Below are 44,775 nucleotides of genomic sequence, written 5' to 3'. Positions count from 1 at the left end.
GGCTCCGCAAATCACGAAGCCCCTCATGAATCACATTCGCATCCCATACGCACCTCCCGTTAACCCGAAGCGATTGCCCTGGGGCTCCATGGACAACCCCTGGCCTCGCATTCTACAGGGCGGCTGTGGGCACGCGCCACATGAGTCGGACGCGGGCGGTTGTTTCAATCCAAAGGGAAGAGCATGCGCATTCGGTCGATGATGATAGGGGCCGCCGCCCTGGTGGCGGTTGGGACGTTCGCTGTGCACGCGCAGGCCGAAGACTTTGAAAACATCGTGCTGTCCGCAAGCAAGGACGCAAAAGAGACTCAGGCGACATTTGCGCCGGATACGGCCAGCATCTTCCTCTCCGCCGATCTGACCGACGCGGTGGCCTCGGGATCGAAGCTCACCGTGAGCTGGATTTCGGTGGATTCGGGCGGTGTCGCGCCGGCGAACTACAAAATCGACGAGGTCAGCTTCGAAATCGGCATGATCGAAAACCATGTCGACTCCTCGGTGACCAAGCCGGATGCCGGCTGGCCGGTCGGCGCCTATCAGGTGCAGATCGCCGTTGACGGCACGGTGAAGGAAGCGGTCGACTTTTCCGTGAAGTGACCGGGGCGCGTCAGGTGGCCTCCTGCCACGAGCAGGGCGTCGCAGCCCGTCATCGACTGTGGCGCGAGAAGAATGCGCCTCGCGGCCGGGCGGAGCGGGTCCGAATATTTTGTCCAGCTTCTTTAGAAAGCTATAGACCTCGATCAAATCATGCGACTGCTTGTGACCTGGGGCAATCGCGACAATCGCCCTATCGAAATGGGTGAGCGGTGCCATGGGCAAATCGTGATGCGCGCATTCTTTCGATTGGTTGCCGTTGTGATCGTGGCGTCCGGCGTGACCGGCTGCACCAGAATTTCCTACTACGCGCAATCCGTGAACGGTCATCTGCAGATCATGACGGCACGCAAGGATGTCGGAAAACTGATCGAGGATCCTTCGACGCCGAAGGCATTGCGCGCCCGAATGGCGTCGGCCAGCGCCATACGACAGTTCGCAACAGATGAACTGGCGCTGCCCGACAACAATAGCTACCGCAGCTATGTTGATATCGGTCGTGACTCGGTGACATGGGCCGTCTTCGCCGCGCCGGAATTCTCGCTGACGCCGCGAACATGGTGTTTTCCCGTTTTCGGCTGCGTGCCCTACCGGGGATATTTCTCCAAGAAGTCGGCGACTGAAACCGCTGTCGAACTTCAAGGGCAGGGCATGGACGTCTATGTGACGGGCGTCACGGCATATTCCACGCTTGGCTGGTCAAGTGACCCGCTGCTAAGCACGATGCTCGGACAGGATGAAACCTATCTTGCAGGGCTGGTTTTCCATGAACTGGCCCACCAGCGCGTCTACGTGCACGACGATACCGCATTCAACGAGGCGTTCGCCGTCGCCGTTGAAACGACCGGCGTGAAAAAATGGCTGCGCGCGGCTGGCGATACCGCCGCATTGCGCCGTTACGAAGCTGCCCGGAGGCGCAAAGCTGAATTTCTTGCGCTTGTGTCGCAGACCCGGGACGAGTTAACGCAAGTCTATTCCAGCTCCGGCACCTCGGAGCAAAAGCTGGCCGCAAAGACGGCCGCGATTGAACGGCTGCGGATGCGCTACCGACACATGCGCGACAGGCGCTGGGGTCGATACCGGGGATACGATGCCTGGTTCGCTTCCCCAATCAACAACGCGAAGCTCGCCGCGACTTCCGTTTATAGTGATCGGGTGACCGCTTTTCTCCGCTTGTTCGATCTGTGTTCGGGCGACTATTTCAGGTTCTATGCGTCGGTTCGACGGATTGGCGCACTGGACGAAGCTCACCGCGCCGAAGCACTTGCGGCGGCAGATAGCTGTTATTGAGCCGGTCAATTGTGAAGGCCCGAAGCGTCACTGTTATGAATTGTTTTGGTGAATGAATGAGTCGGTTATGCACTCGGCAGCCGATGGAGGACCCGTGAAGCGATGAACTGTTCTAGTCCGAAAACCTCACGCTGACGCCGCGCTGCCGAAAATAAGCCTGCATCAACTTGCGGCCCGAGCGGTTGTTCTGCGCCAACTTGGTCGGATCGAACACCGCCTGTTTTATCCCCTCTCGTGTCAGCGCTGCCTTAAGCGTCGCGATATGTGCGTCGATGTCGGCATTGTCCGCTCGGAGCGAGGCATAGATGTTTTCAGTCGCCTCGGCCACGGTCAGTTCGCTCATCGGTGTCGTCCCTTGGTTGGTTTGGGCGGCGCTTAGCACAGATTCGCGGTTCCGCCGATACCGATAAGACCCGGCAGTACACAGCGCCCGTCGCGAAAGCGAACCGTTCCTTATGGGGCTTCGTAGAGTTCCAGCGGCAATCCATCCGGATCCCTGAAAAAGGTAAACCGTTGGTCTGTATATGGGTCGATCCGGATTGGCTCAACGGCAACGCCTGCGGCTTGCAGGCGCATGATTACAGGATCAAGGCTCGCCACGGCAAATGCTAGATGTCTCAGGCCTGTCGCCTCTGGATGGGACGGCCGCATCGCTGGTGCAGGGAAGGAGAACAATTCCAGTTGGACCGACCCGATCCGCAGATCCGCTTTCCATGACTGTCGCTCTTCCCGATAGACCTCCCGGATCAGATCGAGGCCGAGGAGTTCGACGTAGAACCGTCGCGACCGGTCGTAGTCGGTGCAGATGAGCGCGACGTGGTGAATGGCGTTCAGCATGCTACTCTCTAAGCCCGCCTTACCCATAACATCCCCGCTCCACCGCCAGCCGCTGCACCAGCGCCAGCACGGCATCGATGGTGGGGGTCGGCTTGTCCGTTAGCCGGCCAAGTTCCTGGACTGCGGCCACCAGCGCGTCGATCTCCATCGGCCGGCCGCGCTCGAGATCCTGCAGCATCGAGGTCTTGTGTTCGCCGACATCGCCGGCGCCCTTGATGCGCCGATCGACCGCTATGGGAAAACGCACGCCTAGGCTTTCGCCGATCGCCTGCGCCTCCAGCATCATGGTGCGGGCCAGCGTGCGGGTGCGATCGTCGGCAACGATCGCCGCCAGCGTGCTGCCGGTCAGCGCGGAGATCGGGTTGAAGGAAAGATTACCCCATAGCTTGACCCAGATCTCGCTGCGGATGTCGTCGCGCACCGGGACCTGCAGACCGGCCTTGACCATCTCCTTGGCCAGAAGCGTGACCCGCTCGCTGCGCTCGCCGGAGGGTTCGCCGAGCGAGAAGCGCTTGCCCTCGACATGGCGGATGAGCCCGGGCGCATCGACTTCGACGGCAGGATAGACGACCGAGCCGATGACGCGCTGCGGCCCGATCCGCTGCCAGATCGCGCCGCCGGGATCGACCGCGTTCAGCCTGGTGCCTTCGAGCGGCCCGCCAACGCCATGGAAGTACCACCACGGCACGCCGTTCTGCATGGTGACGACCGATGTGTGGTCCCCAAGCAGCGGCGCGATCTGGTCGAGGGCTGACGTGAGGGAGTGAGCCTTCAGCGCCAGCACGACATAGTCCTGGGCGCCAAGTTCCTCTGCCTTGGCGGCGGCCCGGACGGGGACCGGCATTTCCCGGCCATCCTCGATCAGGCGCAGGCCATTTGCCTTGATCGCTTCCAGATGCGCGCCGCGCGCAACGATCGAAAGATCGGTCCGCCCAGTGATGACAAGCTTGGCCGCGAGATAGCCGCCGATCGCGCCGGCGCCGAAGATGGTGATCTTCATCGTCAAAGTCCGAGTTTGGCGGCAAGGCCGATGCGTTGCAATTTGCCGGTCGCGCCCTTGGGGATCTCGTCCAGGATCAGGATCTTGCGCGGCACCTTGAAGTCGGCAAGCCGCGTCGCGGCATAGAGGCGGATGTCGCCCTCGGTGGCACTGATGCCGTCGCGCAGCACAACCGCCGCCGCCACCTCCTCGCCAAGCTTGTCATGCGGCATGGCAAAGGTGACGACCTGCGCCACCGCCGGATGATCCATCAGCATATCGTCGACCTCAAGCGGCGAGATTTTTTCGCCGCCACGGTTGATGATCTCCTTGAGCCGTCCGGTCACCCTGAGATATCCGTCCTCGTCCAGCACGCCCTGGTCGCCGGTGTGGAACCAGCCATGTGCGAAAGCCGTGGCGTTAGCATCCGGGTTCTTCTCGTAGCCATCAGTCACATTGGGGCCGCGAATGACGATCTCGCCGGTCTCACCGGCCTTGAGCAGTCGCCCGTCGGGCGCCATGACAGCCACGTCCGGACCGGCGGAGGCGCCGACGCTGCCCGGCTTGCGCAGGCCCGGCGGCAGCCGGTTCGACGCCATCTGGTGCGCGGCCTCGGTCATCCCGTAGGATTCGATCACCGGGCAGCCGAAGGTCGCTTCCAGTTCGGCCATCACTTGCGCCGGCAGCGACGCCGAGGACGAACGGATGAAGCGCAGACGCGCCGCTGCCAGCACCTCGGCATTGCGCGCTGCGCGCGGCAGGATCGCCTGATGCATGGTCGGCACCGCCGTATACCAGCTCGGCCGTGCCTCGCCCAGCCACTGGAAGAAGCGCAGCGCGTTGAAGCCGGGCGTGCAGTAGATGCTGCCGCCTGATGCCAACGACGACAGCACGGCCGCGATCAGGCCGTGAATGTGGAACAGCGGCATGATGTTGAGGCAACGGTCATCGGCCGTCAGGCCAAGCGTCGCGCCAATATGGGCGGCCGAGGCCGCGATGTTGGCATGGCTGAGCGGCACCAGTTTTGGCCGCGAGGTCGTGCCGGACGTGTGCAGCAACAGCGCGATGTCGCTGTCCTGGGCCATGTCGGGAGCAGCCGGCGGTCCGACCGCCGCGCCCTCGATCATAAAGCTGCCGGCCGGTGTGTCGGGCAGAACGACAAGCCGCAGCACGCCGATGCCTAGGCGTTCTGCCACTGTCACCGCCGGTCCGGTCTCGCTCTCCGCGACAAGGATCGCCTTGGCGCCAATGTCGGTCAGGTAGAAATCGAGCTCGTCGGCCCGGTAGGCGGGATTGAGCGGCGCCGTCGAGGCGGTCGCCGCCACGGCGACGAAGGCGGTGGCCATCTCCGGCCCGTTCGGCAGCACGATCGCCACCCTGTCGCCTCGGCCGATGCCGCGCGCATGCAGCTGTTTTGCCGTGTCAGCGATCAGGCTGCGCAATCCGCCATGGGTGAGCGTCGCCCTGTCGGGCGCCGAAATCGCCAGCGCATCGTCGGCGCCGGCGGCGAGACGGCGGGAGAGGTCTTTGGGATTTGCAATATTGGTCATGATCACCGACTGGATTTCGAACGACTATTGGCGGGAGCCACGCTGACGGGCTTGCCTCGATATGGATACGCTATTGGACAACGGATCGCCTCAGTAGCCAAGCGCCAAACCATCCTTGCGCGGATCGGAGGCGCCGGTCAGCGTCCCTTTCTCCCAGTCGATCAGCACCACCTGTCCGCCGCCAAGCGGATGATGCGGTTCGGTGATGCGGTGGCCGCGCCGGCGCAGGCCCTCGATTGCCTCGGTGGGAACGCCACGCTCGGCCTCCACCATGTCGTCATTGTAAAACACTCGCGGCGCATCCAGCGCCTGCTGCGGGTCCATGCCGAAGTCGAGCATGTTGGTGAGCAAATGGACATGTCCGAACGGCTGGTAGCCGCCGCCCATGACGCCGAACGGCATCACGACGCGGCCGTTCTTCGTCGCCATGCCCGGCATGATCGTGTGCATCGGCCGTTTGCCGGGCGCGATTGCGTTCGGGTGTGCCGGGTCGAGGCGGAAGCTCGAGCCGCGGTTCTGCAGCACGATGCCGGTCTTCGGGCTGACGACGCCGCTGCCGAACGAATAGTAGGTCGAGTTGATGAAGGAGACCGCGTTGCGGTCGCGGTCGACGATGGAGATGTAGACCGTGTCGCTGCCGGGCAATTCCACGCGCGGCAGGTGGGTCATGGCGCGGTCGCGGTTGATCTCGGCGCGCAGCCGGTCGGCATAGCCGCCGGACAGGAGTTGCTTGACCGGCACCGGGACATGGTCCTGGTCGCCGACGTAACGGTCGCGGTCGCGATAGGCCAGCCGCCCGGCCTCGATCTCCAGATGCAGGCGCTCGGCGCCATTGGGGTCGAGCCCGCCGAGCTTGAAGCCCGACAGCAAATTCAGCATCAAAAGCGCCGTCAGCCCCTGATTGTTCGGCGGCATCTGGTGGATGTCGTGGCCGCCATAGGAGGTGCTGACCGGCGCCACATAGTCGCCTCGGGTCGCAGCGAAATCCTCAGCCGAATGAAGTCCGCCCAGTTCGTTGAGCCGGCGCACGATATCGTCGGCGACAGCGCCTTCGTAGAAACCAGTCCGGCCATGCTTGGCGATGATCCGCAAGGTCGCCGCCAGTTCCGGCTGCCGGTGCACATCGCCGGCCTTCGGCGCCTTGCCGCCGGGCAGGAAGATGCGCGCGGCATGTTCGTCGGCCGACAGATCGGTTTCCGGTTCGGCCCAGTCGAAGGCGACACGGTCATGCACGACATAGCCGTTTTCGGCATAATGGATGGCGGGCGCCAGCGCCTCGGCAAGGCCCTTGCGGCCATGGTCGTCGAGCAGGCGGCTCCAGGCATCGACGGCGCCCGGCACGGTGACCGCATGCGGACCCTGTAGCGGTATGCGGTCGAAGCCTTTTTCGAGATACCAGTCGACCGTCGCCTTGGCCGGCGCGCGGCCGGAGCCGTTGAAGGCCAGCACATTGCCTTGTCCTGCCGGGCTATAGAGCACGAAGCAATCGCCGCCGATGCCGGTCGACTGCGGTTCGACCACCGCCTGCACGGCGGCAGCGCAGACCGCTGCATCCATGGCATTGCCGCCGGAGCGCAGCATCTCGATGGCGGCAAGGGTTGCAAGCGGATGTGACGTCGCGGCAACCGCCTCAGTGGCACGAACCGGCGAGCGGCCGGGAAACTGGAAATCACGCATTCTGTCTGGATATCCCCTAGTCACTTCTGCAAATTGGTCACTTCTGCGAATTGGTCATCTGAATCAATGCCGCCGGCCGAAGATCTGTGCAACCGACAACAGCACGACGGACAGCACGATCAGGCAGGTCGAGATGGCGGCGATCGTCGGGTCAATCTGGTCGCGCAGCGCATTGAACATGCGGCGCGTCAAGGTCGTGGTCTCGCCGCCCGATATGAACAGCGAAACCACCACTTCGTCGAAGGAGGTGATGAAGGCAAACAGCGCGCCCGAGACGATCGAGAAGCGGATCTGCGGCATCGTCACCTGCCAGAAGGCGGCGACACGGCCGGCGCCGAGGCTGCGCGCCACCCGCTCCTGGTTCATGTCGTAGGAGCGCAAGCCCGACAGCACGGTCAGCACCACCAGCGGCAGTGCCTGCACCGTATGCGCGATGACTAGGCCGGTCAGCGTGTTGTTGAGCCCGATCCGCGCATAGAGGAAGAAGGTGCCGATGCCGATCAGGATCACCGGGACGATCAGCGACGCCGTCAGCAGCCCGTTGATGGTGCCGTTGAAGCGCAGCGTGCCCCTGTTGATGGCATAGGCGGCCGCGGTGCCGAGCGGTGTCGCGACGAGCACGGTCATGACAGCCACCTTGACCGAGACGATCGTCGCGTCACGCCACTCCAGCGACTGGAAATAGGTCTGGTACCAGCGCAGCGACCATTGCTGCGGCGGGAATTGCAGCAGCGTCGAATCCGAAAACGACATGATGACGATGATGATCGACGGCGCAATCAGGAACAACAGGACGAGGCCGCCGAGTGCGTAAAGCCACAGGCGTTGCCGGTGCGAGATCGGCAGGCCGAGATCCCTACTCATCGTGAACTCCATAAACCGGTGGCGCGCGCGCCGAGCAGCCACTGGAACAAGCCGAGAAGCGCCAGCGTGACCACCAGCAGCACGACGCCAAGGGCGGCACCCGCCCCCCAGTTGGAATAGAGGCTGGTGGTTTGTTCCATGCGCATGGCCCACATGATCACCTTGCCGCCGCCCATCAGCGCCGGGGTGACGAAGAAGCCCAGGCACAGCACGAAGACGATGACCACGCCCGAGGCGAGGCCGGGCAGCGACAGCGGAAAGAAGATCTGCCGGAAGGTGGCGACCGGGCCGGCGCCAAGGTTCATGCCGGCGCGCAGGCAGTCGGTGTCGATCGTCTTCATCGAGGCGTAGAGCGGCAGCACCAGGAACGGCAGCAATATGTGCGTCATGCCGATGACCACGCCCGACAGATTGTTGGCCAGCGACAGCGGCTGGTTGATCACGCCGAGGTCGATCAGCCAGCTGTTGATCAGCCCCTTGCGCTGCAGGATCACCAGCCAGGCATAGGTGCGCACCAGAACCGACGTCCAGAACGGCAGGATGACGAAGATCAGGCAGATCGACGCCGCCCGGCGCGGCAGTTGCGATAGCATGTAGGCCAGGGGATAGCCAAGCAGGACACAGGCGCCGGTGACGATGAAGGCGACCTTGAAGGTGGTGACGAAGGTCTTGATGTAGGAGGCCTGTTCGAAGAAGCGCGCATAGTTGGCGGGACTGAGGGCGCCGGCCTCGTCGAACAGCGATAGCCAGAACAGCCAGCCGATCGGCACGATGATGATGGCAAAGACGAGGAACAGGCTCGGCGACAGCAGCGCCATCAGCCGCAACGACTCGCGCCGTGCATCAGTGCGCAGCACCAGCGTGTTCAACTCCCGGCCCGCACGGCTGCCAGTCTCTTCAATGAGAGTGGATTGCGCGCTCATCAGTCCGCCGCCACCAGGATCGTGTCCTGTGCATCGAGGCCGAGCCTGACTGGCTGGCCGGGAGCCGGCATTTTGGCCAGCACGTCGCTGCGGCAATAGTCGCGCAATGTCAGCTGGCGGCCGTCGCGCAGCATTGCGTAGCAGACGAAGCTGTCGCCCTGATAGATGATGTCGCTGAGCGTCGCGTCGAGCATGTTGACGCCGCTTGCCGGTTCGGCATTCGAGAGCAGCCGCAGCTTCTCCGGCCGCACCACCATCAAGTGCTGGCCCGATGCAGGCGCCGGCGCTACGGTGTGGATTCTCCGGTCCTCGTACCAGACCGACCCATTGCGGCATTCGACCGGAATGAAATTCGATTCGCCTATGAAGCCGGCTACGAACCGCGTTTGCGGCGTGGCGTAAAGGGTTTCGGGCTTGTCGAGCTGTTCGATACGTCCGCCGTTCATGACGGCGATGCGGTCCGACATGGTGATCGCTTCGCGCTGGTCGTGCGTGACATAGACCGTGGTCATGCCAAGCCGCCGGTGCAGGGCACGCAGCTCGATCTGCATATGCTCGCGCAGGCCCTTGTCGAGCGCCGACAGGGGTTCGTCCATCAGCACGATGCGCGGCTCGAACACGATGGCGCGCGCCAGCGCCACGCGCTGGCGCTGGCCGCCGGAAAGCTGGTCGACCCGGCGCTCGCCCAGGCCCTGCAATTTCACCAGATCGAGCGCCTTTTCCACGCGCTCGGCCGTCTCTGCGGCGGCAACGCCGCGCTGCTTCAGCGGAAAGGCGATGTTGTGGAAGACGTTCATATGCGGAAACAGCGCGTAGTTCTGGAACACCATGCCGATGTTGCGCTTGTGCGGCGGCGTGGTGATGATCTCGTCGTCGCCGACCCTGATCGAGCCGGCATTGGCCCGCACGAAGCCGGCCAGGATCATCAGCAGCGTCGTCTTTCCGGAGCCGGAAGGCCCGAGCAGCGTCAGGAATTCGCCGGCCTCGACATCGAGGTTCAGGTCACGCAGAACCGCTACGCTGCCAAATCGTTTCTCGATCCGGCGCATGCCGATCGGCAGCGCGGATGGCGCAATGGACAAGATTTTTCTCTCCTTAGCCGGCAAACAAGAGGTGGCGAGGCAGGCTGCTGGGTTGCGCCGCCTCGCTATGAGCTTCCGGCCGCGGCCTATTGCTGGATCAGATTGTTGAATTTTTCCGTCGCCTCGACCAGATTGTCGCGCCAGAACTCGGGATCCTGCAGCACCTGCTTCTTGACGTTTTCGGGCGACGAATTGATGTCCTTGATCCGGTCCGGCGGGATCTTGCCGGTCTCGAAGGCCTTTTCGTTCGCTGGCCCATTGTCGACATAGAGCGGCAGATTGGCCTGCAATTGCGGGCTGACGAACATCGCCAGCGCCTTCATCGCCGCCTCCTTGTTCTTGGCGCCCTTGGGAATGACCATGCAGTCGGCGGTCAGCACGCCCTGGTCGAAGGAGAAGCTGACCGGCGCGCCTTCCTTTTTCAAGGTGCCGGCGCGGCCGTTCCAGATGCTCGCCATATCCACTTCGCCGTCCTTGACCAGCTGCATGGCCTGGGCGCCGGAGGTCCACCAGGCGTCGACATGGCTGCGGATCTTGTCGACCGATTTCAAGGCGCCGTCGATATCGACCGGATAGACCTTGTCGATCGGAATGCCCTCGGCAAGTGCGGCAACGCTCAGCGTTTCCGTCGCCTGGCTGCCGCTCAGCGCGCGCCGTCCCGGGAATTTCTCGACGTTCCAGAAATCGGCCCATGTCTTCGGGCCTTTGTCGCCGAAAACATCGGTCCGGTAGATGAGCACGACCGACGTGTAGGAAATGCCGACCCAGTCGTCATGGACGAGCTTCGGGTTGATGCCGCTCTTGTCGATGATGCCGTAATCGAGCTTCTCGAACAGCCCTTCCTTCGAACCGCGCGCGCATTCGTCGGCGCCCAATTCCGTGATGTCCCATTTCACCGCATTGCCGGTCACTTGCAGCCGCACGTCGTCGAGGCCGTTGGTTGTGTCCTCCTTGATGGTGATGCCGAGCGCATCGGCGGTCGGCTTGAAGAACGCCTTGGTCTGCGCCTCCTGATAGGTGCCGCCCCATGAGGCGACGGTGATGGTGTCGCCCGCCATTGCGGGGGCAGCGAGCGAGGCCATGAGGCCGGCAACCGCAACAACACTAACGCTTCTTGTCCTGTTCATTTTCGGCTCTCCAACCGGTGTTCCCATTTGTTTTTGATTTCGCATGCTATCTTGTATACAATTTTGAGTGTAGCCTAGCGGTCGATCTTGTCAACACCGACCGGCGCGATCGCATGAACGCGTTTCGTGCCGGACAAAGTGGCGGGGGACGGGCCTCGCCGGGCGTGGCAAATTACGCCGACTGCGGCTACAGCTATGCGTGTTCCGGCTGAAAGACCGGAGAAGTGGGAAGGGAATCTTGGCCAAGGAAACCAAAAATACGCTGCGCGACTCGGTCTATTCCTCACTCAAGGCGATGATCGTGACCGGCCAGATTCCGCCGGGCTCGCGCGTCACCGAAAACGACATCGCCGTGAAGCTGAATGTCAGCCGCACACCGGTGCGCGAAGCCTTCAACCGCCTCGAGCGTGATGGCCTGGTCACCGGCAGGCCGCGCCAGGGCTATGTCGTCACCGAATTCGACATCAACATGTTCCGCGAGGCCTTCGAGATCCGCGAGCTGCTCGACGGCCATGCGACGGAACTGGCCGCAACTGCTGCGACGGAACAGGACAAGGCGCGGCTGCGCGCCATGCTGGCCGAATGCGAGCGGCTGGCCGCCATTCCGGAACGCACCAACAGGGAAAAATTCCAGGAGCTGGAAGTCGGCATCGACCTGCACCGTGTCATCGCCGAAATCAGCGGCAATGTGATGCTGCACGGCATGCTGTGCGGCATCCTCGACAAGTGCCAGCATTATGTCTGGACCGAGCTGCTGTGGCTGGACGAATGGAAGATTGCCCGCGACGAGCATGCCGAAATCGTCGACGCCATCTGCGCCGGCGACGCCAGCCGCGCCGGCAGCCTGGCCCGCGCCCATGTGCGCGGATCGCGCGACAATGTGCTGCGCCTGCTGCAGGCCAAGTCGGACTATCGGAATTTTCTTGCCAAGGCGTCGTGAGGAACCACCTGGACGCTACCGATGCGCGCCGCGGGCCTGAGCCGTTGCTCAGCCGGGAGATTCGAAGGGCATCATAGTCATGGAATGTGTGGTGGGATCGATATGGCGGAGGCGTGAGCGCGCTTCAGCCACACGCTTTTGCTCGGATCTGATCCGGCAGCACAGGGCAAGGCTGATGCCGACGCCACGCTCCTCGTCCAGCATCTCATTCGCTCGCGCGAGAAAGAATTCCGCACGTTTGACGCGCTGCCTGGCTCTCGCCAGTTCCAGTTCCAGATGGTCGTGCATTATTCCGCACCCGTAAGGTTTGCGGTCCCTTCAGGTGGAAAACCGCTGCTGAGCGGTTTGGTTCCCGCTGATTGGCGGAAGGTATCAGCGCCGGCAGGCCTTCAGCCTTTGCGCTCCTGAAGGCTGTTGCCGCCATCGACCACCAGCAGGACGCCGTTGACATAGCTGGCGCCTTCCGAGGCCAGGAACACCACCCCTGCGGCGACCTCATCCGGCCGTCCGGCCCGCGCCGGCGGCGTGTTCAGGGCAGCTTGCCGCTCCATCTCGCTCGATGCGCCCGTTTCGATCCAGCCGGGGGCCACGGCATTGGCCGTGATACCGCTTTTCGCCACTTCGAGCGCCAGCGTGCGTGTCAGGCCGACCATGCCGGCCTTGGCGGCGGAATAAGCTGCGGTGCCTTCGAAAGACACCAGCGGCCCGGTGACCGACGCCATATTGACGATACGCCCATAGCCCGCGTCGGCCATCGCCGGCAGAAACGCCTTTGTGACGAGGAATGCCGTCTTCAGGCTGACGTCTATCCCCTGATCCCAGTCGGCCTCGGTCATGGCGAGAAACGCCTTGTCGACCGATGGCGATGCCAGCGAGCCCATGCCGGCATTGTTGACCAGTATATCGACCGCACCGACATCAGCGCGCAGCCGCGCGACGTCGGCAGCCCTGGTGAGATCGGCAATTACAGCGTTCGCATCAATGCCTTCGGCACTAAGCTCGGCGGCGCGATCCAACACACGCGCACTGGCGCCGGTGAGGAAAACGGCATGGCCGGCACGGCCGAGCTGCCGCGCAATGGCAAAGCCGATCCCGTCGGTCGCACCGGCCCCGGTGATCAGCGCACGCTTGATGGTGGAAGAAGGCATGGTCAAATCAGGCTCCGCTGGTTTCCGCCCCCGGTCTTACCACGCGCTTTGAGCGACAGCCCACGAAGACTTGGCTTTGCAACATTCCACGCCGTTTTGCGTTCTCTAAAATCCGAAAGTCGAACCGAACGAAGCATGCAGCCTGGCGATCGCGTGGGCGTGGAGGAAAAAGGACGTGCCGGAAATCCAGAAAATATCCTTGTCCTCTGGCGGCGAGGTGGCTGTCCGGACGGCCGGCGACGTCTCCAAACCCGCGCTCGTCCTGCTGCATGGCTTCCCCAATTCCTCTCGGATGTTCAGCGACGTGACCGCCCGGCTCTCCGGCACCGTCTATGTCGTTGCGCCTGACCTTCCGGGCTTCGGCGCATCCGATCTCCCATCCGAGCCATCGTTCGACATGCTGGCCAACGCGATTGAAGAGCTGCTTGCTCGTCTCAACGTGGGCCGCAGGTTTCTCTATCTGCATGATTTCGGCGCTCCGGTGGCGTTTCAGCTCGCCATGCGCGCTCCGGAACTTGTCGAAGGCCTCATCATTCAGAATGCCAATGCCCACCGCTCCGGCTTTGGTCCGCAGTGGGAAGCCACATTGGACTTCTGGGCTGCGCCGAATGCCGGCAACGAGAAGGCCGCCACCGCCCATTTGACCCTTGAGGGAACCCGCGACCAGTACGTCGCCGGCCTGCCGCCCGAGATCGCGGCGCAGATCGATGCAGAGCGTTGGATTGAAGACTGGCGGGTCATGTGTCTGCCGGGACGGCTTGATCTGCAGAAGGCGCTGCTGGCCGACTACGGCCGATATGTCGACCGGTTCGGGGAGGTGGCCGACTACCTGGCGAAGCATCAACCCCGAGCGATGCTTCTTTGGGGTCGCCACGATGTCTTTTTCGACATTGCAGAGGTTCAGTCGTGGCTCATCGACCTTCCCCGGATGGAGGCTCACGTCCTCGACGCAGGCCACCTCCTTCTGGAGACGCAGGGCCCCTAGGCTGCAGAGCTGATACGGGAGTTCGTGGACGCAGGCTCACCCAACCGTGTACTTGCGTAGGTCCGGGCAAGTCGAAGCATTGGCTCCAAGCGCAATGTGCGATGCGAAATTTGGCGCGCCCGAAGAGATTCGAACTCCTGACCCCCAGATTCGTAGTCTGGGAACGCCTGCGTGCGAGCTTGTGCGAAGCCATCCCCGAAATCCCCGGAACCCTTGCAACACCGCCACTTGCTGAATTGCCTTGTGTGCGACAATGTGCAAGGAAAAGCGATGTTGCGCAACATTTTTGTGCCCCCGGTGTGCCCCCGGAGAATTTGCTCCATGTCGAAACTGACAAATGATGTCGTCAAGAATGCCATGCCAGTGAAGGGAAAGCGGCTTGAAATCCGCGACGACGTCGAGGCCGGTCTGATCTTCCGGGTCACCGACAAGGACGTTCGGTCGTGGTCCGTGCGCTACCGCAACGCCGCCGGCGAGCACCGTCGCAAGAACCTTGGCTATTTCCCGTCTGTCGGGCTCGCCAAGGCGCGGGAGGAGGCACGGAAAGCAAAGGGCCTCGTCGCCACTGGGACCGACGTCGTGGCGATCGATCGTGCCAGCAAGGCCGAGCAACGCCGCAAGCACCTACACAAGCTCTCCGGCCTGGCCGACGCCTATTTCATCGCCGCGGCAGACGGGACTCACAAAGGAGGCCCGAATTCGGCCCCGAAGCGTGCCAGCACGATCGCCGAAGAACAACGCATCTTCGACAAGCTGGTCAAACCGAAATTCGGCGACAGCGCGGTTGCCAGCATCACGCGAATCGAGATCCGCGAATTTGTGACGAAGCAGGGGAAACGCGCCAAGTCCAACGGCCGGCATTGCCGGAACATCATACGCCAGTTGATGAGCTTCGCAGTGCGCGAAGGCGTCATCGATCACAACCCGGCGCATGACATCGCTGTGGCGGCGCCCAAGGTCGGGACGACCGTCATGAAGGACGACGACCTGAAAGTCTTCTGGCTGGCTTGCCAGCGGCCACAGGACGTCGACGACCTGGCTCTCTCGCTATTGATGGGAATCGCGCTCAGAATGGCGGCGGTGACCCTGCAGCGTGGCGGTGAGGTGGTCGGCATGCGGTGGGCCGAGATCGACCGCGCAGCCAAGACCTGGCTTATCCCTGCCGAACGCATGAAGGGGAAGAAAGCGCACATGGTGCCACTCAGCGCCGCCGCTCTTGCGCTGCTCGATGAGGCCAAAGCCGCAGTAGACGGCAACGGCAGCTCCTATGTGTTTCCGTCGCCTCGATCGGAAGACGACCAGCCGTTGGACAGACGGGCGTTCTCTCGCGCCATGAAGCGCATCGTCGAGGCGGTAAAGATCGGCGCGGCCACGCCCCACGATTTGCGCCGCACCGGCGCCACTCTACTGACCAGCGAGCGAATCGGATTCTCGCGGTTCATTGTCTCGCAAATCATCGCCCATGCCGGCGATACGGGCGGCGCGGCGGTCGTCACGGGGAAGCACTATGACCACAACGACTATCTCCCTGAGAAACGCCGCGCGCTGGACGCATGGGCTTTGCTGCTGGAGCAGATCGTCGCCGGGATCAAGCGACCTGAGAACGTCACGCAGTTGAAGGCGAGATAGCGCGGGAGACCATCGTGGACAGGGTTTTCGACGATCTGATTAACGCTCTCCACCCGTTGCCAGAACAGCACTGGCGCGCTGTCGCGATGGCTTGGGCGCTTCGCTTGACCGGCAACTTGGCGACCGGCATTGCGATCGGCATCGGGATTGCGGTGGGCTTGGTTCTGGCGGGATAACGCCGACTTATCCCCACAATCCACAAACGAGAACGAAAAGGGCTCAAAAAGCCTGTGAAACGGCTAGGCGGTAGGCCGTGCCGAATCACTACCTGTGGTAGTTTGAAATTTCTGGATGAGACCTGTGACCGCCACTGACAACGGCAATAAGGTCACAGGTCTCGGGTACCAGATGAGCGCCACCCGCGGGCCGGAGGTCGTTACCAGCGACTTCCGGTTCGGGGCGCCACCCGAGAATGTCACCAAATTGGTTAAGGCTCAATGCGCCAATTTGTAGTGCACATATCTTTCAGGCCGCGGCGAGCGATTCCAGGAACCTCTGCGCTCGCTCGGTATCCACGGCGTCGGGCATATGGCCACCCCGATCGATGACGCCGGCGAGGTAGAGCGCCTTGACGGCGGTCTCCCCCATGTTCGTCGGCCGGTAGCTAAGGATCTCCTCGAGCGTTTCGTCCTCGGCCGCCTCGGCCGCCTCGACCTTCCCTTCAGCGGCTGGCAGGCCGGCGGCGACACGCGCCGCTCTTTCCTCGGCAACAACGCGATCGACGTTCGCCAGCGCCTTCTCTTTCGATCCGCGAAGCACCTCTGTTGCGGCATCGAGGTAGCCGGGCTCGTTGGCCCTCACATCAGCAGTGAACCGCCCGAGAAGATCGCGGTGAAATGTTGTGATGTAGGCGCGAACCCCATCCTCGCCGACCCGCCGCATGTCGATATGACCCTTCGGGTTGATTTGTGCGCTCCGCGGCAAGGTCTCGCCTGTATCGACGTCGAATGCCACTGGAACCAGCATCGCCGGCCGGCCGTACTCCTCATCGAGGCGGGCGTAGGCTGCATACGCCGCGTCGTTCGCCGCGCAGGCGGCCCGGTGGCCGTCGAGCAGTTGCTCCAGGCCCGATGGCGCCTCCGGAGCGTCGAGCGCCCGTCCTGGGCCCGCAGCGGCTGGAATGGCGGCCAATGCGCCGATGACCGAACGTCGGTTAATGATGATGCTCATGGCTTTGCTCCCTGGATGGCTTTGATGTCGTCGACGAGGCTTTTCAGGATTTCAATCTCCAGGTCCTCGTCATCGGTGTAGTCGCGGTCTCGAACCCTCACTTTCGCGGCCAGACCCTCCAGGCTTTTTGCTCTGGTTTTCATGACGCGGCCGCGCGCTCTGACGCAAGCGGCGGCTCGCTTGGCCTCCTTCTTTTCTGCCTTCTCGCGGAGGGATATGAGACGATCCACCTCGTCCTCGATCCGCGCCTTGCGGGCCGTGGCATCGGCCCATCGATCGGCCGCGGCGTTGAAGTCTGCCTCGAGCAGCAGCAGCTTTGAGTCGGGCTCGCCCTTGCGGGGGTGGCTCGTCATCATATCCGGCGGTCCTCGAATTGGGCGCCTGGAAAGAGCAGGATGTAGTCCGTCCAGCGCATACAGACCCGCCAGCGAGCGGAGACACCGGCGTAGCGGCGTCTGTTTCGGTTCGGCGGGTCGACGGGCACGGCTTCGCCAGCCGTAGGAACACGGTTACGCATGGTCATATCCTTTCGGAGCTGCCTCGGTGGTCGCTCGAAGATTGGTGATTTCCGTCAACGGAAACCGTCAATGACCGATGGATATCATTGAAATCCCCTAACAGTCAACGGTTTTCGTTATTTGTGGACGAAACGCGCTGGCTATGTTAGTTCCAGACCATGATCACACCGGCACAATCGCGCGCGGCCAGAGGCCTTATAGAATGGTCTCAGGAGCAGCTCTCGGCCGCCGCTCACTTGGGCTTGTCGACGGTCCGCGACTTTGAAAAAGGTCGCCGCATCCCGACGCACAACAACCTCCTCGGCATCAAGAGCGCCCTCGAATCCGCCGGCGTCGAGTTCATCCCCGAGAACGGCGGCGGCGCCGGCGTGAGGCTTCGCAAATCATCGTAGTTCCTACGGGGAGACGGCTTGCGTACTTCGCGCGACTCATGGCGCTCTGTCGGCTGCGACTCAGGGCTGACAAACATGACCGACATGGAAATGAGGGACGGCAAGGTTTTTCATCGTTGCCCGTCATGCAAGCAATGGTTTCAGTTCGGCCCGCATCGCTACGACGGAAAACATCTGCCGTCGGGCGTGACGGTGTGCACGCCTTGCGCTCCGGACGATGCAATGGACAGGTACATCGCCGCAAGCCGACGGCGGAGAGGAAGCTCGCTATGAATTTCGTGCACCGCTGGAACGGCGATTATTTCGGCTTGTTCTATAACGACGCGCTGTACACGAAGGACGGCCGACATGTTGGGTATCGACGCCGGCACGAAGTTGTCAGCTTGAAAGGCCTGTACCTTGGCGAGGTAAAAAACCATAGGCTGATCACCCGAACGGCGAATGTTGGGAAAAGGTCAATCGGAGGTGTGCCTATGCTCAGGATGGCCGTCGGCACGACCGTTACCCCCATGAACGAACAGCCCCTCGACCTTCCGGCCGGCTTCGAAGATTTCCCGGAACCGGACACCCTGTAATCGTCCCTCAATCCTCTTCGCGCCACTCGATCTTCAGCGTCCCGCCGAGCGCCTTCACCGCCTTGTCGACCTTGCGGAAATCGTGCTTCTTCCTGCGCTGCGCCAGCTTGCTGAAGTATCTGCCGGTGCCGGCGTAGACATCGAGATCGGGCATGAAATGCCCCTTTGCGCGGCAGGCCTCCCGCACATCGTCGATGACGGGATGGCTGGTCTTCACATAGGGCTTGCGCCAGCGCCGTAACTTCATCGAGTAGCCGAGGACCTGGAGAGACGTCCAGGTGCGACCCGGGAACGCGTCGAGCAGCTCGGCCTTGCTGACCGACGTGAAAAGCCGCCTCAGCTTGGCTCGATCAGCGGCCGTCCAGGCCGGCTTTGGGGTGCTGAGCCCCATGAGGTGGCATTGCCCGCGGATCGATGGCATTGACCGCTCCGGAAGCCGCTTCTGCATCGCCTTGTAGTCGGGGAACCACTTCTTCAGCACCGCGCGCTCGGAAGTCGTCCACAGCGCGTGGCCGTTCGGTGTTCGGCCAGCCTTTCGAAAGCGGTCTTGCGCTGCCAAGCCCCTTTTCAGACGGTCGAGATCGGATAGTCGGTACGCCATCGCGCGATCAAAGCCGATGCCGGCGGGCGCTTCCACCGCGAAGCACACCGGTCCCCCGACGCGAAGAGTCATGGTCAACGGCGATTGAACAGGAGCCGGCGGTTTTTACCTTTGATCAAAGGTCGGCTTTCCAGTCGCAATTGCGCTCCCAACTCACCAAACCCCGGTTCACAACGATCACTTGCCGCGCCGTTCGGCAGGTGCTTTTATACCCCGACGTGTGGGATAGCGGGGGCGCCATCTGCACGATGGAGGGGAAAACCCATGCGGTGGATTTCGACCGCGGCGATCATCATGATGGCCGCAACAGTCCTGTCCGGTTGCGAGACGACATCACCACAGGTGGCCGCACTACAGGATAACAATACGTGCCAGATGTACGGAATTAAGCCAGGCACGCAACTCTTCATCACCTGCATGATGCAGCAATCAGGGCAGCGCGAGCAGCGCAGGACCTCACAAAATCAGGCTATCGCGGCGGCCTTCGTAGGCGCCGCCGTCGTTGGTGTCGCGGCAGCGGCGGCCAGCAGCGGCCCCTACTATCGTCCCTACTATCGCTGCGGCTACTATCGTTGCTGGTACTAGGCTTCTCGGGGAACGCCGCAGCCGGCAGCGTAATTAGCCGCTGCAATGAGAGCGGTCGGCGTTCATCGCGCCGGCCCTTTTACGTTCTTAACCGCCTTCAGAACCAAGGCCCGACGATGCGGCAGTGTTCGGACACCGTCGCGCCTGTCACAGTTGCGGCAAACCCGGCTTTCAGTTCGCCTGTTTCGCGAATGATCGGCGCGTGGAAGATGAGATTGGCGGGGCGGACCCGAGGTGGCGCAAAGCCTTTGGCTATAGCGGCGATCTCATCGGCGGTGAGTTGCGCCGTCCAGTGACCGATTTGAGCGATGTCTCCGATATAGGATGCCCAGAAAGTAGAGACGTTATCCCCGATGCAGATGGCGTAACCGCTGCCGACCGTGACCCACGAACCCGCTGAGTTGCCGGCCGCCTCCTGCACTCCGTCAATAAACAAGGCGCAGGCGCCGCCGGGGTTGCGGTTGTAGTTGAAGGCTATTGAGTGCCAGTTGCCGTCGTTGATGGAGGTCGTGCTTTCGAGGTTTATCATCTGCGTCGAACTCGTCGTATAACCAACAACCAGGATTTTGTTCGGCGTGGTGTTGTTGCAGATGAACCCAAAGCCCACTCGACTGCTGGAGTTCCAGTAAGATAGCGGAGCAGTGTTAGCCGTGACCTGTGTGGTCTTCATCTTGAAAGCCACGCAGCCGATGTTCTGCGGCACGGTCGGCACCGTCCAATACATTTGATCTGTTCCGCCTGCGAAATGGATTGCCATTCTACTACTCCACTATCTTCGTTGTGTCGGCTGTCATTTTCATGCTTTGTCGCAGCGAAAGGGACTGACGATCGGCTCGATCTCAGTCGGTGCGAGCGGCGGCGCATCGACAAAAGTCGCCGCCCTCGCCGCCTTGCTCGCATAGGGATTGTGGGCCGGCGAACAGTATCTCCGCTTGTCGCTCGGAAAGTCCGGATAAAAGATCGTCCCACATGTCAGGCATGACAGCGCCGGTCTCGCCTGGATCCGGCATGCAGCCGCGCACGCCTTGGAGCAATATCGGGTGACCTTGCCACGACCTGAGTTTTTGGGCGTGAACATCATGCCACAGGCCGCGTTTTCACAGGTACGCTGCTCGTATTTGCGCTGCGCGATGTGGAAGCAGCCCCGCGAGCAATACCGGTCTTTTGGGTCGCGTGTGAGCATGAATTCCCCACACTGGTCGCAGTTTCGCGACCTCTGCCGTTCCTTTTCAGATGATCGGGCGGCACAAAGGGCAAGCCATTCAGCCATCGAGACTCGCCGGCCTTCCCGGCGACGCATTTCTTCCGCTGCCGTGCTCCCGCACTCGTCGCAGCAATATTTGACCGGCTTTCCGTTCCGGATGCCTCGATCGGTCGGGATCGGTCGACCGCAACGGCGATGCGCGCAGAAGCCGCGCGACGTATCGGTGTCAGCATATTCGGGTTGGCCCTGCCACCATGTCGGCCGCATCGCCCCTATCTTGTTGAGTGCGGCGGCGATGACCTCAGCCGCACAGATATCGGCATCCAGCCACGGCCAACCATCCAGGCAGAGCGAGCTGCGGACACCATGCCGACAGGCTCCCTCGAACGAGAACGGCGTGGTATCGCCCTGCTTCATGATTCTGGCGACGTCATCGACGAGCTCGCTGAAGCGCCGGTCGCTCAATTTCCGGAGCTTGGCCGTCCGCGACTTTTCGTTGTCGGCCTTATGTTGCCTGGTCCGATAGACATCCAAAGCCTTGCTGATCCGAATGCTTTTCCGAAGCTGCGGCGTGATCTGGAGCATCAGAATACCGCCATCTCGTCGGACCAGTCATCCGAGTCGTAGATCGATCCTTCGTTGTCGCCGGCCGCGCAGCGCGCCACGCCCATCGCGGCAGCTTGCGCGCCGTCGATGCGATCCTTGCTCTTGCCTTTGTGGAAGGTCCTGTTGCCAGCCGTGTCGGTATGGACGGCGACGTTATCGAAATTCCAGCGTAGCACCGGGTTGCCTCCATGCCGGAACCGGCGGCCGATGATCGCGCGCTCGAGCTCCTTGACCGCCGGCGCCATCGTGATCCAGCCTTGGCGCATCGTTGCCGTGGGGAAGCCGTCGGCGGTGAGCGGCGCCATGACGGCTTGCGCGTAGGCGGGATCGAAGTCGATTTCTTGAACGTTGAAGCGTCCGCAGAGCCCGCGGATATGCATCTCGACGGCGCTGTGGTCGGTGACATTGCCGGGTGTCGCGATGATGTAGCCCTGTTCGGTCCAGAGCGGATAGGGAACGCCGTCGCGATCGGCGCGGCCCTGCAGGTTATCCTCTGGCACAAAGAACCACGCCGCGACCTGGAAGCCGTCTTCGCCGTCACGCCAGCACGCCACGACGGCCGTGAGGTCCATCGTGAGGCCCATGTCGACGGCAATCCAGCAAGGCGCCTGGTCGGCTTCCAGCGCGTCGAGGTCGACCGGCTTGTTGCCCTCGTCGTAGACCGCCATGTCGACGAAGGGCGACTCCGAATGATCGAGCCAGATGTTAAGGTTGAATTGCCGGAAGTCGTCCCGATCGGCGGGCCGTTCAGAGGCCTCGCGCGCCAGTTGCCGGAGCCCGGCGAGATCCGGGAAGCCTTCGGCGAGGCCCGGATTGACGAGATGCCAGAGGGCTTCGTCCTGCCAGTCAGCATCGGCCGACATCTCGAACAGGATCGGGAGAAAGCCGGGATCGTCGTGGCCGTCGGCAACCTTGCGAGCATATTCCAGCATCTTGAACGCAAGGTTTTCCTGTCCGCGGCCGGCCTGGGTGATGACGATCAGAAGTGAGCCGGCGACCTTGACGAGGCCGGTGCGCAACGCCTTCCACAACTCCCGGTTCTTCCAGGCGATCAGCTCGTCGGCGAGGACGAAATTCGGCGTCTTGCCAAGCTGCGCGCCGCCGTCCGACGATATCGCCCTGAAGGTCGATCCGGATTTCGGATGCTCGAGGTGAAGCGTCGATTCCGTCGGCTTCGCGACCTTGGCCAGCCATGGCGTCGCCTTGGTGATCGCCACCGCCTCATCATAGGCGATCGTCGCCTGGTCCTCGGCAGACGCCGCGGCAAGCGCCTGGCCACCGGTCATACGCTCGAACCCGAAGGTGTGGAGCAGTGAGAGGCCAGCGCCGATCGTGGTCTTGCGCGCACCGCGCGGCAGCAAGCAGAACACAGTCTTGACGGTGCGGATTCCCTTGCTGTCGCAGGGCCCGTAGATGCGCCGCACGATGCGCTCCCAGAAGAACGGGAGATCGAAGGCGTTGTCAGGCAGCCGGGACTTCGGGTGCCTCAGCTTTCGCAGGAAATCGACGGCCCGCTCGCCATAGCCGAACGGATCGTCGATGATCGTGCCGTCATAGATCCAGTCCGGTCGGTGCACCGTCATCGGTCGGTCCCCCCTTGGTTTGGAATCCGGCCTTCGATCGAGATGCAGGTGTCACACCGAGCTCAGCACCAAGCCGAGCAACAGCCTCGAGTGACTTGCTGAGAAGCCCGCATGCCGGATTGGGCTTCAGTGCCTGGTGGGCACCCTTGATCAGCACCCCATGTTTCGCGATCGCCGCCTGCGCTTGTCGGACGCTCCAGAGCGCGATCACGTATGTCGAGAGAACGCCGAGCGCCGACGAGGTCAGGATCTTCCTTCGCGCCATGTCGGCGGCGATGACCTTCCACTCCCCGGCCATTGCTTCCGGGATGTAATCCGGCACGCGCGGCACGCCTTTTAGGCCGCCATCGATGGCACGCAACTGCGGTTTCCGGCCTTGCGCCATCGCCGTTTAGGCCTCGTCGCCGGCGAAGAAATCGCCCGGTCCCGAAAAAAGCGGTCCATTTCGATTTTTTCTCGCACTCTGGCCCCAAGCGGTCCCGACCCCGTTCCCGGAAAGTCGCGATCCACCCCCGGTCTCTCTCTTGTCGCGGTGCGCATCCTTCGCGTTGCAGGACTTGCAGCCAGGCGTCCAGTTCGCTCGATCGAGCCTGAGATCAGGACGCTTGGCGATGCTGACGACGTGCATGACGACGGTCGCGGGACGACCGCATGCGCACCGCGTGTTGGCGCGAAGGAACTCTGCAGCTTCATGCTGCCATTCGGTGTCATAGCCACGCTGGCGAGCGGTCGGGCGTTCTCGCTCTCTTGCCACCTGGCAAGGGCATCGCGTGTTCGAAGCGACGCGCTTGCCGCAGACGCATATCCTGGCGGGGCGCATTGGCATCCGATCAGCCCCCGACCAGCAACTCGACGCGGACCAGCGTGTCCTGCACCCTGATCGCCTTCACGAACTCGACGTTGCGCACCTTGCCGGCCTGCACGATCTTGTCTCCCTTGCGGATTGGAAGCGGCCACTGGGCCCGGTTGATGTCGGTCGGGCTGAGCACCAGGCGCGACCATGTCTGGTCGATATTTCCGACAAGCTCTTCCGCCTTCAGAGGCCGGATCGAGGCCCTGACATCAACATCGAACGGGATCTGGATCGAGTTCGGGCCAAGGGTCAGCCTGCGCAGCACTGCATCCTCGCCGGCGTCGAGCAGCGCGGCGTCGAGGTCAGCGATCAGTTCGGCCGGTGTCGTCACCGCGTTACGACCCTCGCCGAAAGCAACGTCTGGCCGGCATAGACACCGGTGCTGACCAGCTTCAGCCGAAGCATTGTGCCGATGATGGCATCGATCGCCGTGTCATCGGCCAGCGTGCCATCGGTCGGCGCCACCTGTGTCAACTTCGGCGTGAGCGCGGAGAAGTTGAGAATGGCCGTTTCGCTTGCCGTCCCGAACAAAACGCAAGCCATGTCGACAGCAGTGGTTCCGCCGTCGAGGCTGGTTTGCAGATACGCGCGGATCGTGGTGCCGCCGGAGCCATAGGCAAGCCGCAGCTGCAGCAACGCGGAATGCATGCCGTCGAGATCGGTGATCCATTCGCCGACCTGCGTTCCTGCCGCCGTGATGGCGAAGTCGCCAAGCGAATAGATGCCGGGGTTGTCCATCATCATGCCACCATCAGGTTGTTGTTGAAGCGAGCGAGCCGATCCATGATGTCATCGGGTATGCCGGCACTGGCGCCTGAGCCCGCGCTGACCCAGCGGTCCACCTTGACGGTCCTGACATCCGGAATCTCGACCGACCGGGATTTCTCCAGCGGGTCCGCGCCGGCGGCGGAGAGGCGGAGGCGCACGAGGTCGGTAACAGCGCCGACCAGTGTCGGCGGTACCGCTTCGAATCCGGCGTCGTAGACGACCACGATCGAGCGGGCCCGCCAGTACGATCTGCGTCCGTCGATCCACCGCTGGAGCAATCCGGTCTCGGGATCGAGCGAACGGGTATCAAGGGTGACGTCGTCGCCGTCCTGAGTGATGCTGACGATTGCAGCATCGTGCCTGCGGGACAGGATCAGCTCGTCGAGGCCGCAGGCATCAAACGTTTCGGTGAGACGCTCGGCGCGGAGTGTCGGCTCCGCGCCTTGACCGACGGCGATATCGAGGGCTTCCGTGATCTCGGCAGCGATACGCAGGCCGAGCGCAGCGAGCTCGGTGTCGCGGCTGGCGCCCGTCACGCCGGCAGCCGCGCGCAGCGCCGCAATGGGCGCCAACGCGAGGTCTGTTGCCGGCGTGGTGACGACGAGCATGGATCAGCGGTCCTTCTTGGCCGGCGCTTTTGCCTTCTTGGCCGGCGCTTTTGCCTTCTTGGCCGGCGCCGGGTTGCCGCCCTCATCATCACGCAACCGCTCGGCATGGCCGGACGCGACTAGCTCTCGCAGACGCTGGCCGGTGAGCTCCGGGGTGTCGCCGATCTCGTAGCCGTCAACCGGCTGGAGGATTTTCACCCTTTTCATGGTGTCCTCCTCACGCCGGTGGGTTAGCGGTCGGCTTGTCGTGGGCGTGGCCGAGGATCCAGCAGCCCGCGATGAAGATGTCGCCCGCGCCACTGCCCGAAGGCGTGATAGTCACCCTGCAGTAGCGTTTCGGGCCGACATACCCGATCTTGCGGACTTCGTTGTCGTCGTCGAACTGAAAGCCGGCCAGGGCTTCCGTGCCGAGCAGGAAACCGTCGGCAACTGCGGCGCTATCGGAGAGGTTCGAAGCATCGCCGTCCTCGAACAGCGTCACAAACGTGGCGTCGGCATCGGTGTTCGCGCCGATCAGTGTGATCCACTCGACGGACTCGAAACCCATGGTGTCGACGATCTGGGACACAAAGGGGGTGTTCAGGTTGGTCACCGCCGCGACGGGGGAAAGCCCGCGCTTCGGGTAGATGTTGTTGTGCAGATCCTTGGATGGCATCGCGCCGTTTCCTTCTTTGGCTAAACCGTGAATTTTCAGAGGTCGCGCGGCCCCTCTTACGAGGTCGCGCACTTGATGAGCTTGATCGCCTCGGCGCGTCGCGTTGCGCCGCCTACACGCCGGCGAGCATGGAAGCGGACGAGACCGTTGGTGCGCTGGGTGTACGGATCGGCGAAGATCGACATCCCGACGCGGTCGAAGATGCGGTAGCCGGCCTTGAAGTCGCCGAAGGCGATCGGCACGGCGGCGGAGCCGATGTCATCCATATCCGGCGCCTCGATCACCGGACGGCCAAGGATCGTTTCCGGCTGGCCAGCGGCGTAAGCCGGTTGCCAGAGGTAGATCCCGGTGGTGCCGTCTTTCAGCTTGCGGATGGCGGCCAGCGTCGAACCGTTCATCATCCAGCTGCCGCGGTTTCGATATGCCGCCTTCATCGAATAGAGGTGGGTGATGAGAAGATCCGCCGGTGCGGAACCGAGCGTCGAGGCGTTGCCGGATGCCGTGTAGGCGAGACCACCATTGACGAAGCCTGTCGGCTTCTTGACGCCGTTGCCCTTGACGAAGGCGAGGCCTTCCATGCGGCCAAACTCCTCAGCGAGATCGAACGCGACTTCGGCCTCGACGTTGACGGCACTGTCCTCGAGGAGCTTCAGCGAGACATCGACATAGGCTGACATTTCATGGATCGGGACCTCGGTCTGGCCGTAGGTCGAGCCGGTCTCCGGACGATCTTCGGTTTCGCCCACCCAGGAGCCCGTTGGTGTTCCCGTCCGCTTCGGCAAGATGACCTCGCCCGCCGACGTGCTCGACACCCGGGCGGCCTGGCGAACCGGCGAGATCTCGACGATGTTCTTGTCGACCTCCGCCTGGAACTCGCTCGGCGCGAGATAGCCACCGCTGGTGTCGTTGGCGACGGTGAGCGCCTTGCGTTCCTCGTCGGGCATGGAGTCGCGGCCGTGACGGAGGTACGAGGTGAACGCCTTGCGCTCCTCGCTCGGTTCCTTCTTGTCGTCGCCTGTCGGACGGCCGGCCTTCGCCTCGATCTTGTCGAGACGCTCGACCAGCTTGGTCGTGTCGGCCTTGGTCTCGATCGCCGCTGTTTTCGTCTCGATCGCCTTCAGGCGGTCCTCGACAGTCTTGGTGAGGTCGCCGAGCGCTTTCGTAACGACTTCGACCGGATCCTCGTTTCCTTCCTTCAGCTCCAACGGAGCACCGGAAAGGTCATTGAGCAGCAAGTGCTTCATGGTCTTCTACCTTTCTGAGCGAAGGGCGGCCGTCGCCCGATTGATGGCCTCGGCGATTTCAACGGCCGCGGTCCCCGCCTTCGCGCTGATGATTTGGGCGCGAGGGTGCGAAGGATTCCTGACGAGTGAGATTTCGAGCAGATCGAGCGCGGAGATGACGCGGGTGCGGCCGGTGCGAACAGCTTCACGAGCCTTGAAGCAGATCGACAAGCCCGTCACCAAACCGCCTTGGACGAGACCGCGAACGGCGCGCGCGCGGACACTTTCCTTCACATGCAGATGGCCTTTGACGACAAGGCCCTCGTTCGTCTCCTTCACCTCGTCCCAAGTCCCGACGAGATCATCGGGGTTGTGGGCGTAAAGCATCGGGAGATCGTCGACCACGACGCGGAAAGCCCCCTTCCGGATCGTGTCGCCGACTTTGTCCGGAGTCCCGAAAGGCCACGCCAAGCCGGTGATGGTGCCAGCCTCGTCGACTGCGATCTGAGCTTTGACTTCGAGACGATCGCTCATGCTGCGGCCAACTTTTCCGGCGCCGCCGGCTTGATCGTGATGTTTGGATTTTCGTAGGTGCCGCCCTTGCCGTCGGCGCGCGGCGGGAGATCGATCCAGGAACGGCCTTCGTCGGCCGACAGGACCTCGCTGGCCCGCAGCGAGTTGATCGCGGTGGCGCGTTCCGTCAGGCTGGCGCGGGTGAGATCGTCGCGATCGAAGCGGATCCGAGTGGTGGCACGATCGTCCGGAGCGATCAGCGCGCGGGTGAGGCAGCCCTCCAGCGCGCGAAGCCAAGGCTCGAGGCAATAGACCAGGAATTCGCGGCCCATCTGCTCGCTGTTCGACCAGGTCGCGCGGTCGAGCTCGTAGAGCATGTGCGGCGGCGTCCTGAAGGCCCTGGCAATTTCAAGGACCTGGAATTTGCGCAGCTCGAGGAACTGCGCGTCGGTCGACAGCATGGTGAGGGCGTTGAACTTGCCACCGTTGAACAACACCGCCGTCTTGCCCGCGTTGTCGCTGCCTTCGTGAGCTTGGGTCCATGCCGCCTTGATCCGGGCAATGGCCCCAGAACCGATTTTGGCGTCGACGGGAAATTCAATCACACCACCAGGGCGGGCACCTTTTTTGAACAGATTGCCGGCGTGGCGTTCCATCTCCTTCGCGGCACCGATCGCCTCTCTGGCGAGGCTAAGCGGGCAGCGAGAAAACGGTGAGCGGAGGTGAATGATATCGGCCGACTGGATCTCGGTGCCACCGCGCCTGAATTTCGGTTCTCCGGTGTCGTCCGGATATTCGACTGAGATCGTGCCCGGCCGATAGTGGATGATCTCGACGGACTTTCCGCCGGCACGACCGACCCAGGCGAGACCGCCGTAATCGCTGGTCAAGGCTTGGGCGGTGAGATCTCGGATGAATTCGAACCCTGACGTCCAGTCGTTGACCTGGCCGTGTAGAAGCATCGCGGCGGGGTGCTCGTCATCGGCGGCCCATTTGCCGTCTGTTTTTCGCTCGACACAGATATCGAGGGTTGCCGCGGCTTCGGAGATCGTCCGCACCGCGGCTGAGACCGCTGGTACCGTCAGTGCTGTTGCCGCTGAGACCGCGAGGCTTCCCGGCGGGATGCCGGTGAAGAGCTCGAACAGCTCGGCGTCGGGTTCCGCGAGGGTCGCCGATTTGGTCTCGATCGCCGATGTTCGGAAAGGCCAGAGCCGCATTGCGAATATATCCGCTATGCGGGCCGATTTTCGCCATGTGTTTGAGTGGGCTGGAGTGGGTTAATCAGTGTTCGGTTCTGCCAGCGGGCGGAAGAAGTCGATCAATTCGCTCTCGACGCAACAGAGATGACGCCCGACGCGTCGAATCGGTGTGCCCGGCATCTCGGCCAGGACATTGCGCACGAAGTCGGCAGAGCGGCCGATACGGCCGCCGATCGCGGCAGCTGTCCAAAGTATTTTCGCGTCATCGCTGGGCTTCCTGGCGGGTGCCATCAGCGCCCCAGCACATGAATGCGCTGCAGCTCGCGGGCGACGTCCTTGAGGTCGGGCAGCGCGTGGTGGTCCCCGGCTATGACCCTATTGCCCTGGGTGAGCTGATACCCGCCGTCATGTCTGCGCACGTCGAAGCCGGAATCACGAGCGAGGCGACGGAGACGTCGGAAGGTGGCGTCGTCGTCGATCATGCCGCGTCCCCACGCTCGTTCCAGATGATCGACCATATGACCTGTCGGCGCATCTCGCATTCCAGCGCGACAATGAATGCGGTGGCCTCGTGCTCGATGGCGGCGGCCGGAAGGCCGCGAGCCGCCATACGGTTACGAAAGATCGAGACCTGATCACGGCGGTGCCAATCCTGCTTTTCAACAGGTCGCATCAAGATGTCAGATGCCGCCTGCCTCACCAAGTTGCGCGTCCATGTCGGAAGGCAATGGATCTCGGCACTCACCTTCGGACGATCGAGCAGTTCGAAAAACGAAAGCTGTCGGGTCAATCCGTTTCTCCTTTCGCGAAAATGTCGAGTTGCTTGGGATGGGCAGGCCTTCCAGGGCCGGCCACACGTCGCGCCATTCCAGATGTCAGGTCCTGAAAAGCTGGCACGATAGTCGGTGTTGGCACTGGTATGTTGCTGATGAGGTGAAGAACACCGAAGGTGTTCTCTGTCAGCAACACACCTGTGCCAATGTCTTGCGCGGGCAGCGACACACCTGTGCAACTCCGGTTTCGCGCCTGTGGCAACACACCTGTGCCAATGTCCTGTGTCTGTTGGCGTCGATACCATGTCCGCCGACTGATCCCTTCGGCTTCCCATGGGTGTTGGCGCTCGATTTGGTGGTCGGCCAGCCATTCCGAACGTGGCTTCTTCGCCTCCCTCTTCGCAGCGATACGCAATCGCTCTCGCTCCCGCTTCGCCTTCGCAACGGCGGCCTTCTGCTCGTTGATCGGCAAGTCGGCCGCCCACATGGTGACGATGCGGAGTCGCTGCCTCTCGTCGAAGGTCAGTGCGAGTTTGGCGCCTGCCTCCTCGACGTTGAGGTTCCATCGGCGCCATTCGATTGACCGCTTGACTGGGTCGATCGCGGTGTCGAAGTCACCAGCATAAGGCGCATACCGATTCAGCCAGCCATGAGCATCCTTGAGGCAAAGCGTTGCGACGGTCAGAAAATCGGCGAGCCGCTCCGGAGGCAGAAGTTGCCCGTATCGATCGGCGATGAGCCGGTCGACCTCGGCCAGCCGCTGTAGAGCTTTGCTGTAGCCCTTACGGCTTTTGGCCTGTCGCTCTGCCAAGATACACTTGCCGATCTTCTTCTGGTCGCGTGCTTTGCGGGGCGCCGTCATGGTCGGCGGTCCTTCGGTCGTGCCGCCATCAGCCGTTCGAGCTCGGCGCGCTGTTCGGCCTTGCTTTGCCGTTTCCTGGGTGGCCCGCTCGTCAACCTTGTGCTGCCGTCAGCGGCCTCGACGCCGCGGGAGCGCATGGTCTGCATCTGGCGGTTCTTCGTCCAGTTCCGGCCGCTCATTTGCGCACCTCCGGACGGTGCGGCGAGGCTTCACGCAGGATCTGAACCGCCTCGATGGCACCGGCACCGTAGCGCTCGCGGATTGTCGGGATCAGCGGCCGTTCGGCGGTCGACCAGTTCGCCTTCAGCCATGCCACGGCGCCGGCGTGGTCGGCCGGCGAGAGGGGCGCCGTCATGCTGCTGCTTTGTCGCGCGCGTCAATTCGAGCCTGAAGCCAGGCTTCGATATCGGCTTCCGGCCAGCCAACACGACGGGCCGTGAGCTGGATAGGCTTCGGGAAGCGTCCATCCGACATCTCTTGGTAGAGGGTGCGACGCGAAAGACCGGTGCGGTCAAGCACCCCATCGATGGGAAGAACGCGAGTCGACATCAGGACACTCCATTTCGAAACCGGAGTGCATGTACGCGCGGTGCGATGCTGTTGTGCAGTGGCGAGAGTTTGGTGAGCTAATGCGCTTTATCTCGCCACGCCCTTTACGGCGGCTAAGACAGCCTTGCTGCCTTCGTCCTGATCACGAGAAAAACGTTGATAGTCCCGAATCGCATGTGAAGCCATTTCCGGGGTCATGCTTCCGCCCAGGTTCTCAGGCGCGCGGACCTGCTTTACCGGGCCGGCCGCGACAACAAGAAACGCTACCATTGGTCCGCCGACCTCGTCCTGCTTCTGTCGTCGAGCAACCGGTCGCCCAAGTCTCCGGTCCCAAAAATGGCAGAGCTGCCACATGAATTGCCGCCACGACCAGTTGGCATTGGCGTGTGGGATCTCGCTTGCAGCGTGGTCAGCGGCTTGTTCGGTCCAGTTCGTGAGGCAGAGCAGCTGGGACACCAGGTCGGATCGCTCCGGATAGTTGTCCGGTATCCTGTCTTGCGTCCAGTGGCCGCCGGCCTCGAGCTCGTCGAGCAGCAACACCGTGGCCGCATTGATGCGTAGGCAGCTGGCCTGAAATTCGGTCCAACTGCGCTTCCGTTCCGATGTCGTCGGCGTTTGAAGGTAGTCGCGGGCAAGCATTTCCAGCCCTTCGATGTCCGGACAACCCGCCACTATCAAAGCGGCTCGCTCGTCGACGGAATAGCGGAAAACGACGCTTTCGCGTGCCCCCGGTGTGCCCCCAGCCATTTCACTATTTTCGGGCATCAGGCTGAAACCCTTGTAAAATATGGCGCGCCCGAAGAGATTCGAACTCCTGACCCCCAGATTCGTAGTCTGGTGCTCTATCCAGCTGAGCTACGGGCGCGCATCAGGCCATGCTTTCCATGACCCCGCGATCCGATCGTGAACGACCGGCCGCGACGAGACGTGTTCCCTAGCGACTGAATTTCGGAAAAGCAAGCCGATCCGGCAAAAGTTTTGTCGCAGGCGTGTCATCCGGCAATGACGGCCCGTTTCCCAGCGCCTCAAAACCACCAAGGCGCATCGTGTCTGGGCGGCGCTTCCGATGCATGAGACGCGCCCAAAGCCGGAAACGCCTTCGGGTGACATGTTTCTGCAAGGAAAGGAGGAAAGGTCGGTCGCCGGGGCAAACAGCGCCGGCCCGTCATGCCGGGCGGCGCAGGCCGTTGCTGCGGGCCTGGTCGAGCCGGACCGGCTGGTCGGGGATGGTGACGGCGAATGTGGTGCGTCCGCCGATGCTTTCGACCAGCTCCACCGTGCCGCCATGCGCCCGGATCAGCTCGTGCGCGATCGCCAGGCCAAGGCCGGTGCCGCCGCTGCGCGCCGAGCCGCGGAACGCCGCGAACAGGTTCTCCCGCGCTTTGGCCGGCAGACCGGGGCCGGTGTCGCTGACGGCAATGCGGCTGACACTGCCCAGCCGCACGGCCGACACCGCCAGGCGGCGCACCAGGGCGCTTTCACTGTCTGCCGCCATGGCCTGCACGGAGTTCCGGCACAGATTGGTGAGCACGCGAAACAGCTGATCGGAATCGGCGTCCACCTCGAAGGCCGGCTCGACGGAATTGACGAACTCGATGCCCTGCCCGATGTCGAGCAGGCCGTGAACGTCCTCGACCAGCTGGCGCAGCCGTAGTCTGCGGCGCGAAGGTGGCGGCTCCTGCGTGCGGCCATAGGCGAGCACTCCTTCGGAGTAGGAGACGGCACGGTCGAGCGCGCGCAGCAGTTTCGGCGCGAAGGCCTGTACGGTCGGGTCCTTGACCTGGCGCAGGCGGTCCGACATCAACTGCGCCGAAGCCAGGATGTTGCGCATGTCATGGTTGATCTTGGAGACGGCAAGGCCGAGGTCGGCAAGATGCTTCTGCTCGGAGAGCATCTTTTGCAGCCGTTCCTGCATCTGCGACAGCTCGCGCTCGGCGACGCCGATCTCGTCGGCGCGGGCGGCCGGATGGATGATGCGTCCGGGATCGTCGGGGGCTTCGGAAAAAGACAGCATCGAGCGCGTCATGGTCCGGATCGGCCCGATCATGATCAGGTCGATCGCGGCATAGACCAGCATTGCGGTGAACAGCGAGATCAGCAGCGAGACGAAGGCGACGTTGCGCGAATAGCGCAGCATCGCATTGCGCAGGCTGTTGTCCGGCATGATCAGCTCGAACTCCTTGTCTGACTCGCCGACCGGGCCGAAGACGCGCAGCATCCGGTCGCCGCCAAAAAACAGCGTGTCGAGCGCGCCGGTCATGCCCTTGACCATGCCAATGCTGGCGATATCGATGTGTTCGTCGACCTTCGGCGGCATTTCGGCTACCACCAGCAGCCGCGAGACGCCGCCGTCGCGCACCGCGATCGCCTTGGCGCCGATTGCCATCAGCACGTCGTTCTGGGCCGTACGCGACAGCGAGGTGGATTCACCTTGCACCAGCACGATCGACACGGCCGCCGCCGTGCTCAGCCGTTCCTTCAGCCAGTTCAGCCGGTAGCTGGCGATCCAGGGCAAGAAGATCAGCACTTCGGCCAGCAGCACGAAAACAATGGTCAGCAGCAGCAGCTTGGTCGACAGGCCGCGCGACAGCGGCACCGTGCGCACGATGGTGGGCTCCGCCGTGCCGGTCCCTTCCTGCGCTTGTATGGTTTCGCTCATGCGGTCCATGTCTTCACAATCACTTGATCAACGCAGATTAGGCGATTACGGCTTTTTTGCCAATTTCATCCTTGGTCGGAAACATAAACCGACTTGGACGACGCCGGGCTTCGGCCCGACGACTCCGGATTGACTTCCAAAAGCCTTCTTTCTATAAGCCCGCACACGCTCGGGCCATTCGTCCCGGCGCGGTTTCGATCGCGCCAAAACCGGCCCGGCAAAGCTCCTGTTACACAGTGACAGAATCAAGAAGGGCCGCACCCCGCGGTATTAAAACAAATGAAGCGTACCTACCAACCGTCTAAACTCGTCCGCAAACGTCGGCACGGCTTCCGTGCCCGCATGGCCACCAAGGGTGGTCGCGGTGTCGTCGCAGCTCGCCGCAACCGTGGCCGCAAGCGGCTCAGCGCCTAAACGGAAGACGAGATCGTTGCCCGCAACCGGCAAGCCAGTGGGACCAAATCCCAAGCGGCTTCTGAAGCGCGCGGAATTCCTGGCCGTCCGTCGTGGTGAAAAGCGACGCGGGCGGCTTTTCCTCGTTGAAGTTCTCGACCGCGGCGACGGCCTGTCGCCGCGCGTCGGCTACACCGTCACCAAGAAGGTCGGCAATGCGGTTGTCCGCAACCGCGTCCGGCGGCGGCTGCGAGAAGCCGTCCGTACGCATGCGGCAAGTGACATGGCGCCTGGCAATGACTATGTCATCGTCGGGCGTGAAGACGTGCTTACCATTCCGTTCGGCCAGTTGAAGGCCGAACTCTCCCGCCGACTGCGCGGAACACGATAGGCCAAGGGCTTTCGATGGAAAACAACCGGAACTTCTTCATCACCATCGCGCTGTCGGTGCTGATCCTGGCCGTATGGCAATATTTTTACGTGTTGCCGCGCAGCGAAGCCCAGCGCGAGGCGGCCCGCGTCGAACAGCAGCGCGTCGAGGAGCAGAAGAAGGCCGCCCAGGGCACCAATCCCGGCGCCGACACCGGAACGCCCGCCGCACCTGGCGCCATTCCGAATGCACCCGGCACCGATGCCGTGACACCGGCCGGCCGCGAACAGGCGCTGGCCACGACGACTCGCGCCAAGATCGACACGCCGAGCCTAGAGGGGTCGATCAACCTCACCGGCGCCCGTCTCGACGACCTCAAGCTCAAGCACTACACCGAGACGGTCGACAAGAACTCGCCCGAGATCAGCCTGCTCAACCCGGCGGCACTGCCCAATGGCTATTATGCCGAGATCGGCTTCGTCGGTAACGACAAGACCGGCGCGGTGCCCGGTCCCGAGACTGTATGGGCCGTTGACGGCAATGCGACGCTAACGCCGACAACGCCGGTCACGCTGACCTATTCCAACGACAAGGGCCTGACCTTCAAGCGCACCTTTTCCGTCGACAGCAACTACATGTTCACGGTTTCCGACACGGTGCAGAACGCGGGCACGGCTGCCGTCTCGCTGTCCAATTACGGCCGCGTCACCCGGTTCGACAAGCCGGCCGTTGCCAGCACCTATGTGCTGCATGAGGGCCTGATCGGCTTCACCGGCACCGAAGGCCTGCAGGAACACAAATACGCGTCCATCGAGGAGGACAAGCAATTCACGCCGGGCAAGTCGACCGACGGCTGGCTCGGCATCACCGACAAATACTGGGCGGTGACGCTGGTGCCGACCGAAAAGCAGCCGTTCCAGCCACGCTACGCCTATTTCGAGGACGGCCGCCATCGCTACCAGTCCGACTTCCTGACCGACCCGATCACCGTCGATGCCGGTCAGTCGGCGACGGTGGAGAGCGAAATCTTCGCCGGCGCCAAGGAGGTCGGCAAGATCAACGCCTATGCGGAAGACCGCCACATCAAGCGGTTCGACCTGTTGATCGACTGGGGTTGGTTCCACTTCATCACCAAGCCGATGTTCTGGCTGATCGACACGCTCTACAAATTCTTCGGCAATTTCGGTCTGGCGATTCTCGCCACCACCGTCATCGTCAAGGCCATCTTCTACCCGCTCGCCAACAAGTCCTATGCGTCGATGGCGAACATGAAGAAGGTGCAGCCGAAAATGCTCGAAATCCGCGAGAAATACGCGGACGACAAGATGAAGCAGCAGCAGGCGATGATGGAGCTATACAAGACCGAGAAGATCAACCCGCTTGCCGGCTGCTGGCCGGTGGCGTTGCAGATCCCGGTCTTCTTCTCGCTCTACAAGGTGCTCTACATCACCATCGAGATGCGGCACGCGCCGTTCTTCGGCTGGATACAGGATCTGGCGGCACCCGATCCGACCTCGATCTTCAACCTGTTTGGCCTCGTTCCGCTCACGCTTCCGCACATGCTGATGATCGGTGTCTGGCCGCTGATCATGGGCGTCACCATGTTCCTGCAGATGCGCATGAACCCGACGCCGCCGGATCCGACGCAGGCCGCGATCTTCACCTGGATGCCTGTTATCTTCACCTTCATGATGGCGGGTTTCCCGGCCGGCCTCGTCATCTACTGGGCCTGGAACAACACGCTGTCGATCCTCCAGCAGGGCGTGATCATGAAGCGCCAGGGCGCCAAGATCGAGCTGTGGGACAATCTGGTTGCGCTGTTCCGAAAGAAACCGTCGCCGGCAGAATAGCAGGCGTTGCCTCTGCGAAATCAAAAGCCCCGGTCAGTTCATTGCCCGGGGCTTTTTTGTCGGCAAGGCATCCCATTCCGACCGATTTCCAATCTGCGGCGAAACTTTGGCCTGACGCACCTCGTAACTGCGCTTTGCCATTCCCTGCGGCATGCGCTTCGGCACGCCTTTGCACAGGCCATGGATTGCGGCCACCGTGTTTTCGCGACGGCGGCAAGATACCCTTGCCAAGACGGCTTCCGGCGCAAAGGCGCCGGTGTTTGGGAGGCCGTAGCGGCAGACCGGGGTCCTGTCGGCCTCCACGGGGCCCCGGTTCTTTTGCTTGGACTCGAAGATCTGTAGGGTTTGGCCTGTCGACGCCGACTGCACCAGGAGATCGCTTCTTGGCGGCGCTGTCATCGACCTTGGCCTATGGCGACGGCAAATGAGCAAAGCCGCCATCGAAAGCTCGCTCGTCAGCCGATTGGTGCTATAGGGCGGATCACGCTATTTTGGACAGGCGCATGCGGATCTCGGATGCGCCTGGCGGCCATTTCTTTGACGGATCTCGACATGGACGGACCAAACCCCAACATCAAGCACCCGATCCCGATGCACACGCGTGTCGGGTTCCTCAAGGGACTGGTGAGCGCGCCGAACATCGAAATCGGCGATTACACCTATTATGACGATCCCGATGGGCCGGACAAATTCGCCGAGAAATGCGTGCTGCATCATTATCCCTTCATTGGCGACAAGCTCATCATCGGCAGGTTCTGCGCCATCGCCGAAGGCGCGCGCTTCATCATGAACGGCGCCAACCACGCCATGTCCGGCTTTTCGACCTACCCGTTCAATATTTTCGGCCATGGTTGGGAAAAGGGTTTTGACCCGGCGACCTGGTCGAAGGAAGTGCGCGGCGACACGATCGTCGGCAACGACGTTTGGATCGGCATGGAGGCGGTGATCCTGCCCGGCGTTACGATCGGCCATGGCGCCATTATTGCCGCGAAGTCGGTGGTCACGCACGACGTGCCGTCCTATGCGATCGTCGCAGGCAATGCGGCCAAGGTGGTGAAGATGCGTTTCGACGACCGGACGATCAGGCGGCTGCTGGCGGTGGCCTGGTGGGACTGGCCGGTGGACAAGATCAGCCGCAACCTCGATGCTATCCGGGGTGCCAATATTTCTCTTCTGGAGGCAGCAGCTTGAACGCTCTAAACAGCAGCACGATCGGCACCGACCTGTTTACACGGGGGTGGATCTTCATTCGTGGCGTGCCGGCCATGAAGTTCCTGCCGCCGGAAGGACCGCCGGAAATAGCTTTTGCCGGCCGCTCGAATGTCGGCAAGTCGTCGCTGATCAACGCGCTGGTCAATCAGAAGGGATTGGCCCGTACCTCCAACACGCCGGGGCGCACGCAGGAACTCAATTATTTCGTGCCGGACGGATTTTCGGGAGAGGGTGCAGACCTGCCGCCCTTGGCGCTGGTGGACATGCCGGGCTATGGCTACGCTACGGCGCCGAAGGAGAAGGTCGACGAGTGGACCAAGCTGGTCTTCGACTATCTCAAGGGCCGCGTCACGCTGAAGCGGGTCTATGTGCTGATCGACGCCCGCCACGGCATCAAGGCCAAGGACGACGAGGTGCTGTCGCTGCTCGACAAGGCGGCGGTGTCCTATCAGATCGTGCTGACCAAGACCGACAAGATCAAGGCTGCCGGCGTGCCGCGGCTGATCGAGGAGACGCTGGCCAAGATCAAGAAGCGGCCGGCAGCTTTTCCGTTCGTTCTGGCCACATCTTCTGAAAAGGCCGAGGGCCTCGAGGAATTGCAAGCCGCGATCGTGCTTGCGGCCAATGGCGGATAGAACAATTCCAAGGGAAAGCGCATAGCGCTTTCCCTTGGAATTGCGCGGGAACAAAAAGCTAAGGCTTGGCCTCGATGGCAATCGTCTTGTGGCCTTCTTCCGCCACGAGCCTTTCGGTGCCGTAAGCCTTCAGGAACATGCTAACGCCTGACGTGACGATGTGGTCGATCTCGTCCTGCGACGGGGCCTTGGTTCGGTAGGCGAAGATGCACTGGCGGAACAGACTGGCCAAGCACAGTTCAGTGAACTGATAGGCGGCGAGATCGACATCATCGATCCGCAGCAGGCCGCGCTCGATGGCAGCATTGAGAAAGGCCACGACCTTGTCGTGACCGCGCTTGGGTCCGCGTTCGTAAAAACGCGCGCCCATGTCGGGAATCCGGTCGGATGCGCCGATCACCGTACGCTGTGCCTGGATGACCTTGGCTGATGTGATCTTGAGCGCCAGCACCTTGCCGAACTTCACCAGTGTCTGGCGAAGGTCGTCGGATTTCTCCAGCATGTCGTACATGTTCTTGAAGATGCTGCCGCGCTCTTCCTCGATCAGCGCTTCGAACAGCTCTTCCTTGTTGGCGAAGTAGACATAGATCGTGCCCTTGGAGACACCGGCCTCGCGGGTGATGTCGTTCATCGACGCCGCTTCGAAGCCCTTGTCGATGAAGACACGCCGGGCGCCATCGATGATCTGGCTGCGCTTGACCGGGTCCTGCCCTGCCGCCGGGCGACCACGGCGCAAGCTGTCCAGCAAATCGCCACACTGGTCGGTTTCGACGTTGGGCAGAGTCTCGGCCATAAAGGTCACACCTCGAAAATAATTCGAACCATCCGGTTCGATTGCACTTGATATGGTCCTCTTTACGCGCTATGTCAACGTCCTGATCGAACCGAACGGTTCAGTACTATTACATTAGAGAGATGTCATGTCCTCGAACGCGTCAACGTCAGCCGAAGTCCGTCCCTTCCCCAACGCCAAGGTCGCGCCGGCGACGGAAGCACCTGAAATACCCATCCAGCCCGCGGTATCGCCGCCGCCGACAGAGGCTCCGGCCAAGAAGAAGCGCTCGATGCGCTCCTTTCTGCTGCCGGTCATCGGCGTTGCCTTGCTCAGCGCCGGCGCCTGGTACGGTTACGATTACTGGACCACGGGCCGCTTCATGATCTCGACGGACGATGCCTACGTCCAGGCCGACATGGCGTTCATATCGCCCAAGATTTCCGGCTATGTCGATCAGGTCAAGGTCAGCGAGAACCAGCTGGTCAAGGCCGGTGATCCGTTGCTCGTCGTCGATGATGGCGACTACAGAATAGCCGTCGCCCAGGCCGAGGCGCAGATCGCCACCTTGAGCAAGACGCTCGACCGTATCGACGCCCAGACCGACGCGGCGCGCGCCTCGCTGCAGCAGGCGCAGGCGCAGAAGGTCGCCGACCAGGCCGCCGCCGACAATGCGGCCAAGATCGCGGCGCGCGCCTCGCAGCTGGTCAAGACGCATGTCGGCACGCAAGCGCAGTTGGACGACGCCCAGACGGCGGTGCAGCAGGCCGATGCCGCCCTCGTCGGCGCCGACGCGCAGATCGCCGCGGCGCAGGCCAATATCGGCGTGCTGCAGGCACAGCGCGGTGAATCGGCAAGCACACTGGCGTCTTTGCAGCTCAGCCACGACAAGGCCATGCGCGACCTTTCCTTCACCGTGCTCAAGGCGCCCTATGACGGCGTCGTGGGCAACCGTTCCGTGGAGCAGGGCGATCTCGTCAGCCCCGGCCAGAAACTCGCCGTCATCGTGCCGATGGACAAGCTCTACATCGTCGCCAACTTCAAGGAGACGCAGCTGGCCCGGCTGGTTCCCGGCGAGAAGGTCAAGATCTCGGTCGATGCGACCGACGGCCAGGACTTCGAGGGAACCGTCTCGTCGCTGGCGCCGGCTTCCGGTGCCGTGTTCTCGCTGCTGCCGCCCGAAAACGCCACCGGCAACTTCACCAAGGTCGTGCAGCGCGTTCCGGTCCGCATCGACGTGCCCGCCGACGCGCTGAAGAGTGGCAAGCTGCGCGCCGGCCTCAGCGTCGTCGTCGCCGTCGACAGCCGCACCGCCCCATCCGCGTCGGCGTCGGCGGCCGCGTCGAACTGAGCGGCTGCTGGGGAGCAATGCCATGGCAACCGCAACCCTGACAGCAGGAGCGCCGCCGGCGAGGCCGGCTGTGCCTGACACCATTTCGACGCGGCGCGTCATCGCCTTCCTGGCGATGGTGTTCGGCATGTTCATGGCCATCCTGGACATCCAGATCGTCTCCGCCTCGCTGGCCGAGATCCAGGCCGGCCTGAGCGCCAGTTCCGACGAGATTCCGTGGGTGCAGACCGCCTATCTGATCGCCGAAGTGGTGATGATCCCGCTGTCGGGCTTCCTCAGCCGGATGCTGTCGACGCGCGTGCTGTTCACGATCTCGGCGGCGGGCTTCACCGCGGCCAGCGCGCTAGCTGCGACCGCCACCAACATCGACCAGATGATCGTCTACCGCGCCGTCCAGGGCTTCATCGGTGGCGGCATGATCCCAAGCGTCTTTGCCGCCGCCTTCACCATCTTCCCGCCGTCGCGCCGCGCTGTCGTCTCGCCGATGATCGGCCTGGTGGCGACGCTGGCGCCGACCATCGGCCCGACCGTCGGCGGCTATATCAGCCACGCCATGTCCTGGCACTGGCTGTTCCTGGTCAATGTCGTGCCGGGCATCCTGGTGACGACGGCGGCCTGGACGCTGATCGACTTCGACAAGCCCAATCTCAAGCTGTTCAGCAAGTTCGACTGGTGGGGTCTAGCCGGCATGGCGGCCTTCTTGGGCTGCATGGAATATGTGCTTGAGGAAGGCCCCAACAACGACTGGCTGCAGGATCAGGGCGTCTTCATCTGCGCCATCGTCATGACCATTGGCGGGGTGCTGTTTTTCTGGCGCGTGTTCACCGCCGAAGAGCCGATCGTCGACCTGAAGGCGTTCACCAACATCAACTTCGCCTTCGGTTCGTTGTTCTCCTTCGTCATCGGCATCGGCCTCTATGGCCTGACCTATCTCTACCCGGTGTTCCTCGGGCGCATCCGCGGCTACGATTCGATGATGATCGGCGAGGCGCTGTTCGTCAGCGGACTGGCCATGTTCTTCACCGCTCCGATCTCGGGCATCCTCTCGAACAAGATGGACCCGCGCCTGATGATGATGGTCGGCTTCTTCGGCTTCGCGACCGGAACCTGGTGGATGACGCATCTGACCGCAGACTGGGATTTCTACGAGCTGCTTATCCCGCAGATCCTGCGCGGCTGTTCGATGATGCTGTGCATGGTGCCGATCAACAACATCGCGCTCGGCACACTGCCGCCGGAGCGGCTGAAGAATGCGTCCGGCCTGTTCAACCTCACCCGCAATCTCGGTGGCGCCGTCGGCCTTGCCCTGATCAACACGGTGCTGATCGACCGCAATGCCTTCCACTACGCAAGGCTCTCCGAGCATGTGCAATGGGGCAGTGAGGCCGCGCAGACCAAGCTGCAGAACATGACGCTCAATTTCGAGCAGACCGCCGGCCTTGACGCGGCAAGTGCCGCGATCTCCAAGCTGTCGGGCATGGTCCAGCAACAGGCGGCGCTGCTGTCCTTCATGGATGTGTTCTTCATGCTGACGGTGCTGTTTGCAACGCTCGGCCTGTTCACGATGCTGATCCGCAAGCCGGTCGCCGCCGGTGGCGGCCACTGAACCAGGAATTGCGGTTTTTGGGAAGCTCCTCCAGTCCACACCGAAAAAGCTTCGACCGCGCAAAAAACTCCGGGCCGCAAGCCCGGAGTTTTTTGTATTCCAACGGATCGTCTTAGGCCGTGGCGGGCTTGAAGGTCAGCGCCACGCCATTGATGCAGTGGCGCAGGCCCGTCGGCGCCGGGCCGTCGTCGAAGATATGGCCGAGATGGCCGCCGCAGCGGCGGCAATGGGCCTCAGTGCGGGTCATGCCGAGCGACCTGTCCACAGTGGTGCCGATGGCCTTGGGAATCTCCTGCCAGAAGCTCGGCCAGCCGGTGCCGGAATCGAACTTCGTCTCCGACGGATAAACCGGCAGGTCGCAGCCGGCGCAGGCGAAGATGCCCTTGCGATGTTCGTTGAGCAGCGGGCTGGTGCCGGGATATTCCGTGCCTTCCTTGCGCAGCACGTCGAAAGCGGCCGGTGACAGGATGGCTTTCCACTCAGCTTCGGTCTTGGTGACCTCGAACTTTTCTGCGGCCTGCGCGGCCTGCGGATTGCCCATGCGCAGCACTGTCGCCGCAGCCCCGACGACGCCGATGGCGGCTACACCGCTCAAAAGAAAGTCGCGACGGTTCATGACCAATTCCTCCTGTTGTCTGTTTGCCAAACTATACCGCCACGCGGAAATCAAAAGCCGGTGACGGTGCCCCCTCGAACGAGCACTCCGCGCCGTCCCACATCCAGATGTGGGCGGCGCGGCGCGCACAGGTCGATTGCGGATCCCGGGGGCGAGAACCATGCAATCGGCGGAGGGTCCTTGCTGCCAGTTCGCCGGCAGCAAGCCCCCTGTTACATCTTCGACAAAAGAAGTTACATCTTGGGCAAAAGAACCTTGTCGATGACGTGAATGACGCCGTTGGACTGCTCGACATCGGCGATCGTCACATTGGCGACATTGCCGTTCTCGTCAGTGACGGTGACCTTGCCGCCGTCGGCCTTGAGCGACAGTTCGCAGCCGCCGACAGACTTGACCTTGTGGGCGCCGCCGTCAGCCTTGGCCATCGCGGCGACATCCGCCCCCATCGCCTTGGCGCCGATGACATGGCAGGTCAAGATCTTGGTGAGCTTGTCCTTGTTCTCGGGCTTGAGCAGCGTCTCGACCGTGCCGGCCGGCAGTGCCGCGAAGGCGTCGTTGGTCGGCGCAAACACGGTGAACGGACCGGTGCCCTGCAGCGTTTCGACCAGGCCGGCGGCCTTCACGGCGGCGACCAGCGTCGTGTGATCCTTCGAGTTCACGGCGTTTTCGACGATGTTCTTGTTGGCATACATGGCGGCGCCGCCGACCATCGGATTTTCGGCATAGGCGGCGGTTGCAAGGGCCGAAACGGCGATCGTACCGGCGAGCAAAAGGGTGGCGAATCTACGCATGATGTCAAACTCCTCGGGTTTTTCTCTTCCCATATTTGGGAACGCGAGGAGATACGGAACAAAAATGCGCGAGTTTCAGAAATATTGTGATTTTTTAAATTATCGACGCTGCCAGAGAGATTTTCGACCGAAACTGATCGTCGGCTAACATGCTGTCCAGGGGCATGTGTGGCACGGGATAGACTTCAGGTAAGCTATTTTGAGTTTGCAGGCGCCAAGAGCCGATCAGATGCTCTTCAGATCGCCCGCGGCGACCACCGGTCCGGTCGGCTGACCGGTCGGCGAGCCGCCTGACGGCTCGAGGCTGACGGCGAGCACCGCGCCCTGGGCGAGCTTCTGCCGGGCCGCCGGCGAGACGATGATGCGCGCCGTAGCACCTGCCGGAATGACACCCATCGAGACCGGCGCGTTCTTGCCTTCGATCATCCACAGCTCGAAGTCCTTGCCGGCGGCGCGCTCACCGGAGACGTGCGACAGGCCGACCTCGTGTTGCGCCGCATCGTAGACGGCGAGATATTTGACATCGCTGCCTTCGGCGGCCAGTGAGGCGACAAGGCGCGCCTGCGGCTGCTCGACCGGCGGGTTGAGGATGGGCACGGCGATGTAGATCGCCAGTGCGGCAACCGCCGCCGCAGCAAGGCCACGCCAGAACGCCAGGCTGGACCACAGGCTGCGCGGTTGAACGGGCGTCGTCATGGAAGCGGTGGACGCGAACAGCCTGCGGTCGATCGCCGGCTTGACCGAAGCCGGCGGCTCGATTTCCGGATAGGCGGCAGCCAGCGGCGAAAAATTGACCTCCCAGCCGTCGACAAGGCGGGCGAAATCCGTCTCAGCGTCGATGCGACGGGAGGCGATCTGGCGTTCGTCGGCATCAAGCACGCCGAGAACGTATTCGGCGGCGAGCAGGTCGTCGCCTCCACGTTCCGGTCCTGTGTCTTCTGCCAGCGTCATCTTTCCAGACATTCTCTGAGTTTCAACAGGCTGCGGCGCAGCCATGTACGCATCGTGTTCAGCGGCACGCCGTGACGCTCCGCCAGTTCGGCATAGCTTTCGCCCTTGAGATAAGCGCCCCGGACGGCCGCCGCCCGGTCCTTCTCCAATTCATCGAGACAATGGTGGATGCGTTCGGATTCGTCGCCCGCCACCGCCATCGCTTCAGGCCCCGGCGCCGGATCGGCCACGTCGAGTGCGGCATCGATGTCGGCGGCAGGCTTGCGCCGCGCTCTGATGCGATCGATCGCATGATTGCGCGCGATTGCCACCAGCCAGGAGATCGGGCTCAGGTCGGACACGGCAAAACGATCCGCCTTCGTCCATATCTTGACGAAGACTTCCTGTAGAGCTTCTTCCGCATCTCCCCGGTCGTTCAATACACGAAGGCAGACGCCAAAAAGTTTCGCGCTGGTCTGCCGGTAGAGCAGATCGAACGCGGCCCGATCCTTCATCGAAGTCCGGACGATCAGCTTGGTGATGTCCTGCGGCGTCATCGCAGGCAAATTAGGCGATTGCGATATATTTGCAACGGCGGAAAACCTTGTGCACGCCTTAGCTTTGCGTGTCGCTAGCCCGGCTCCCAGGGGAATCGCTTCAGGTTAACGTTGATTTTTGACGGATGAGATTTTCGAGATAATCGGCGTTGAGATTGGCGAGTTTTCGTC

The 44,775-nt window shown here is 62.5% G+C and carries 56 protein-coding genes and 1 tRNA gene; 16 read left to right on the top strand and 41 right to left on the bottom strand.

Annotated features, from left to right (window positions below):
* Positions 1–183: 183 nt before the first annotated feature.
* Complete coding sequence (locus NKI73_RS28895; RefSeq protein ID WP_352634841.1) at positions 184–597, top strand: hypothetical protein; 414 nt, start codon at positions 184–186, stop codon at positions 595–597.
* 228 nt (positions 598–825) lie between these two features.
* Positions 826–1,884 carry an aminopeptidase gene (locus NKI73_RS28890; protein ID WP_352634845.1) on the top strand — a complete coding sequence of 353 codons (1,059 nt, stop codon included), beginning with the start codon at positions 826–828 and terminating at the stop codon, positions 1,882–1,884.
* A gap of 112 nt (positions 1,885–1,996) precedes the next feature.
* On the opposite strand, the gene NKI73_RS28885 is transcribed toward NKI73_RS28890, so the two are convergent.
* The 9 genes from NKI73_RS28885 to NKI73_RS28845 all read right to left on the bottom strand — a co-directional run bounded on the left by NKI73_RS28885 (position 1,997) and on the right by NKI73_RS28845 (position 10,923).
* On the bottom strand, positions 1,997–2,227 hold the full coding sequence (locus NKI73_RS28885; RefSeq protein ID WP_352634839.1) for a hypothetical protein: 231 nt from the start codon (positions 2,225–2,227) through the stop codon (positions 1,997–1,999).
* 110 nt (positions 2,228–2,337) lie between these two features.
* Positions 2,338–2,721 carry an SMU1112c/YaeR family gloxylase I-like metalloprotein gene (gene gloA2 / locus NKI73_RS28880; protein ID WP_352634837.1) on the bottom strand — a complete coding sequence of 128 codons (384 nt, stop codon included), beginning with the start codon at positions 2,719–2,721 and terminating at the stop codon, positions 2,338–2,340.
* A 19-nt stretch (positions 2,722–2,740) separates the two neighbouring features.
* Complete coding sequence (locus NKI73_RS28875) at positions 2,741–3,721, bottom strand: 2-dehydropantoate 2-reductase (RefSeq protein WP_352634835.1); 981 nt, start codon at positions 3,719–3,721, stop codon at positions 2,741–2,743.
* Between the two features lie 2 nt (positions 3,722–3,723).
* Complete coding sequence (locus NKI73_RS28870) at positions 3,724–5,250, bottom strand: acyl--CoA ligase (RefSeq protein ID WP_352634833.1); 1,527 nt, start codon at positions 5,248–5,250, stop codon at positions 3,724–3,726.
* Between the two features lie 90 nt (positions 5,251–5,340).
* A complete protein-coding gene (gene ggt, locus NKI73_RS28865) occupies positions 5,341–6,927 on the bottom strand; it encodes a gamma-glutamyltransferase (protein WP_352634831.1) in 1,587 nt (528 codons plus the stop codon).
* Between the two features lie 63 nt (positions 6,928–6,990).
* On the bottom strand, positions 6,991–7,791 hold the full coding sequence (locus tag NKI73_RS28860; RefSeq protein ID WP_352634828.1) for an ABC transporter permease: 801 nt from the start codon (positions 7,789–7,791) through the stop codon (positions 6,991–6,993).
* Positions 7,788–8,714, bottom strand: a complete 927-nt coding sequence (locus NKI73_RS28855; protein ID WP_352634826.1) for an ABC transporter permease — start codon at positions 8,712–8,714, stop codon at positions 7,788–7,790. Before NKI73_RS28855 ends, NKI73_RS28860 begins: the two co-directional genes overlap by 4 nt.
* The gene (locus NKI73_RS28850; protein WP_352634824.1) at positions 8,714–9,796 is read right to left on the bottom strand and encodes an ABC transporter ATP-binding protein; all 1,083 of its coding nucleotides are present in this window, start codon (positions 9,794–9,796) and stop codon (positions 8,714–8,716) included. Before NKI73_RS28850 ends, NKI73_RS28855 begins: the two co-directional genes overlap by 1 nt.
* Before the next feature lie 86 nt (positions 9,797–9,882).
* Positions 9,883–10,923, bottom strand: coding sequence for an ABC transporter substrate-binding protein (locus tag NKI73_RS28845; RefSeq protein ID WP_352634821.1), 1,041 nt, complete (start codon positions 10,921–10,923; stop codon positions 9,883–9,885).
* A 238-nt stretch (positions 10,924–11,161) separates the two neighbouring features.
* Here NKI73_RS28845 and NKI73_RS28840 point away from each other — a divergent pair, with 238 nt between their 5' ends.
* Positions 11,162–11,863, top strand: a complete 702-nt coding sequence (locus NKI73_RS28840) for a GntR family transcriptional regulator (RefSeq protein ID WP_352634820.1) — start codon at positions 11,162–11,164, stop codon at positions 11,861–11,863.
* Between the two features lie 48 nt (positions 11,864–11,911).
* On the opposite strand, the gene NKI73_RS28835 is transcribed toward NKI73_RS28840, so the two are convergent.
* Entirely contained in the window at positions 11,912–12,151 is a 240-nt protein-coding gene (locus NKI73_RS28835) for a hypothetical protein (protein WP_352634818.1), read from the bottom strand.
* 101 nt (positions 12,152–12,252) lie between these two features.
* A complete protein-coding gene (locus tag NKI73_RS28830) occupies positions 12,253–13,011 on the bottom strand; it encodes an SDR family NAD(P)-dependent oxidoreductase (protein ID WP_352634816.1) in 759 nt (252 codons plus the stop codon).
* 175 nt (positions 13,012–13,186) lie between these two features.
* Between NKI73_RS28830 and NKI73_RS28825 the strand changes: the two genes are divergently transcribed.
* The 3 genes from NKI73_RS28825 (at position 13,187) to NKI73_RS28815 (ending at position 15,801) form a co-directional block, all read left to right on the top strand.
* Positions 13,187–13,996, top strand: a complete 810-nt coding sequence (locus NKI73_RS28825) for an alpha/beta fold hydrolase (RefSeq protein WP_352634814.1) — start codon at positions 13,187–13,189, stop codon at positions 13,994–13,996.
* A gap of 270 nt (positions 13,997–14,266) precedes the next feature.
* Positions 14,267–15,625: a tyrosine-type recombinase/integrase gene (locus tag NKI73_RS28820; RefSeq protein WP_352634812.1), complete on the top strand. Its 1,359-nt coding sequence runs from the start codon at positions 14,267–14,269 to the stop codon at positions 15,623–15,625.
* Between the two features lie 14 nt (positions 15,626–15,639).
* Entirely contained in the window at positions 15,640–15,801 is a 162-nt protein-coding gene (locus NKI73_RS28815; RefSeq protein WP_352634810.1) for a hypothetical protein, read from the top strand.
* A 289-nt stretch (positions 15,802–16,090) separates the two neighbouring features.
* Here NKI73_RS28815 and NKI73_RS28810 read toward each other — a convergent pair whose 3' ends face one another.
* Together NKI73_RS28810 and NKI73_RS28805 are read right to left on the bottom strand one after the other, a co-directional pair.
* Complete coding sequence (locus NKI73_RS28810; protein WP_352634808.1) at positions 16,091–16,795, bottom strand: hypothetical protein; 705 nt, start codon at positions 16,793–16,795, stop codon at positions 16,091–16,093.
* A complete protein-coding gene (locus tag NKI73_RS28805) occupies positions 16,792–17,151 on the bottom strand; it encodes a hypothetical protein (protein WP_352634806.1) in 360 nt (119 codons plus the stop codon). Before NKI73_RS28805 ends, NKI73_RS28810 begins: the two co-directional genes overlap by 4 nt.
* 320 nt (positions 17,152–17,471) lie before the next feature.
* On the opposite strand from NKI73_RS28805, the gene NKI73_RS28800 reads away from it, so the two are divergent.
* Together NKI73_RS28800 and NKI73_RS28795 are read left to right on the top strand one after the other, a co-directional pair.
* Positions 17,472–17,705 carry a helix-turn-helix domain-containing protein gene (locus tag NKI73_RS28800; protein WP_352634804.1) on the top strand — a complete coding sequence of 78 codons (234 nt, stop codon included), beginning with the start codon at positions 17,472–17,474 and terminating at the stop codon, positions 17,703–17,705.
* Positions 17,706–17,974: 269 nt separating this feature from the next.
* Positions 17,975–18,280, top strand: a complete 306-nt coding sequence (locus NKI73_RS28795; RefSeq protein ID WP_352634802.1) for a hypothetical protein — start codon at positions 17,975–17,977, stop codon at positions 18,278–18,280.
* A 7-nt stretch (positions 18,281–18,287) separates the two neighbouring features.
* Here the strand turns inward: NKI73_RS28795 and NKI73_RS28790 are convergent, their stop codons facing one another.
* Positions 18,288–18,917, bottom strand: a complete 630-nt coding sequence (locus NKI73_RS28790; RefSeq protein WP_352634800.1) for a hypothetical protein — start codon at positions 18,915–18,917, stop codon at positions 18,288–18,290.
* Positions 18,918–19,145: 228 nt separating this feature from the next.
* On the opposite strand from NKI73_RS28790, the gene NKI73_RS28785 reads away from it, so the two are divergent.
* Positions 19,146–19,466: a hypothetical protein gene (locus NKI73_RS28785; protein ID WP_352634798.1), complete on the top strand. Its 321-nt coding sequence runs from the start codon at positions 19,146–19,148 to the stop codon at positions 19,464–19,466.
* Positions 19,467–19,563: 97 nt separating this feature from the next.
* On the opposite strand, the gene NKI73_RS28780 is transcribed toward NKI73_RS28785, so the two are convergent.
* The 21 genes from NKI73_RS28780 to NKI73_RS28680 form a co-directional block, all read right to left on the bottom strand.
* Complete coding sequence (locus NKI73_RS28780; RefSeq protein WP_352634796.1) at positions 19,564–20,223, bottom strand: LamG-like jellyroll fold domain-containing protein; 660 nt, start codon at positions 20,221–20,223, stop codon at positions 19,564–19,566.
* Positions 20,224–20,262: 39 nt separating this feature from the next.
* The gene (locus tag NKI73_RS28775) at positions 20,263–21,255 is read right to left on the bottom strand and encodes a hypothetical protein (RefSeq protein WP_352634794.1); all 993 of its coding nucleotides are present in this window, start codon (positions 21,253–21,255) and stop codon (positions 20,263–20,265) included.
* Positions 21,255–22,859 (bottom strand): terminase large subunit, encoded by a 1,605-nt coding sequence (locus tag NKI73_RS28770; protein ID WP_352634792.1) that lies wholly within the window; start codon positions 22,857–22,859, stop codon positions 21,255–21,257. Before NKI73_RS28770 ends, NKI73_RS28775 begins: the two co-directional genes overlap by 1 nt.
* Positions 22,828–23,220, bottom strand: a complete 393-nt coding sequence (locus tag NKI73_RS28765) for a phage terminase small subunit P27 family (RefSeq protein ID WP_352634789.1) — start codon at positions 23,218–23,220, stop codon at positions 22,828–22,830. The genes NKI73_RS28770 and NKI73_RS28765 overlap by 32 nt, the downstream gene beginning before the upstream one ends.
* A 469-nt stretch (positions 23,221–23,689) precedes the next feature.
* Positions 23,690–24,043 (bottom strand): hypothetical protein, encoded by a 354-nt coding sequence (locus NKI73_RS28760; protein ID WP_352634787.1) that lies wholly within the window; start codon positions 24,041–24,043, stop codon positions 23,690–23,692.
* The gene (locus tag NKI73_RS28755; protein ID WP_352634786.1) at positions 24,040–24,456 is read right to left on the bottom strand and encodes a hypothetical protein; all 417 of its coding nucleotides are present in this window, start codon (positions 24,454–24,456) and stop codon (positions 24,040–24,042) included. The genes NKI73_RS28760 and NKI73_RS28755 overlap by 4 nt, the downstream gene beginning before the upstream one ends.
* Positions 24,453–25,088, bottom strand: coding sequence for a hypothetical protein (locus NKI73_RS28750; protein ID WP_352634784.1), 636 nt, complete (start codon positions 25,086–25,088; stop codon positions 24,453–24,455). Before NKI73_RS28750 ends, NKI73_RS28755 begins: the two co-directional genes overlap by 4 nt.
* 3 nt (positions 25,089–25,091) lie before the next feature.
* On the bottom strand, positions 25,092–25,295 hold the full coding sequence (locus NKI73_RS28745) for a hypothetical protein (protein WP_352634782.1): 204 nt from the start codon (positions 25,293–25,295) through the stop codon (positions 25,092–25,094).
* A 10-nt stretch (positions 25,296–25,305) separates the two neighbouring features.
* Entirely contained in the window at positions 25,306–25,743 is a 438-nt protein-coding gene (locus tag NKI73_RS28740) for a hypothetical protein (protein WP_352634780.1), read from the bottom strand.
* Positions 25,744–25,799: 56 nt separating this feature from the next.
* Positions 25,800–26,987 (bottom strand): phage major capsid protein, encoded by a 1,188-nt coding sequence (locus NKI73_RS28735; RefSeq protein WP_352634778.1) that lies wholly within the window; start codon positions 26,985–26,987, stop codon positions 25,800–25,802.
* A 6-nt stretch (positions 26,988–26,993) separates the two neighbouring features.
* Positions 26,994–27,500 (bottom strand): HK97 family phage prohead protease, encoded by a 507-nt coding sequence (locus NKI73_RS28730; protein ID WP_352634776.1) that lies wholly within the window; start codon positions 27,498–27,500, stop codon positions 26,994–26,996.
* Positions 27,497–28,696: a phage portal protein gene (locus NKI73_RS28725; protein WP_352634774.1), complete on the bottom strand. Its 1,200-nt coding sequence runs from the start codon at positions 28,694–28,696 to the stop codon at positions 27,497–27,499. Before NKI73_RS28725 ends, NKI73_RS28730 begins: the two co-directional genes overlap by 4 nt.
* A 272-nt stretch (positions 28,697–28,968) precedes the next feature.
* Positions 28,969–29,160: a hypothetical protein gene (locus tag NKI73_RS28720; protein WP_352634772.1), complete on the bottom strand. Its 192-nt coding sequence runs from the start codon at positions 29,158–29,160 to the stop codon at positions 28,969–28,971.
* Complete coding sequence (locus NKI73_RS28715) at positions 29,157–29,468, bottom strand: DUF6074 family protein (RefSeq protein WP_352634770.1); 312 nt, start codon at positions 29,466–29,468, stop codon at positions 29,157–29,159. The genes NKI73_RS28720 and NKI73_RS28715 overlap by 4 nt, the downstream gene beginning before the upstream one ends.
* A complete protein-coding gene (locus NKI73_RS28710; RefSeq protein WP_352634768.1) occupies positions 29,465–30,313 on the bottom strand; it encodes a hypothetical protein in 849 nt (282 codons plus the stop codon). Before NKI73_RS28710 ends, NKI73_RS28715 begins: the two co-directional genes overlap by 4 nt.
* On the bottom strand, positions 30,310–30,492 hold the full coding sequence (locus tag NKI73_RS28705; protein ID WP_352634766.1) for a hypothetical protein: 183 nt from the start codon (positions 30,490–30,492) through the stop codon (positions 30,310–30,312). The genes NKI73_RS28710 and NKI73_RS28705 overlap by 4 nt, the downstream gene beginning before the upstream one ends.
* Positions 30,489–30,668: a hypothetical protein gene (locus NKI73_RS28700; protein ID WP_352634765.1), complete on the bottom strand. Its 180-nt coding sequence runs from the start codon at positions 30,666–30,668 to the stop codon at positions 30,489–30,491. The genes NKI73_RS28705 and NKI73_RS28700 overlap by 4 nt, the downstream gene beginning before the upstream one ends.
* Positions 30,665–30,862, bottom strand: coding sequence for a helix-turn-helix transcriptional regulator (locus NKI73_RS28695; RefSeq protein ID WP_352634763.1), 198 nt, complete (start codon positions 30,860–30,862; stop codon positions 30,665–30,667). The genes NKI73_RS28700 and NKI73_RS28695 overlap by 4 nt, the downstream gene beginning before the upstream one ends.
* A gap of 87 nt (positions 30,863–30,949) precedes the next feature.
* Positions 30,950–31,627 carry a hypothetical protein gene (locus NKI73_RS28690; RefSeq protein WP_352634761.1) on the bottom strand — a complete coding sequence of 226 codons (678 nt, stop codon included), beginning with the start codon at positions 31,625–31,627 and terminating at the stop codon, positions 30,950–30,952.
* A gap of 23 nt (positions 31,628–31,650) precedes the next feature.
* A tRNA-Arg gene (locus NKI73_RS28685) sits at positions 31,651–31,727 on the bottom strand.
* 300 nt (positions 31,728–32,027) lie between these two features.
* Entirely contained in the window at positions 32,028–33,521 is a 1,494-nt protein-coding gene (locus NKI73_RS28680; RefSeq protein WP_352634759.1) for an ATP-binding protein, read from the bottom strand.
* Positions 33,522–33,800: 279 nt separating this feature from the next.
* On the opposite strand from NKI73_RS28680, the gene rpmH reads away from it, so the two are divergent.
* From rpmH to yidC, 3 genes are read left to right on the top strand one after another with little or no spacing between them, the layout of a single operon-like run.
* Positions 33,801–33,935: a 50S ribosomal protein L34 gene (gene rpmH / locus NKI73_RS28675; RefSeq protein WP_008833937.1), complete on the top strand. Its 135-nt coding sequence runs from the start codon at positions 33,801–33,803 to the stop codon at positions 33,933–33,935.
* A gap of 16 nt (positions 33,936–33,951) precedes the next feature.
* Complete coding sequence (gene rnpA / locus NKI73_RS28670) at positions 33,952–34,305, top strand: ribonuclease P protein component (protein ID WP_091575737.1); 354 nt, start codon at positions 33,952–33,954, stop codon at positions 34,303–34,305.
* 14 nt (positions 34,306–34,319) lie between these two features.
* The gene (gene yidC, locus NKI73_RS28665) at positions 34,320–36,134 is read left to right on the top strand and encodes a membrane protein insertase YidC (RefSeq protein WP_352634757.1); all 1,815 of its coding nucleotides are present in this window, start codon (positions 34,320–34,322) and stop codon (positions 36,132–36,134) included.
* 33 nt (positions 36,135–36,167) lie between these two features.
* On the opposite strand, the gene NKI73_RS28660 is transcribed toward yidC, so the two are convergent.
* Positions 36,168–36,533, bottom strand: a complete 366-nt coding sequence (locus tag NKI73_RS28660; protein ID WP_352634755.1) for a hypothetical protein — start codon at positions 36,531–36,533, stop codon at positions 36,168–36,170.
* Between the two features lie 153 nt (positions 36,534–36,686).
* Between NKI73_RS28660 and NKI73_RS28655 the strand changes: the two genes are divergently transcribed.
* Both NKI73_RS28655 and yihA read left to right on the top strand, forming a co-directional pair.
* On the top strand, positions 36,687–37,325 hold the full coding sequence (locus tag NKI73_RS28655) for a CatB-related O-acetyltransferase (protein ID WP_352634753.1): 639 nt from the start codon (positions 36,687–36,689) through the stop codon (positions 37,323–37,325).
* Complete coding sequence (yihA, locus tag NKI73_RS28650; protein WP_352634752.1) at positions 37,322–37,981, top strand: ribosome biogenesis GTP-binding protein YihA/YsxC; 660 nt, start codon at positions 37,322–37,324, stop codon at positions 37,979–37,981. Before NKI73_RS28655 ends, yihA begins: the two co-directional genes overlap by 4 nt.
* 58 nt (positions 37,982–38,039) lie before the next feature.
* Here yihA and NKI73_RS28645 read toward each other — a convergent pair whose 3' ends face one another.
* Positions 38,040–38,774, bottom strand: coding sequence for a TetR/AcrR family transcriptional regulator (locus tag NKI73_RS28645; RefSeq protein ID WP_352634751.1), 735 nt, complete (start codon positions 38,772–38,774; stop codon positions 38,040–38,042).
* A 127-nt stretch (positions 38,775–38,901) separates the two neighbouring features.
* On the opposite strand from NKI73_RS28645, the gene NKI73_RS28640 reads away from it, so the two are divergent.
* Positions 38,902–40,104, top strand: coding sequence for an HlyD family secretion protein (locus tag NKI73_RS28640; RefSeq protein ID WP_352634750.1), 1,203 nt, complete (start codon positions 38,902–38,904; stop codon positions 40,102–40,104).
* 22 nt (positions 40,105–40,126) lie between these two features.
* Positions 40,127–41,710 carry a DHA2 family efflux MFS transporter permease subunit gene (locus tag NKI73_RS28635; RefSeq protein ID WP_352634748.1) on the top strand — a complete coding sequence of 528 codons (1,584 nt, stop codon included), beginning with the start codon at positions 40,127–40,129 and terminating at the stop codon, positions 41,708–41,710.
* A 112-nt stretch (positions 41,711–41,822) separates the two neighbouring features.
* Here NKI73_RS28635 and msrB read toward each other — a convergent pair whose 3' ends face one another.
* The 4 genes from msrB to NKI73_RS28615 all read right to left on the bottom strand — a co-directional run bounded on the left by msrB (position 41,823) and on the right by NKI73_RS28615 (position 44,604).
* Positions 41,823–42,326, bottom strand: a complete 504-nt coding sequence (msrB, locus tag NKI73_RS28630) for a peptide-methionine (R)-S-oxide reductase MsrB (RefSeq protein ID WP_352634746.1) — start codon at positions 42,324–42,326, stop codon at positions 41,823–41,825.
* Between the two features lie 233 nt (positions 42,327–42,559).
* The gene (locus tag NKI73_RS28625; RefSeq protein ID WP_352634744.1) at positions 42,560–43,117 is read right to left on the bottom strand and encodes a fasciclin domain-containing protein; all 558 of its coding nucleotides are present in this window, start codon (positions 43,115–43,117) and stop codon (positions 42,560–42,562) included.
* 225 nt (positions 43,118–43,342) lie between these two features.
* Complete coding sequence (locus NKI73_RS28620; RefSeq protein ID WP_352634843.1) at positions 43,343–44,068, bottom strand: anti-sigma factor; 726 nt, start codon at positions 44,066–44,068, stop codon at positions 43,343–43,345.
* Entirely contained in the window at positions 44,065–44,604 is a 540-nt protein-coding gene (locus NKI73_RS28615) for a sigma-70 family RNA polymerase sigma factor (RefSeq protein WP_013528490.1), read from the bottom strand. Before NKI73_RS28615 ends, NKI73_RS28620 begins: the two co-directional genes overlap by 4 nt.
* Between the last annotated feature and the right edge of the window lie 171 nt (positions 44,605–44,775).

It is taken from the genome of Mesorhizobium sp. M0496, assembly GCF_040321205.1.
Taxonomy (GTDB): Bacteria; Pseudomonadota; Alphaproteobacteria; order Rhizobiales; family Rhizobiaceae; genus Mesorhizobium.
The sequence above is the reverse complement of the archived record's forward strand: the minus strand, read 5'-3'. Positions and strand labels throughout refer to the sequence as shown.

Excerpts from the sequence above, each read along its gene's own strand:
- NKI73_RS28895 (WP_352634841.1), top strand. The coding sequence starts at position 184 with ATGCGCATTCGGTCGATGATGATAGGGGCCGCCGCCCTGGTGGCGGTT.
- NKI73_RS28800 (WP_352634804.1), top strand. The coding sequence starts at position 17,472 with ATGATCACACCGGCACAATCGCGCGCGGCCAGAGGCCTTATAGAATGG.
- NKI73_RS28660 (WP_352634755.1), bottom strand. The coding sequence starts at position 36,533 with ATGACAGCGCCGCCAAGAAGCGATCTCCTGGTGCAGTCGGCGTCGACA.
- msrB (WP_352634746.1), bottom strand. The coding sequence starts at position 42,326 with ATGAACCGTCGCGACTTTCTTTTGAGCGGTGTAGCCGCCATCGGCGTC.
- NKI73_RS28860 (WP_352634828.1), bottom strand. The coding sequence starts at position 7,791 with ATGAGTAGGGATCTCGGCCTGCCGATCTCGCACCGGCAACGCCTGTGG.
- NKI73_RS28780 (WP_352634796.1), bottom strand. The coding sequence starts at position 20,223 with ATGGCAATCCATTTCGCAGGCGGAACAGATCAAATGTATTGGACGGTG.
- NKI73_RS28820 (WP_352634812.1), top strand. The coding sequence starts at position 14,267 with ATGTTGCGCAACATTTTTGTGCCCCCGGTGTGCCCCCGGAGAATTTGC.
- NKI73_RS28745 (WP_352634782.1), bottom strand. The coding sequence starts at position 25,295 with ATGAAAAGGGTGAAAATCCTCCAGCCGGTTGACGGCTACGAGATCGGC.
- gloA2 (WP_352634837.1), bottom strand. The coding sequence starts at position 2,721 with ATGCTGAACGCCATTCACCACGTCGCGCTCATCTGCACCGACTACGAC.
- NKI73_RS28740 (WP_352634780.1), bottom strand. The coding sequence starts at position 25,743 with ATGCCATCCAAGGATCTGCACAACAACATCTACCCGAAGCGCGGGCTT.
- NKI73_RS28805 (WP_352634806.1), bottom strand. The coding sequence starts at position 17,151 with ATGATGACGAGCCACCCCCGCAAGGGCGAGCCCGACTCAAAGCTGCTG.
- NKI73_RS28705 (WP_352634766.1), bottom strand. The coding sequence starts at position 30,492 with ATGAGCGGCCGGAACTGGACGAAGAACCGCCAGATGCAGACCATGCGC.
- NKI73_RS28755 (WP_352634786.1), bottom strand. The coding sequence starts at position 24,456 with ATGATGATGGACAACCCCGGCATCTATTCGCTTGGCGACTTCGCCATC.
- NKI73_RS28730 (WP_352634776.1), bottom strand. The coding sequence starts at position 27,500 with ATGAGCGATCGTCTCGAAGTCAAAGCTCAGATCGCAGTCGACGAGGCT.
- NKI73_RS28725 (WP_352634774.1), bottom strand. The coding sequence starts at position 28,696 with ATGCGGCTCTGGCCTTTCCGAACATCGGCGATCGAGACCAAATCGGCG.
- NKI73_RS28640 (WP_352634750.1), top strand. The coding sequence starts at position 38,902 with ATGTCCTCGAACGCGTCAACGTCAGCCGAAGTCCGTCCCTTCCCCAAC.
- NKI73_RS28885 (WP_352634839.1), bottom strand. The coding sequence starts at position 2,227 with ATGAGCGAACTGACCGTGGCCGAGGCGACTGAAAACATCTATGCCTCG.
- rpmH (WP_008833937.1), top strand. The coding sequence starts at position 33,801 with ATGAAGCGTACCTACCAACCGTCTAAACTCGTCCGCAAACGTCGGCAC.
- NKI73_RS28710 (WP_352634768.1), bottom strand. The coding sequence starts at position 30,313 with ATGACGGCGCCCCGCAAAGCACGCGACCAGAAGAAGATCGGCAAGTGT.
- NKI73_RS28645 (WP_352634751.1), bottom strand. The coding sequence starts at position 38,774 with ATGGCCGAGACTCTGCCCAACGTCGAAACCGACCAGTGTGGCGATTTG.
- NKI73_RS28830 (WP_352634816.1), bottom strand. The coding sequence starts at position 13,011 with ATGCCTTCTTCCACCATCAAGCGTGCGCTGATCACCGGGGCCGGTGCG.
- NKI73_RS28795 (WP_352634802.1), top strand. The coding sequence starts at position 17,975 with ATGAATTTCGTGCACCGCTGGAACGGCGATTATTTCGGCTTGTTCTAT.
- NKI73_RS28890 (WP_352634845.1), top strand. The coding sequence starts at position 826 with ATGCGCGCATTCTTTCGATTGGTTGCCGTTGTGATCGTGGCGTCCGGC.
- NKI73_RS28770 (WP_352634792.1), bottom strand. The coding sequence starts at position 22,859 with ATGACGGTGCACCGACCGGACTGGATCTATGACGGCACGATCATCGAC.
- NKI73_RS28615 (WP_013528490.1), bottom strand. The coding sequence starts at position 44,604 with ATGACGCCGCAGGACATCACCAAGCTGATCGTCCGGACTTCGATGAAG.
- NKI73_RS28835 (WP_352634818.1), bottom strand. The coding sequence starts at position 12,151 with ATGCACGACCATCTGGAACTGGAACTGGCGAGAGCCAGGCAGCGCGTC.
- ggt (WP_352634831.1), bottom strand. The coding sequence starts at position 6,927 with ATGCGTGATTTCCAGTTTCCCGGCCGCTCGCCGGTTCGTGCCACTGAG.
- NKI73_RS28625 (WP_352634744.1), bottom strand. The coding sequence starts at position 43,117 with ATGCGTAGATTCGCCACCCTTTTGCTCGCCGGTACGATCGCCGTTTCG.
- NKI73_RS28810 (WP_352634808.1), bottom strand. The coding sequence starts at position 16,795 with ATGAGCATCATCATTAACCGACGTTCGGTCATCGGCGCATTGGCCGCC.
- NKI73_RS28845 (WP_352634821.1), bottom strand. The coding sequence starts at position 10,923 with ATGAACAGGACAAGAAGCGTTAGTGTTGTTGCGGTTGCCGGCCTCATG.
- NKI73_RS28750 (WP_352634784.1), bottom strand. The coding sequence starts at position 25,088 with ATGCTCGTCGTCACCACGCCGGCAACAGACCTCGCGTTGGCGCCCATT.
- NKI73_RS28700 (WP_352634765.1), bottom strand. The coding sequence starts at position 30,668 with ATGACGGCGCCCCTCTCGCCGGCCGACCACGCCGGCGCCGTGGCATGG.
- NKI73_RS28620 (WP_352634843.1), bottom strand. The coding sequence starts at position 44,068 with ATGACGCTGGCAGAAGACACAGGACCGGAACGTGGAGGCGACGACCTG.
- NKI73_RS28775 (WP_352634794.1), bottom strand. The coding sequence starts at position 21,255 with ATGCTCCAGATCACGCCGCAGCTTCGGAAAAGCATTCGGATCAGCAAG.
- NKI73_RS28785 (WP_352634798.1), top strand. The coding sequence starts at position 19,146 with ATGCGGTGGATTTCGACCGCGGCGATCATCATGATGGCCGCAACAGTC.
- NKI73_RS28720 (WP_352634772.1), bottom strand. The coding sequence starts at position 29,160 with ATGATCGACGACGACGCCACCTTCCGACGTCTCCGTCGCCTCGCTCGT.
- NKI73_RS28855 (WP_352634826.1), bottom strand. The coding sequence starts at position 8,714 with ATGAGCGCGCAATCCACTCTCATTGAAGAGACTGGCAGCCGTGCGGGC.
- NKI73_RS28695 (WP_352634763.1), bottom strand. The coding sequence starts at position 30,862 with ATGTCGACTCGCGTTCTTCCCATCGATGGGGTGCTTGACCGCACCGGT.
- yidC (WP_352634757.1), top strand. The coding sequence starts at position 34,320 with ATGGAAAACAACCGGAACTTCTTCATCACCATCGCGCTGTCGGTGCTG.
- NKI73_RS28875 (WP_352634835.1), bottom strand. The coding sequence starts at position 3,721 with ATGAAGATCACCATCTTCGGCGCCGGCGCGATCGGCGGCTATCTCGCG.
- NKI73_RS28680 (WP_352634759.1), bottom strand. The coding sequence starts at position 33,521 with ATGAGCGAAACCATACAAGCGCAGGAAGGGACCGGCACGGCGGAGCCC.
- NKI73_RS28870 (WP_352634833.1), bottom strand. The coding sequence starts at position 5,250 with ATGACCAATATTGCAAATCCCAAAGACCTCTCCCGCCGTCTCGCCGCC.
- NKI73_RS28690 (WP_352634761.1), bottom strand. The coding sequence starts at position 31,627 with ATGCCCGAAAATAGTGAAATGGCTGGGGGCACACCGGGGGCACGCGAA.
- NKI73_RS28655 (WP_352634753.1), top strand. The coding sequence starts at position 36,687 with ATGGACGGACCAAACCCCAACATCAAGCACCCGATCCCGATGCACACG.
- NKI73_RS28735 (WP_352634778.1), bottom strand. The coding sequence starts at position 26,987 with ATGAAGCACTTGCTGCTCAATGACCTTTCCGGTGCTCCGTTGGAGCTG.
- NKI73_RS28635 (WP_352634748.1), top strand. The coding sequence starts at position 40,127 with ATGGCAACCGCAACCCTGACAGCAGGAGCGCCGCCGGCGAGGCCGGCT.